Origin of the sequence: Halomonas sp. H33-56 (genome assembly GCF_040147035.1) — a bacterium.
Taxonomy (GTDB): domain Bacteria; phylum Pseudomonadota; class Gammaproteobacteria; order Pseudomonadales; family Halomonadaceae; genus Halomonas; species Halomonas litopenaei.
On the sequence record NZ_JAMSHP010000001.1, the window covers coordinates 2521190 to 2578860 of the forward strand.

Annotated in this window: 41 protein-coding genes (2 of these 41 running past the window's edge); 29 read left to right on the plus strand and 12 right to left on the minus strand. The window is 65.9% G+C overall.

Annotated elements, in window-relative coordinates; genetic code table 11:
• The 8 genes from NFH98_RS10670 to NFH98_RS10705 all read left to right on the plus strand — a co-directional run.
• Positions 1 to 32: the final stretch of a DUF4347 domain-containing protein gene (locus NFH98_RS10670; protein WP_349622663.1), read on the plus strand. Its footprint begins 2554 nt before the window's first position; 32 of the gene's 2586 nt are visible here — the last part of the coding sequence; the start codon falls outside the window, past its left edge; its stop codon occupies positions 30 to 32.
• 105 nt (positions 33 to 137) lie between these two features.
• The gene (locus tag NFH98_RS10675; protein WP_349622664.1) at positions 138 to 7337 is read left to right on the plus strand and encodes a VCBS domain-containing protein; all 7200 of its coding nucleotides are present in this window, start codon (positions 138 to 140) and stop codon (positions 7335 to 7337) included.
• A 23-nt stretch (positions 7338 to 7360) separates the two neighbouring features.
• On the plus strand, positions 7361 to 8956 hold the full coding sequence (locus NFH98_RS10680) for a TolC family protein (protein ID WP_108133337.1): 1596 nt from the start codon (positions 7361 to 7363) through the stop codon (positions 8954 to 8956).
• Positions 8946 to 9794, plus strand: a complete 849-nt coding sequence (locus NFH98_RS10685) for an efflux RND transporter periplasmic adaptor subunit (protein ID WP_349622665.1) — start codon at positions 8946 to 8948, stop codon at positions 9792 to 9794. The genes NFH98_RS10680 and NFH98_RS10685 overlap by 11 nt, the downstream gene beginning before the upstream one ends.
• Complete coding sequence (locus tag NFH98_RS10690) at positions 9791 to 11221, plus strand: efflux RND transporter periplasmic adaptor subunit (RefSeq protein ID WP_349622666.1); 1431 nt, start codon at positions 9791 to 9793, stop codon at positions 11219 to 11221. The genes NFH98_RS10685 and NFH98_RS10690 overlap by 4 nt, the downstream gene beginning before the upstream one ends.
• A gap of 2 nt (positions 11222 to 11223) precedes the next feature.
• A complete protein-coding gene (locus tag NFH98_RS10695) occupies positions 11224 to 13449 on the plus strand; it encodes a site-2 protease family protein (RefSeq protein ID WP_349622667.1) in 2226 nt (741 codons plus the stop codon).
• 197 nt (positions 13450 to 13646) lie between these two features.
• Positions 13647 to 14411: a FadR/GntR family transcriptional regulator gene (locus NFH98_RS10700; protein ID WP_231498686.1), complete on the plus strand. Its 765-nt coding sequence runs from the start codon at positions 13647 to 13649 to the stop codon at positions 14409 to 14411.
• Positions 14412 to 14515: 104 nt separating this feature from the next.
• Entirely contained in the window at positions 14516 to 15145 is a 630-nt protein-coding gene (locus NFH98_RS10705; protein ID WP_349622668.1) for a CDP-alcohol phosphatidyltransferase family protein, read from the plus strand.
• 103 nt (positions 15146 to 15248) lie between these two features.
• On the opposite strand, the gene NFH98_RS10710 is transcribed toward NFH98_RS10705, so the two are convergent.
• Positions 15249 to 16673, minus strand: coding sequence for a sugar porter family MFS transporter (locus tag NFH98_RS10710; RefSeq protein ID WP_349622669.1), 1425 nt, complete (start codon positions 16671 to 16673; stop codon positions 15249 to 15251).
• Between the two features lie 45 nt (positions 16674 to 16718).
• Complete coding sequence (gene xylB / locus NFH98_RS10715; protein WP_045994535.1) at positions 16719 to 17492, minus strand: D-xylose 1-dehydrogenase; 774 nt, start codon at positions 17490 to 17492, stop codon at positions 16719 to 16721.
• 541 nt (positions 17493 to 18033) lie between these two features.
• Between xylB and NFH98_RS10720 the strand changes: the two genes are divergently transcribed.
• Positions 18034 to 19260, plus strand: a complete 1227-nt coding sequence (locus NFH98_RS10720) for an ROK family protein (protein ID WP_348814297.1) — start codon at positions 18034 to 18036, stop codon at positions 19258 to 19260.
• 83 nt (positions 19261 to 19343) lie between these two features.
• On the opposite strand, the gene NFH98_RS10725 is transcribed toward NFH98_RS10720, so the two are convergent.
• From NFH98_RS10725 to NFH98_RS10740, 4 genes are all read right to left on the minus strand, one after another.
• Positions 19344 to 20291: a Gfo/Idh/MocA family protein gene (locus NFH98_RS10725; protein ID WP_348814298.1), complete on the minus strand. Its 948-nt coding sequence runs from the start codon at positions 20289 to 20291 to the stop codon at positions 19344 to 19346.
• 263 nt (positions 20292 to 20554) lie between these two features.
• On the minus strand, positions 20555 to 21484 hold the full coding sequence (locus NFH98_RS10730) for a LysR substrate-binding domain-containing protein (protein WP_349622670.1): 930 nt from the start codon (positions 21482 to 21484) through the stop codon (positions 20555 to 20557).
• Between the two features lie 592 nt (positions 21485 to 22076).
• Positions 22077 to 23879, minus strand: coding sequence for an IlvD/Edd family dehydratase (locus tag NFH98_RS10735; protein WP_349622671.1), 1803 nt, complete (start codon positions 23877 to 23879; stop codon positions 22077 to 22079).
• Positions 23880 to 23950: 71 nt separating this feature from the next.
• Positions 23951 to 25762 (minus strand): IlvD/Edd family dehydratase, encoded by a 1812-nt coding sequence (locus NFH98_RS10740; RefSeq protein ID WP_349622672.1) that lies wholly within the window; start codon positions 25760 to 25762, stop codon positions 23951 to 23953.
• A 241-nt stretch (positions 25763 to 26003) separates the two neighbouring features.
• Between NFH98_RS10740 and NFH98_RS10745 the strand changes: the two genes are divergently transcribed.
• The 5 genes from NFH98_RS10745 (at position 26004) to NFH98_RS10765 (ending at position 32102) form a co-directional block, all read left to right on the plus strand.
• Positions 26004 to 27038, plus strand: coding sequence for a TRAP transporter substrate-binding protein (locus tag NFH98_RS10745; RefSeq protein ID WP_108133327.1), 1035 nt, complete (start codon positions 26004 to 26006; stop codon positions 27036 to 27038).
• Positions 27039 to 27188: 150 nt separating this feature from the next.
• Entirely contained in the window at positions 27189 to 27896 is a 708-nt protein-coding gene (locus tag NFH98_RS10750; protein ID WP_222516728.1) for a TRAP transporter small permease subunit, read from the plus strand.
• Positions 27896 to 29200, plus strand: a complete 1305-nt coding sequence (locus tag NFH98_RS10755) for a TRAP transporter large permease (protein WP_124804832.1) — start codon at positions 27896 to 27898, stop codon at positions 29198 to 29200. Before NFH98_RS10750 ends, NFH98_RS10755 begins: the two co-directional genes overlap by 1 nt.
• Positions 29201 to 29376: 176 nt before the next feature.
• Positions 29377 to 30393 carry an AraD1 family protein gene (araD1, locus tag NFH98_RS10760; protein ID WP_222516430.1) on the plus strand — a complete coding sequence of 339 codons (1017 nt, stop codon included), beginning with the start codon at positions 29377 to 29379 and terminating at the stop codon, positions 30391 to 30393.
• A 131-nt stretch (positions 30394 to 30524) separates the two neighbouring features.
• Positions 30525 to 32102 carry an aldehyde dehydrogenase (NADP(+)) gene (locus tag NFH98_RS10765; protein ID WP_349622673.1) on the plus strand — a complete coding sequence of 526 codons (1578 nt, stop codon included), beginning with the start codon at positions 30525 to 30527 and terminating at the stop codon, positions 32100 to 32102.
• A gap of 568 nt (positions 32103 to 32670) precedes the next feature.
• Here the strand turns inward: NFH98_RS10765 and NFH98_RS10770 are convergent.
• Positions 32671 to 33516, minus strand: a complete 846-nt coding sequence (locus NFH98_RS10770; RefSeq protein ID WP_502878741.1) for a LysR family transcriptional regulator — start codon at positions 33514 to 33516, stop codon at positions 32671 to 32673.
• Between the two features lie 351 nt (positions 33517 to 33867).
• Between NFH98_RS10770 and NFH98_RS10775 the strand changes: the two genes are divergently transcribed.
• The 12 genes from NFH98_RS10775 (at position 33868) to NFH98_RS10830 (ending at position 48494) form a co-directional block, all read left to right on the plus strand.
• The gene (locus tag NFH98_RS10775) at positions 33868 to 35181 is read left to right on the plus strand and encodes an L-fuconate dehydratase (RefSeq protein ID WP_124804894.1); all 1314 of its coding nucleotides are present in this window, start codon (positions 33868 to 33870) and stop codon (positions 35179 to 35181) included.
• A 119-nt stretch (positions 35182 to 35300) separates the two neighbouring features.
• Positions 35301 to 36389: a TRAP transporter substrate-binding protein gene (locus NFH98_RS10780; protein ID WP_124804835.1), complete on the plus strand. Its 1089-nt coding sequence runs from the start codon at positions 35301 to 35303 to the stop codon at positions 36387 to 36389.
• Positions 36390 to 36448: 59 nt separating this feature from the next.
• Positions 36449 to 36940 carry a TRAP transporter small permease gene (locus NFH98_RS10785; protein ID WP_045995049.1) on the plus strand — a complete coding sequence of 164 codons (492 nt, stop codon included), beginning with the start codon at positions 36449 to 36451 and terminating at the stop codon, positions 36938 to 36940.
• A complete protein-coding gene (locus NFH98_RS10790; RefSeq protein WP_349622675.1) occupies positions 36937 to 38193 on the plus strand; it encodes a TRAP transporter large permease in 1257 nt (418 codons plus the stop codon). The genes NFH98_RS10785 and NFH98_RS10790 overlap by 4 nt, the downstream gene beginning before the upstream one ends.
• A 58-nt stretch (positions 38194 to 38251) precedes the next feature.
• On the plus strand, positions 38252 to 39673 hold the full coding sequence (locus NFH98_RS10795) for an FAD-binding oxidoreductase (protein WP_348826473.1): 1422 nt from the start codon (positions 38252 to 38254) through the stop codon (positions 39671 to 39673).
• 39 nt (positions 39674 to 39712) lie between these two features.
• Positions 39713 to 40873, plus strand: a complete 1161-nt coding sequence (locus NFH98_RS10800; protein WP_045995047.1) for a fumarylacetoacetate hydrolase family protein — start codon at positions 39713 to 39715, stop codon at positions 40871 to 40873.
• Between the two features lie 501 nt (positions 40874 to 41374).
• Positions 41375 to 41986, plus strand: coding sequence for a cytochrome P460 family protein (locus NFH98_RS10805; RefSeq protein WP_045995046.1), 612 nt, complete (start codon positions 41375 to 41377; stop codon positions 41984 to 41986).
• Between the two features lie 733 nt (positions 41987 to 42719).
• On the plus strand, positions 42720 to 43469 hold the full coding sequence (locus tag NFH98_RS10810; protein ID WP_349622676.1) for an SDR family oxidoreductase: 750 nt from the start codon (positions 42720 to 42722) through the stop codon (positions 43467 to 43469).
• Between the two features lie 63 nt (positions 43470 to 43532).
• On the plus strand, positions 43533 to 44384 hold the full coding sequence (locus NFH98_RS10815) for a fumarylacetoacetate hydrolase family protein (RefSeq protein ID WP_349622677.1): 852 nt from the start codon (positions 43533 to 43535) through the stop codon (positions 44382 to 44384).
• Positions 44381 to 45436: a zinc-binding alcohol dehydrogenase family protein gene (locus NFH98_RS10820; protein ID WP_349622678.1), complete on the plus strand. Its 1056-nt coding sequence runs from the start codon at positions 44381 to 44383 to the stop codon at positions 45434 to 45436. Before NFH98_RS10815 ends, NFH98_RS10820 begins: the two co-directional genes overlap by 4 nt.
• Positions 45437 to 45622: 186 nt before the next feature.
• Positions 45623 to 47308 carry a UxaA family hydrolase gene (locus NFH98_RS10825; protein WP_349622679.1) on the plus strand — a complete coding sequence of 562 codons (1686 nt, stop codon included), beginning with the start codon at positions 45623 to 45625 and terminating at the stop codon, positions 47306 to 47308.
• A gap of 37 nt (positions 47309 to 47345) precedes the next feature.
• Complete coding sequence (locus tag NFH98_RS10830; protein ID WP_349622680.1) at positions 47346 to 48494, plus strand: mannitol dehydrogenase family protein; 1149 nt, start codon at positions 47346 to 47348, stop codon at positions 48492 to 48494.
• Between the two features lie 176 nt (positions 48495 to 48670).
• Here the strand turns inward: NFH98_RS10830 and nanR are convergent, their stop codons facing one another.
• The 5 genes from nanR to NFH98_RS10855 all read right to left on the minus strand — a co-directional run bounded on the left by nanR (position 48671) and on the right by NFH98_RS10855 (position 53741).
• Positions 48671 to 49402, minus strand: coding sequence for a transcriptional regulator NanR (gene nanR, locus NFH98_RS10835; RefSeq protein WP_108450207.1), 732 nt, complete (start codon positions 49400 to 49402; stop codon positions 48671 to 48673).
• Between the two features lie 141 nt (positions 49403 to 49543).
• Positions 49544 to 50620 carry an Ldh family oxidoreductase gene (locus NFH98_RS10840; RefSeq protein WP_213226915.1) on the minus strand — a complete coding sequence of 359 codons (1077 nt, stop codon included), beginning with the start codon at positions 50618 to 50620 and terminating at the stop codon, positions 49544 to 49546.
• Between the two features lie 105 nt (positions 50621 to 50725).
• Positions 50726 to 52105 (minus strand): TRAP transporter large permease, encoded by a 1380-nt coding sequence (locus NFH98_RS10845; protein WP_045995039.1) that lies wholly within the window; start codon positions 52103 to 52105, stop codon positions 50726 to 50728.
• Positions 52106 to 52129: 24 nt separating this feature from the next.
• Positions 52130 to 52696, minus strand: coding sequence for a TRAP transporter small permease (locus NFH98_RS10850; RefSeq protein WP_052704549.1), 567 nt, complete (start codon positions 52694 to 52696; stop codon positions 52130 to 52132).
• A 46-nt stretch (positions 52697 to 52742) separates the two neighbouring features.
• Positions 52743 to 53741, minus strand: a complete 999-nt coding sequence (locus tag NFH98_RS10855) for a sialic acid TRAP transporter substrate-binding protein SiaP (protein ID WP_045995038.1) — start codon at positions 53739 to 53741, stop codon at positions 52743 to 52745.
• A 441-nt stretch (positions 53742 to 54182) separates the two neighbouring features.
• Here NFH98_RS10855 and NFH98_RS10860 point away from each other — a divergent pair, with 441 nt between their 5' ends.
• The 3 genes from NFH98_RS10860 to NFH98_RS10870 all read left to right on the plus strand — a co-directional run.
• Entirely contained in the window at positions 54183 to 56042 is a 1860-nt protein-coding gene (locus NFH98_RS10860; protein WP_349622681.1) for a hypothetical protein, read from the plus strand.
• 360 nt (positions 56043 to 56402) lie between these two features.
• Entirely contained in the window at positions 56403 to 57230 is an 828-nt protein-coding gene (locus NFH98_RS10865) for a hypothetical protein (RefSeq protein WP_045994185.1), read from the plus strand.
• A 51-nt stretch (positions 57231 to 57281) separates the two neighbouring features.
• Positions 57282 to 57671: the start of a type IV secretory system conjugative DNA transfer family protein gene (locus tag NFH98_RS10870; RefSeq protein WP_045994186.1), read on the plus strand. It continues 1083 nt past the right edge of the window; 390 of the gene's 1473 nt are visible here — the first part of the coding sequence; the start codon lies at positions 57282 to 57284; the stop codon falls past the right edge of the window.

Consider the following 57671-nt stretch of genomic DNA (forward strand, 5'->3'; position numbering starts at 1 on the left):
GCCAGTGGTCCCTGGCAGCGGACAACAGCTGAGCGGGCGATATCACCAGAGTAGCGAGCGGTCCCGGCAACGCCATCATCTTTGCCCTGGCAGACCTGACCACGACAGAGGCCAGCACCATCGCCCTGAGCTTTACCATGACGGTGGGGGATCAGCCCTTCGCCGATGGTCGCTCGCTGGATGTGCTGGCCGAATCGCGCCAGACCACCACCCTCGACAAGACCGAACTGGTGACCCAGGACGTGGTCAAGGTGCAGTCGGTGGCCGAGCCGGTCGTCACCATCACCCATGGGGTGGTGTCCTCGACCAACGGCAGCGTCAGCGGCACCAGCGGCAGCTGGAATGCGCCCGGCACGGCGGGTGCGCCCTTCACCGGCAACATTACCGACCCGGCGGCGGTGGACGGCGACGTCACCGACATCGACGCCGGCGACACCCTGCGCCTGGCCACGCTGCTCGAGAACACCGGCGGCGGCGGCGCCTTCGACGTGACGACCGAGATCGAGCTGCCCACGGACCTGACCTTCGTCGGTGGCAGCCTGGGCGGTGCCAACCTGACCCTGACGCTCGGTGACGGCAGCGTGCTGATCGAGGGCACCGACTATAGCGTCAGTGGCAACACCATCACCCTGCTCGACGACAGCGGCCAGGCCACCCTGCAGGCCGGGCGGGATGGCAGCGCCAGCGACGCCGCCGGCACCAACATCATCGTCATCACCTACGACGTGACCGTGGCCGCGGCGGTCAGCGCCAGTCGCACCCTCGGCACCACGGCAACGCTCACCAACTACGCCAGCGTCGACGGTGGCACCGACTTTACCCCGACGGATCTCGATGACGACGCGACCCAGCAGGTGGCGGCGCCAACCATCACCACCACCTTCGCCGTCGGCGGCGACGCCACTGACGACGATTCAAGCGAGACCCACACCGACGGCGCCGACCTGGTGGTCGGCGAGTCGATGCCCTACGACATCGTGGTGACCCTGCCAGAAGGCACTACCCAGGAACTCAGGGTCAATGACCTGATACCGCCGGGCATGGCGCTGGATACCTCCTACAATGGCTCGGGTTATAAACTGATCACCCTGGCCGCCGGCAGCGACAACTTAAGCGCCGACTTCGCAGGCAGCGTCTCCGTCTCAGGCCTTGCCGGCAGTGGCGGCACCCTAGGCGTCGATGGCGTCGATGGCGTCGATGGCCAGTTCACCTTCAGCGCCGCCGGCGCCACCGGCGACAACGACACCGGCAACAATACCTTTGTTCTGCGCGTCCGCCTGATTGCCACCAACACCCTCAACAACCAGCAAGGCACCGAACACGAACACAAGGCGGGCCTGACCTATCAGGACGTCGACGGTGATGAGGTCAACGGCAGCACCGCCGTGGATCGCGACGTCAGTCAGCCCGGTACGGGCCCGACCACCACCCTGGTGGAACCCACGGTCACCATCGAACAGGCGCTGACCACTCCTTCCGACCCGGGTCTCGGAGTCGACTCTGGTGACGCCATCGAGTACGCCGTCACCTTTTCGAACACCTCGGGGGTCGACGCCTTCGACCTGGGGCTGTCTGTCCAGCTACCTGCTGAACTCGACGGCGTCAGCCTTGAGGCGGTGAGTTTCAGCGACGCCAACGGGCCCGCCGTGGGTGACTTCGAGATCACCGGCAACGACACCGACGGCTATCAACTCAACCTCAAGAGTGGATTCGATCTCGACCTGCGTACCGGCCATTCCATCACCCTGACCATCGGTGGCACCGTAGGCGCCACTGCCGCGGATCTGGCCAACCTGACCTCCGAGGCCCGGGTCGACTGGACCAGTCTCGACGAGACCAGCTCCAGCAATGGTACCGAACGGACAGGAGCCGACGGGGAACTGGGGGATGGCTCCCTCAACGACTATCGGCAGATCGATATCCAGGCGATCCCGATCGCTCAGACACTGCAGGTGTCCCGCGTCGGCGGGCTGGACAGCACCGCTGCTGCAGACCCGACCGGCGACACCCGCGAAGACGTCGCGGTGGGTGAAATCATCCGCTACCGGGTGGTGGCGCTGCTGCCCGAAGGCACTACGGACAACTATCAACTGACGATTCAGGTCGATGAAGGTCTCACCATTCTCCCGGAGACGGCCAACCAGATCCTGATGGCCTTCATCGCCAACGATGGTGGTCTGACAAGCAACCTGAACACCAACGCCGATTCCGTCGAGGGCAATGGCCAGTCCCCCGAGGCCGGGTACATCCAGAGTGACCTGAGCGGCGGACCGGAGAGTGTGCTCGATCCTGCCCGCTACACCATCAGCGGCGATGGACGCACCCTGACCATCGACCTGGGCACCATCACCAACGCCGATAATGACCTCGACAAGGAAGGCCTTTCGCTCGAGTTCAATGTGCGGGTCGACAACGTCTCGACCAACCAGGCAGGGACAGAGCTTGGCATGGTCGTGACCGAAAGCCGCGACGGCACCAGTTTCCAGAGCGAGGAAATCTACGAACGTATCGTCGAGCCGTCCTTTACCGAGATGACCAAGACGGTGGTGGATTTCGATCCGGCCCCGGATGACACCACCGGCACCGCCAGCGTCACCGTTGCCTTTACCCAGAACGGCGGCATGCCCGCCTACGATGTGGTGCTGACCGACGCCTTTCCCTCGGGCAGCGATTATGTCATCGACAGTGTGGTCATCGATGGCCAGAGCTACAGCCTGGGCGGCCTGCCGGCCGGAGTCGTGGCCAACGCCACCGCCAGTGGAATCGAGGTCACCTTTGCACAGCTCGACCCGGGCAGCGAGGTCAGCGTGTCCTATCGCCTCGAGGTACCCAACGATGCGGTGGTGACGGCCACCGCCGCCGAGGCCCGTCTTGCCTGGTCCAGCCTGCCCGACGACGGCAGTTTCGATGGCTTTGCTGGCAGCGATGTCGGCCCCGACGGCTCGGCAGCGGGCGAGCGTACCGATGCCGACGGAAGCGGCGGGCTCAATGACTATGTGCTCAGCGCCGGGGCCAGTCTCGGGCTGATCGAAGGCACCCTGTGGAATGACACCCTCAGCGCCGACGACAGCACCACACCCGCTGTCGGTGAAGATGGCCTGGCCGGCGTCAGTGTGACCCTGACCTGGGACGGCAACAACGACGGCGACTTCGACGACGCCGAGGATCTCACCTTTAGCACCGTCACCGACGCAAACGGCAACTACTCCTTCGGCGTGCTGCCCAAGGGCAGCTATCGCATCTCGGCCAGCGAAAGCCTCACCGACGGCAGTGCCGGCGAACTAAAGGCACGTATCGACTCCGACGGTGGCACCTTCGACGACGGCAGCCTGTCGTTGATCACCGGCGCCGTAGACGGCGACACCTACGAGGCCAATATCGGCTATGTCGAACTCAACGACGCCCCGGTGCACACCTTGCCGACCTCGCCGGCCTCCGGCAACGAAGACACCGAATTTGCCATCACCGGCATCTCGATTGCCGACCCCGACGCCTTGACGCCCGGCGCCCCAAGCGCCCCCGCCGCCCAGAACCTGACCACCACCCTGAGCGTCAACAACGGCACCCTGAGCGCCTCCGGGGACGGTGGCGCCAGTGTGTCAGGCAGCGGCACCAGCGAGCTGATCCTCACCGGCAGCGTCGACGAGATCAACGCTGCCCTCGCCACCCTGACCTATACCGGCAACGCCAACTTCAACGGTGACGATACCCTGACCCTCGTTACCAGCGACAACGGCAACTTCGGCGATCACCCGGACGACGGCAACGGCATCCCCGGCGAGAAGATCGACGACGCCCTGACCGACCGAGACACCCTGGCCATCGAGGTCATCGCGGTCAACGACGACCCTGTCGCCATCGACGACAGCGCCACCGCCGTGGAGGCAGGGGGGCGCTTCAATATCGGCGGTATCGATCCCAACGGCCTGGTTTTCGTCAACGACAAAGACCCCGACACCGGTGACGCCGATCCCGACGTGCTGACGGTGGTCCGGGCGGGCCCCGACGACAGCTCACTGCAGGCGGTCAACAGCGACCCCGCCTCGCCCACCCGTATCGTCGGCACCTACGGCACCCTGCTGATCTCCTCGAGCGGCTCGGCGGAGTACCAGCTCGACAACGACAACGCCGCCGTCGAGGCGCTGAGGCTGAGCGGCAATACGCTAGACGAGACCTTCGTCTATGAAATCGGCGATCGCGCGGGTGCCACCTCCCAGGCCACCATCACCATCACCATCGAAGGCGCCAACGACGCCCCGGTGGGCGTCGACGACAGCGGCGTGGCCATCGAGGCGGGCGGTATCGGCAACGCCACCGCCGGCCAGGACGCCACCGGCAATGTGCTGACCAATGACACCGATGTCGACCTCAACGGCGAGACCAAGGCGGTCACCGGTATCCGCACCGGCGAAGAGCCTCTCGGCGTCTTTACCGACGTCACCGGCGCCACCGCCGTAGACGGCAGCTACGGCACCCTGACCATCAATCCGGATGGCAGCTATAACTACGTCATCGATAACAGCGACGAGGCCGTCGAAGCCCTGGCGGTGGGCGAGACCTTGAGCGAGACCTTCAGCTACCTGGTGACCGACGCCGAGGGACTCGATGACATCGCGGTGCTGACCATCACCATCGAAGGCGCCCAGGACAACCCCGTCGCCACCGACAACACCACCAGCGCCCAGGCACCGTCCACCGACGGTGCCACGCCGGCGGTGGACGGCACCGGCAATCTGATCGCTGATGACGACGGTGATGGCGTCGACGCCGACGTGGATACCATCGACCAGGGTGCGCTCTCCATCGGCGCCATTCGCCCCGGCAGCGAGGCGGCCGGCGGCGCCATGACCAGCCTCGGTGGCGTCAGCGCCAGCGTCGATGGTCAGTACGGGCGGCTCACGGTAGACGCCGACGGCAGCTACCGCTACGTGGTCGACGGCGACAACGCCGCCGTACAGGCCCTGGCGGCAGGCGCCACCCTGAGCGAGACCTTCACCTATAGGCTGATCGACACCGCCGGCAATCCGGACCTGGCCGAGCTGGTCGTCACCGTCACCGGCGCCAACGATCCGCCGAGCCCGGTGGCCGACAAGGCCATCGCGGTGGAGGCCGGGGGTACCGCCAACGCCACCCCAGGTGACGACCCCAGCGGCAATGTCCTGACCAACGACGACGACGTGGATGGACAGACACTGAGTGTCGATCAGGTCCGCTTCAACACCACCACGGTGGCCGCCGGCCAGCCGCTGGCCGGGCGCTACGGCACCCTGACCCTGAACGCTGACGGCAGCTTTTCCTACGTGGTCGACAACACCAATCCGGCGGTGGAGGCCCTAAGAACCGCCAACGATACCCTCACCGAGGTCTTCGTCTACCGCAGCGTCGATCCCCTGGGTGCCAGCACCACGGCGCGTCTGACCGTGACCATCGAGGGACGCGACGATGCCCCGGTGGCCGCCGACAACGTCGCCCTGGCGGTGGCCGACAGCGATCAGGGCATCGGCCGTGATCCCAGCGGCAATGTGCTCGACAACGACAGTGATATCGACGCCGGTGACCAACTGGCCGTGAGTGGCGCCCGCCCCGGCACCGAGGCCGCAGGCGGGGCCCTGTCCACCCCCAGCGCCGGCACGATAACCCTGACAGGCCAGTACGGCACCCTGACGCTTGCTACCGACGGCAGCTACAGCTACGCGGTCGACCAGTCCAACGCCGAGATCCTCGGGCTTGGCCCCCTGGAGTTCCGCCGTGACGTCTTTACCTACGAGGCCCGTGATCTGGCGGGACTGGTGGACCTGGCCGAACTGACGGTGTTCGTGCGCGGCCAGAACCAGGCGCCGGTGCCCGGCACCGACGATGGCCTGGCGGTGGAGGCCGGTGGCCGCGACAACGCCACGCCCGGGGCGGACGCCGTGGGCAATGTGCTCGACAACGACAGCGACGTCGATGGCGACATCAACCTCGGCGTCAACCTGCTCGGCCCCAACCTGACGGTGACCGGCGTTCGCACCGGCGATGACCCAAGCGCCGGCACCGAAGGCACCCTCGGCAAGGCCCTTGTGGGCCGCTACGGCAGCCTGGTGATGGAGGCCGACGGCAGCTACCGCTACCAGGTCGATGACGACAACCCGGAGGTCCAGGCGTTGCGTCAAAGCGGCCAGACCCTGGTCGACGTCTTCACCTATGCGCTGGAGGACCGCTGGGGCGGCCCCGCCAGTGCCAGCCTGACGATCACCATCGATGGGCGCAACGATACACCGACGGCCCGCGACGACAGCGGCGACGCCGTGGACATCGGCGGAGGCGCGAGCCGCCCCGACGCCACCGGCAATGTGCTGCCCAACGACACCGACGTCGACGCCGAGCGCTACGGCGAGACCCAGAGGGTCACCCTGGTGGCACAGGACGGCGTCAGCGCGGCGCCCGGCGAGCGCCTGGCGGGCCGCTACGGCACCCTGATCATCGAGGCGGACGGCAGCTACCGCTACTTTATTGACCGCACCAACAGCGAGGTACTGCGCGCCAGCGGCCTGGGTCCGCTGTTGCAGGAGGTCTTCGTCTACACCCTGACCGACCAGGCCGGCGCCAGCGACACCGCCACCCTGACCCTGACCCTGGATATCGCCGCACCCTATATTCCGATCAGGGATGGCGCCGGCCCCCACTTCCTGCGCCCGGACGATGGGCGCCAGTCGCGCGCCACCCTTGGCGATGTCGACCCGGTGGTCTATGTCACCCCGGAGGTCGAGCGCAACAGCCGCCAGGTCTTCGATTACCTGCGCCTGTCCCACGGCGCCCAGCCCTGGCTGGTCCGGCCGCTGGAGACGCAGATCCCGTCGCTGGCCAACGGCCTGGGTGAGGTGCCAGGCCAGTACGTGCTACGCGGCGTAGCCTTCAGTCGCCTGTACGCCGAGCAGGATCAATTGCTGATGCTGGGCCGCCACGGCCGCACCGACCTGACGGCGGATGGCCTGCTGGCCGATCCCTCCCTCTACGCTCCCACCCGCGAACAATTGCTGAACAACGCCACTGGTGCCGATGGCGAACCGAGGATTCCGACGCGAAGCTCGACGCCGGGCGACGCTCAACCTGGCTCGGCCGAGGCGCCGAATCGCGATGCGACAGATGACGGCCGGCCTGAGCTGCCGCCGGGGGCCGAATGGATCGCCGATGGTGACCAGGACGATCGCCTCGCGCCAGCAGCGCTGGCCCAGGACGGCTGGCGCGGGCCAGATGAGACCTCCGGCGCCTCTCCCAGAGTCGCTGCAGGCTTTCGCGCACAACTGACGGCCATGGCCGGCTCCACCGCGCCGCTGCGAGGGGAGCACGACCTGTGAGATTCGAACGACAAGGACACCGCATGCATCGACTACCGCTCACCACGCTGGCGGTCACCGCCGGCCTGACCCTGAGTGCCTGCTCCAGCCTCGAGCCCCAGCCCTTCGACGCCACCGAGATCCGTCAGCGGGCGATCAGCGACCAGGCCCAGATGTATCGCCTGCAGGAGCCGCTCAATCAGCCGGTCACCTTCTACGAGGCCGCCGCCCGGGCACTCAAGTACAACCTCGACTATCGCCTGAAGCTGATGGAAAGCGCCCTGGCCTCGAACCTGCGTGACGTCTCGCGCCATGAACTGCTGCCACGCATCGTCGCCGAGGCCGGCTACAGCGATCGCAGCAACGACTCCGGCGGCACCTCCATCGGTATCGAGGACGGCGAGGAAAGCCTGCGGCCCTCCACCTCGGAGCAGCGCTACCGTTCCACCGCGGGCCTTGGCCTGTCCTGGAGCCTGCTCGACTTCGGCCTGGCCTACTACGAGAACCAGCAGAAGGCCGACCAGATGCTGATGGCCGAGGAACGTCGGCGCAAGGTCGCCCAGAACGTGCTGCGCGACGTACGCAACGCCTACTGGCGGGCGCTGGCCGCCCAACGCCTGATTCCTCGTCTCAATGTGCTGCTGGCGCGCACCGAGGTAGCGCTGGACGCCGCCCGTGAGGCCCAGCGCCAGGGACTGCTGCCACGCCAGGAGGTGCTGGCCTACCAGCGCGCCCTGCTCGACTCCACCACCCTGCTGACCGCGCGCCGCCAGGATCTGGAGCTGGCCAAGACCGAACTGGCCGCACTGATGTCGCTGCCCCCCGGTACCCGCCTGATCCTGGCCGACGAACCGGAACCGGATCTTCCCCCGGACGTCAGCGATATCGAGCGCCTGGAACAGCTGGCGCTGCAGCACCGCCCGGAGATCATGGAGGAGTGGTACCGCAAGCGGGTCAACCAGAACGACCTGGAAGCCGCCAAGCTCAGGCTGTGGCCCAACGTCACGGTCAGCGCGGGCATCGAGTACGACTCCAACGACTACCTGTACAACAACGACTGGACCGAGACCGGCGTCAATGTGTCCCTGAACCTGTTGAAGCTGTTGTCCTATCCCGATCTGAACGAAGCCCAGGACACCCAGGGTGACGCCGACGACCTGCGCCGTACCGCGCTGTCCATGGCGGTACTGACCCAGGTTCGGGTGGGCGCCCTGCGCTACCACCTGGCCCGCGAAGAGCTCGAGTACAGCGACGAGAGCCTCGAGGTGGACGAGGACCTGCTGGCCTACGCCAAGGCCGCGGCCTCCTCTTCCATCGGCTCGGAGCTTGAGGTGATTCGCGCCGAGAGCCGCTATCTGCTGTCCCAGTACCAGCGCGAGGCGGCCTACTCCCGCGCCCAGGCCGCCTGGGGCCGGTTGTTCAACTCGGTTGGCCTGGACGTGCTGCCCGAGACCGTCGCCCAGCACGATGTACAGACCCTGGCCGGCGAGATCGAGCGGATCATGACCACCCACGAGCGCCAGGGCATCATTGCGCCTCACCCGGGCCAGCCACCGGCGCCAGCCGGCGGGCCCACCCTGGAGCCGCGTCGCCCGCAGCCTGGGACGGGCGCCGATAAGGGGGGAACCGATGCCGTCTAGTCGTCTTCGTCCGCGCTCGGCCGGGATGCTCCTCGGCCTCGCCCTGCCCCTGCTCGGGCTTTCGGCGCTGGCATCGGCCCAGCAGTCGGCACCTCAATCGACACAGCAATCGATCCAGCAGCCGATACAGGAGAACCGGAGCGAGCTGACCATGCGCGCCCTGCTGGCCCCGCAGCAGGAGGCGACCCTGTCCAGCCGCATGGAAGGCACCCTGGACGAGCTGGCCGTGTCGCTGGGTGCTACGGTGGCCGAGGGCGATGTGCTGGCCCGCTTCGACTGCCGAATCGAGCAGGCCCGGGTCAACGTGGCCAATACCGAACTCGGCGTGGCCCGGCTCAACAGCCAGGCCAAGGACCGCCTGCGCCGCCTGGACGCGGTGGGCGATCTCGAGGTGGCGCTGGCCCGGGCGGAGGTCGACAAGGCCCAGAGCGCCTTGAACCTTGCCGCCGTCCAGCGCGATCGCTGTACCTTGAAGGCGCCCTTCGCCGGGCGCATCGCCGCGGTTCCCGTCAAGCCGTTCCAGACCATGGCCGCCGGTACGCCGATCGTCGATCTGGTCGGTGATGGCCCTCTCAAGGTCCGGCTCAATGCCCCCTCGGCGCACCTGGCCGAACTCGGTGAAGGCCAGCCAGTCAGTCTTGACGTCAGCGAGACCGGCAAGCGCTACGCCGCCACGCTCAGCGCGGTGAGTGCCCGCATCGATGCGGTGGCCCAGACCGTCGAGCTCGAGGCACGCCTCGACCAGGCCCATGACGAGCTGATGCCCGGCATGACCGGGCGTGCCACCCTGGTGGCCGAATCGCCCACCACAGAGGACAGCGACGAAGGCACGCCATGAGCGCCAGCGAACACCCACGCCCGGCGTCGCTGGCGTCATTGAGCCTGGCCCTGCGAGATCGCGCGCTGGACGCCGACTCACGCACCACCCTGGCCTTCTCCATCGCCAACGACCCCTATCCGCTGCTGCGCTTTCGTCAGGCCCTGGTACTGGAGGGCCGTGCCCGGGGCGCGCTCAGGCTGCGCTGTGTCTCGGGGCTGGCCACGCCCACCGAGCGCACCCCCTTCGTCAACTGGGTGGAAAGGCTCAGCGCCTGGCTACTCGATCAACACGACGTCGATGGCCCCAGGCTGCTGCTGCGCGATCAACTGGAACTCCCCGATGACCTGGCCGAGGGCTGGGCCCAGTGGTGGCCAGAGGTGCTGTGGCTGGTGCCGCTGGGTCCCGGCGGCGCCGACGTCGACCGAAAGTCGACCACCGACCATGCCTGGGCGCTGTTTCTGCTCGAGCAGCCACCGCCCCAGGCGCTGCGCCAGCAGCTCGGTGGCCTGGCCGCCACCTGGCGCTACTGCTGGCAGGCCCTGGCGCCACGCCGACGCGCCTGGCAGCTACCGCGTCGTCGGCTCGGCTGGCTGTTATTGGTTGCAGTGATCGCCGCGATGTTCCTGCCGGTGAGCCAGTCGGCCCTGGCCCCGGCCGAGATCGTGTCGCTGGACAGCGCCGCCATCACCAGCCCGCTGGACGGTGTGGTGGCCGAGATGCTGGTGGAACCCAACTCACGCGTCGAGGCCGGCACCCCCCTGTTTCGCCTGGATCGTAGCGAACTCGAAGGCCGCGCCGAGGTACTCAGGCGTCAGCTCGAGGTGGCCAGCGCCGAGCTCGACGCCGCCGGCAACCTGGCCTTCGACGACCGCTCACGGCTCGCCGACATAAGTCGCCTGAGGCGCCAGCAGGCACAGCGCCTGGCCGAGCTGGAGGCACTGGAGGCGAGGCTCGAACGCACCCTGGTGACGGCTCCGACGACGGGAGTCGCGGTCTACAGCGACCCCGACGACTGGGAAGGACGCCCCGTCGCCACCGGCGAGCGCATCCTGCGCCTGGCCGACCCCGATCAGCCGGCGGTGGAGATCCAGCTGGCCGCCGCCGATGCCATCACCCTGGCACCCGGGGCCGAGGTCAAGGTGTTCCTCAGCGCCCGGCCGCTGGAACCGATCGGTGCGCGCCTCACCCAGACCAGCTACGAAGCCTCGACCGACGCAGATGGCGTCGCCGCCTATCGCCTGCTGGCCGAGCTTGCGCCGACCGAGGTGAAAGACAGCGCCGGACAGAGCCTCGACCAGGGGACCGATACCCAGACCGACTCGGCGGCGACCAAGGTACGCCTGGGGCTGCACGGCACCGCCAAGGTCTACGGCGAAGAGGTCAGTCTCGGCTACTACCTGCTGCGCCGGCCGCTGTCGACCCTGCGCGCCTGGACGGGGTGGTAGCCATGGCCTCAGCGACACCCGCACGCCATGGCCCGGGGGCATCCCATAGCGCGGCTGCCTCACCCACGCAAGCCAACGCCAGCCCCTTTACCGCGACGATGGACCATCACACCGCCGGCGTCGATGAACGGGCGGATCGTCCGCCGCCACCGCTGCGCGAGGACCTGGTGCTGGTGGATGCGGGCCGTGATCGCCATGGCGAGCCCCAGTGGTCGATCCAGGACCCGGTGACCAATCGCTTCTACCGGATCGGCTGGCTCGAGTTCGAGTGTCTGGCGCGCTGGGGGGCGAGCCCCGCGCGGATTCGCGACGAGATCGCCGCCCAGACGCCGATGCAGCCGTCGCTCGAACAGGTGCTCGAACTGGTCGACTTTCTCGAGCATCACCGTCTGCTCAGGGCCGGGCCCGACAGCACCGACCGACTGGCCCGTGAGGCCGCCACAGGCGCCGCCTGGCGCAAGCTGTCCTGGTGGCTGCATCACTATCTGTTCTTTCGCCTGCCGCTGGTGCGCCCGCAGCGCTTTCTTGGCGCCGTGGTGCGCGCCCTGCCCTGGCTGTTCAGCCGTGGCATGGTCACGGCGGTGCTGTTGCTCGGACTGCTCGGGCTGGTGCTGGTGGTGCGCCGCTGGGACCACTTTACCCACGCGGTGATGGACGCCTTCTCGCTGTCGGGCATGCTCAGCTTCGCCTGTGCGCTGGTGGTGGCCAAGGCCTGCCACGAGCTCGGCCATGCCCTGGTGGCGACCCGTCTGGGGGTAAAGGTGGCGCATATGGGCGTCGCCTTTATCGTGCTGTGGCCGATGCTGTACACCGACACCGGCGAGAGCTGGAAACTCAGGCGCAGCCGATCGCGGCTGGCGATCTCGTCGGCCGGCATGCTGGTGGAGCTTGGTCTGGCAGGCCTGGCGACCCTTGGCTGGGTGCTGACCGAGCCGGGCGCCGTCAACTCGGCGCTGTTGTATCTGGCCACCACCAGCTGGGTGCTGAGCCTGGCGATCAACGCAAGTCCCTTCATGCGCTTCGACGGCTACTTCGTGCTGACCGATCTGCTCGACTTCCCCAACCTGCACGAGCGCGCCGGCGCCCAGGCCCGCGTGTGGCTACGCCGGCGACTGCTGGGGCTCGACGAGGCCTGGCCGGAACCCTTCCCCCGTCATCAGCGACGTTCGCTGGTGCTGTTCGCCTTCGCCACCTGGCTGTATCGACTGGTGCTGTTCCTCGGCATCGCCCTGGCCGTCTATCATCTGTTCTTCAAGGCGCTGGGCATCGTCCTGTTCGCCGTGGAAATTGCCTGGTTCATCCTGATGCCCGTCACCCGAGAACTGCAGCACTGGTGGTCCCATCGCCGCGCCGTCCCCCGGCGCTTTCGCCTGGCCTGGCTGTTGGCCCTCGGCACCCTGCTGTTGCTGGCCTGCCTGCCCCTGCAGACCCGCGTCAGCGGGCCTGGCGTGCTCCACGCCGAGCGCGAGCTGACCCTGTACTCGCCGTTTCCCGCACGCCTGGAGACCATCGCCGCCTCCGGGCGGGTCGAGCGAGAGGCGGCCCTGGTGCGGCTGAGCGAGCCGGATATCCGACGTCGCGAGCTGGCCCAGGAAAGCGAGCTCGACCTGCTGGAGGCCGAACTGGCAGGGCTGCTCGACGCCGACGATGGGCGTAATCGCGACAGCGCTACCCTGGCGCTACACCGCGTCAACGAAAGCGGACGTCAGGCCGCCCGGCGGGAGCAGCAGCGACTGGTCATCAACGCCCCCTTCGCCGGCGAATGGCAGCGCTTCGATCGACAACAGACGCCGGGGCAATGGGTCGCGACCCGAGAGCCGCTGGGCGTACTGGTGGACCCCTCGACCTGGGTCATCGATGCCTACGTGCCTCAGGACGAGGTCCACCGCCTGAGTCCTGGCGCTCGGGTGCGCTTTCTGGTGGAAGGGCACACCCGACCACTGGCCGGACACGTCACCAGCATCGGTGCCACCCGCGCCGAGCACCTGAGTCACCCCCTGCTGGCGGCACGCCACGGCGGCCCGTTGTCCACCTACGAGGACCCGGAGGAGCGCGGCAAGTTGCGTCTTGAACGCGCGCTGATCGCGATCGAAGCCCGCCTGGACAGCCCCTGGACAGGCGGCAGGCAGGCCGCTGGCCAATTGCACATCGACGCCGAGCGTCAGAGCCTGGTCGGCCAGTTCACTACCTGGCTCGCTTCGGTGGTGATCCGCGAGAGTGGCTTCTGAGAAGGCGGTTCCCTCTAGACTGCCTGCCCGCGAGCCCACCAGCGCTGCCACTGTGCCCTATTGTCGCTATGCCCCGTTGTCGCTATGCCCCGTTGTCACTGTGCCGCGTTGTCACTGTGCCGCGTTGTCACTAAGGCGCATTGTCACTATGTTGCACATTCGCTAGCATCGTCACTGCATTCGCCAGGAGCAAGTCAGTGGCCGTCCCATCTCGCAGCAACAGCAAACGCCCCAGCGTGGCCGACTACCTGGCCGAGGCCATCTTCGGCGGACGCTATCGCCCCGGCGACTTCGTGCCCAAGGAGGTCGACCTGGCCGAACAGTTTGCACTGAACCGTTCGGCGGTCAGGAGCGACCTGCGCCAGCTGGTGGACGTGGGCATCATCGAACGCATTTCCGGCCACGGCTCCAAGGTGCGCGAGGTCGAGGCCTGGAACATCCTCGACCCGTCGGTCACCGACTGGATGACCCGCTACGCGGCTCCCAACCCCGAGATCCAGCGCGAGATCCTGAGCTTCCGCCTCGACGTCGAGCCCTACGTGGCGATGACCGCAGCCCGCCGCGCGACGGCCCGCGATCTGGTCGCCATCGAGGAGGCCTTCGAGGGCATGGAAAGCGCCATGAACGCCGCCGAGGGCGACGCCAAGCGCTTGCACAGCGATCACGACATCGCCTTCCATGTGGCCATCTTCAAGGCCACCCGCAATATCGTCTGGTCCCAGCTCTCGCATATCCTGCGCCCCTCGATCTACCTGCTGATCGAGACCTCCAACGAAAGCGCCAGCGACCCCGAGGACAGCCTCGAGCGTCACCGCGAGCTGATGGAGGCGATACGCACGCGGCGTCCCCAGGACGCCTTTCGCGCCGCCCAGGCGGTGCTCGCCGGTACCGCCGATGCCCTGGGCATCAAGCCCGGCGACTCGGTGCTCGGCAGCGACCTGGAGTTGCCTCCTACCGGCTAGTCAAGGCCCTGTGGGAGCCGCCATGCTATGCTGGCGGCCTGGCGCAGCCCACGCACCCGCCAGCCCCGTCCCCCTCGCCTAGCCCGTCAAAAAGGATCTTTGACATGGCCTCCGTGTATGATTTCAAGCCTCGTTTTCAAGCCCTGCTGCGTCCCTTGGTGGGCCGCCTTCACCAGCGTGGCGTCAGCGCCAATCAGGTCACCCTATTGGCCGCCGTGCTGTCACTGCTGGTGGCGGCAGTGGTTGGCCTCAACGTGCAGACGCAGCTCTGGTTCGTACTGATCGCACTGTGGCTCCCCCTACGCATGGCGCTCAACGCCATCGACGGCATGCTCGCCCGTGAACACGGCCAGCAGACGGCCCTGGGCGGCTACCTCAACGAGCTGTGCGACGTGGTCTCGGACGCCGCCCTGTTCGTCCCCTTCGCGCTGCTGCCCGATACAGGCCCCGGCGCCGTCCTTATCGCCATGGTGCTGGCGATCATCGTCGAGTACGCCGGCGTCATGGGCCCCCTTGTCGGGGCGACCCGACGCTACGACGGCCCCATGGGCAAGAGCGATCGCGCCCTGGTCATCGGCATACTCGCCCTGATGGTGGCGGTGGGCCTGGCGGCAGGCTGGTTTATCGCAGCGGTATTCTGGCTGATGGCGGTGCTGATGCTGGTCTCGCTGTACCATCGCGTCCAGCGTGGCATCGCCGAGGCCACTGGAGACGACAAGACCCCGGCGCCTTGATCTCGCCGGGGTCCCACCATCAGCAGGCGTGGCACCTAAGATGCAGGACGACAGCCCCGTTCACCATGGGCAACCCGCCTGCTGCCCAACCCGAACGCATGGGTTACTCGTAGGCCATCTGCTCAAGCTCCCGTCCACGGGTCTCCTTGACCCACTTCATCACGAACACCACCGAGCAGGCCGCGAAGAAGGCGTAGACACCGTAGGCCCCGGCAAGGCCGATTCCCGCCAGCATGATCGGGAAGGTCATGGTGATGGCGAAGTTGGCCAGCCACTGGAACAGCCCCGAGACCGCCAGTCCCGAACCGCGCACCTGGTTGGGGAACATCTCACCGAGCATCACCCACATCACCGGCCCCCAGGACACATTGAAGAACAGCACATAGGCGTTGGCCGCCAGCAGCGCCAGCACCCCCATGTCACCGGCCAAGGCCAGCTTTCCGTCGACCATGCTGGCGGTGGAGAAGGCGTAGGCCAACAGGCACAGGGTCAGCGCCATACCCACTGAACCTGCCCACAAGAGCGGCTTGCGACCGATGCGGTCGATCAGCGCGATGGCGATCAGACAGGCGCCGATCGACACCGCACCGCTGATCACGTTGATCAGCAGGGCATCACCCTCGGAGAAGCCCACCGCCTGCCACAGCACCGCACCGTAGTAGAACACCACGTTGATCCCGACCAGCTGCTGGAACACCGCCAGCCCGATACCGACCCAGACGATGCCGTGCACCTTGCCACTGGTGGCGTTGATCAGGTCCCTGAGGCTCGGCACATGGTCGGCGTTCAGCGACGCCTTGATCTCGGCGACCTTGGCCTGCCCCGCCTGCTCGCCGAGCAGGGTGACCAGCACCCGTGTCGCCTTGTCGTCGCGTCCGCGACTGATCAAGAAACGCGGGCTCTCCGGGATACCCAGCAGTGCCAGCAGAAAGATCGCCGTCGGCAGCATCTCGATCCAGAACATCCAGCGCCAGGCGTCGAAGCCGAACCACAGACTGGCGGTGGAGGCGCCGGCGATCTTGGCCAGCACATAGTTGCTGACGAAGGCGATAAACAGCCCCGAGATGATCGCCACCTGCTGGATCGTGGCCAGCCGTCCGCGCCGCTCGGCCGGCGCCACCTCGCTGATGTAGGCCGGCGTCATCACGCTGGCCGCGCCCACCGCCATGCCGCCGAGCACCCGGTAGATCACGAACTCCAGCGAGCCGGTCGCCACCCCGGAGCCCCAGGCGCTGACCAGAAAGAACACCGCCGACACGATCAGCAGCGCACGACGGCCGTAGCGATCGGCCAGGCGGCCGGCGAAGAAGGCACCGATGGCGCAGCCCAGCAGCATCGAGGCCACGTTGAAGCCGGTGCCGACGCTGTCGGAGTCGAAGGCCGTCTGCAGACCATCGACGGTGCCGTTGATCACGCCGCTGTCAAAGCCGAACAGAAAACCGCCGATGGCGGCGATACAGCAGATGGCGAACACATAGCGTTGTCGCTTTAGCGAGGCGGCGTCCGCCGGTGAGGATACGATAGGCATGCTGAACTCCTTGTTGTTGTGATATCGCGATGGAAAAAAGCTGGGTCACAGCCAGCCGGCGTCCACCCAGTGGTTGTGCGCGGTACAGCCGCTGGCCGCGTCGGAGGCGAGAAACACCACCATCGCCGCGACGTGATGAGGCTCGAGGCGCACCTTGAGCTTCTGTTCGGCGACGATCTGGGCCTCCTGTTCGGCGCTGTACCAGCGGGACTGGCGTGGAGTCTTGACGTTGCCGGGGATCACGCAGTTGACCCGGATGCCCTGTTCACCCAGTTCCTGGGCCAGCGCCCGGGTCAGCCCCTCGATACCGGCCTTGGCCGTCTCGTAGAGCGCCAGGCCTGCCTGGCCCAAGTGCCAGCTGATCGAACCGAGGTTGATCACCGCACCGCCGCCACGCCTGGCCATGCCCGGCGCCACCGCCTGGGTGGCGAACACCAGGTGGCGGAGGTTCACGGCGATGCGTTCGTCGAAATAGGCCGGGGTGATGTCCGCCAGACGATGGCGATCGTCATTGGCCGCGTTGTTGACCAGCACATCGACATCACCGATCGCGCTCAGCACCTCGTCGAGACGCGCTAGATCGGTCAGGTCACAGTGATGGAATTGCAGCCGATCGCGGCCGGCACCCTGCTCGGTCAGACGCGCTACCAGCGCCTGGGATGGCGCCTCGGCGAGGTCGAGAAAGTGCACTTCGGCGCCCTGCTCGACAAACGCCTCCACCAGCCCCTCTCCGATTCCCGAGCCGCCACCGGTGATGACCACCCGCCTGCCCACAAGGCCTGGATAAAGCGCCACCGGTCCTCTGTGTTCCTTCGTCATGTCAGCGTGACTCCCGTTGCTGTTGTAGGGGTTGTACCTAAGCCATCCAGGGCTTGCCTGGAAGCGCCTGCGCTCGTCGACGTATCGGCTTGGCCTGTTGGAGGCGGCTCGCGTCACCGCTTTCGCCTTTCGATCGGCGAAGTCTTTCGATTGGCGAAGCCTTTCGTCTGGCGAGATCCGTTCGTCCGACGAGAGATGTTTGTTATTTCTCTTTACTAATATTTCGTTAGTAATTTGTCCTAACTAAGTGCACAGTCTTGTCGAGTCGGACGCCTTGTGCCATTGCACTTATGTCGAACAGAAGCCTCCCAGCGGAAAGGTGCTTGATGGCGCCCGGTGCTCTTCTGAAATCCAGTGCTCTTCTGAAAAGCGGCACAGGCGTCGCACGGATTCACTCAGGATCCTTGTTCGGCCGATGTAGCCGGGCGATGCAGTCGGGCGCTACTGTACGGCGCTAAAGTCCGGCGCTGCGGCTCGTCGCCCGCCTTGGTACACTCGACGCGACCTTCCCCATCCCTGACAGGGTCGGAGACTTTCGTTCATGACCGCCTCTTCCACCGCCGGCGACCTCGGTGCGCTCAAGTCACGCAACCGCGCCTCTCTGCTGGAGTGGCTGCGCCGCCAACCCGGGCTGACCCGTGCCGAGCTTGCCCAGCGCACCGCCCTGACCAAGGTAACCGTCGGCGCCGCCGTACAGACGCTGCTGGACCAGGGCTGGCTGGTCGAAGGCGATCTGCTGCGTGGGGGTAGCGGCCGCCCCGGACGGGCGCTGTCCCTCAATCCCGACAGCCATGCCATCCTGGGCATCGAGATCGGGGTCCATGGCCTGCACGTGCTGGCCATCAACTTTCATGGCCAGATCCTGGCCCAGCGACACCAGGCCGCGGTGCCGACCCGGCCAGACGATACCCTGGATCAGATCGTGCCCATGGTGCGCGAGCTTATCCGGACGGCGCTTTCACACAGGACACTGCTCGGTGTGGGACTGGCGGTGCCGGGGCCGACGTCGCCGGAGCAGTCGCGGCTTAGCCTGGCGCCCAACCTGGGCTGGCGAGACGTCCCGCTGCTCGAGATGCTCAGGCAGCGCCTGCCGGAACTCGACGATGATTCGAGACGATTCTGGTGCATGGACAACGAGGCCAAGGCAGCGGCCTTTGGCGAGCTCTATTGCAGCCCGTCCAGCGGCCAGGAGGCCGCGACGCCGTCGTCACTGTTGTACGTCAGCGCGGCTACCGGGATCGGCAGCGGGCTGGTAGTGCAAGGCACGCCGCCCCGGGTGATTCGCGGCGTGCATGGGCTGGCCGGCGAGATCGGCCACACACTCCTGGCGCCGGGGGGCAAGCCGTGTCACTGCGGCAACCACGGCTGCGCCGAGACCCTGGTCAGTGGCTGGGCCCTGCGTGACGCCCTGGGTATCGAGGCCGGCGCCTCCTTGAGCGAAGCCATCAAGCATCACCGCGACCCCGACCTGGTGGCCGAGACCCTCAACCAGGCAGGGGAAGCCCTGGGCCTGCTGCTGCTCAATCTCCACCTCACCCTGAATCCCGAGCGCATCGTCATCGGTGGCTCGCTGGTGAAGCTGGGCGCACCGCTGCTGGACCCGGCGCTTGCGTTCTTCACTCGTCATCAGAACCATCTGCTGCCACAGGCGCCGCCGATCCCGGTGCGCATCCTCGACGACAGCCTGGCGACTGCCGCCCGCGGCGCTGCCGCCCAGGTACTGTGCCAGCTGCTGGCTCGCCACGACGAATTCGCCACTGACGAATAACCCGCTGCTTCTGGCGGGTTCAGCTCACACCAAGTGAGCGACGACGTCGTGGGTCATCGAGAGATCGACGCGAAGTGTCGTGTTCACGCGCTGCCATCATCGTCGACGAAGGCCTCGGTGGTCTGGCGATGCCCCAGCATCAGGGCGTCGGCCACCTGCTGCAGCGGCGTGATGTCCATATCGCGCTGGCCAGCCTCGAGCAAGCTGTGGAAGTGCGCGTAGACGCCCTGGTATTCGCGCTCCGGCTCATCGATCAGCGTCTTTCCATCGACGATAAGACGGGCGCCCCCAGCCTCCAGGGTCAAGCTTCCCCCATCGGTGACGAAGGTCATCTCCCAGCACGGCGGATCCTCGTGGCGGAAGTCGAAGTCACCGCTCAGCAGGACGCCATCAGCGGTACGCCATTCAAGCGTCGCCGCGATGGGTGTCTGGGCGTTGGCGGGCACGACCAGATTGGCCCGCTTCAAGAAGAACGGATCGGGCAGCAGTGCGGTAACGATGGACAGGGCGTTGATGCCCGGATCGAACACCCCCATGCCGCCGGCTTCCCACAGCCAGGCCTGGCCTGGATGCCACACCCGCACGTCCTCGTGCCAGCGAATATCGACGCCCTCGACCCGGCGTCCAGCGAGCCAGTCAGCGGCCGCGGCGATGCCCGGGGCAAAGCGCGAGTGCCAGGCGGCGAACAGCGTAAGTCCCGCCTTTTCGGCCTGTGCCTTGAGGTCCTGCACCTCGGCCAGGGTGGCCCCCGGCGGCTTTTCCAACAGCACCGCCTTGCCACGGGCCAGCGCCTGACTGGCGAGCCTGTGGCGCAGATGGGCAGGGGTGCAGATCGCCACGGCGTCGATATCCGGCTCGGCGTCGAGCATCTCCTCGAGACTTGCGTAGGACGCCACGTCCTCCAGGCGCGAATGAGGGTCCGCCGACGCCACCAGCTCAAGACCTTCGGTGGCTCGGATGGCGTCCACATGCTGATCCCGGACGATCTTGCCGGCGCCGGCCACGCCCAGTCGAAACGGCTTCGCTTTCATCTGCTCCATCTCTCCCCTCTCATTCCACTTTTCCCCTCATCCATCTCTTCCATCTCCATCAGCGCCCCCGTCTTCTTTCCTGCCTCTCTTGGCTCTCTTGGCTCTCTTTCCTCTCCTTCCTCTCCCCCCCCTCTCTTGCCTTCCTCCCGTCGACGCACGCCACCGTCAAGCGGGCCGACGAAAGGCCGCCAGCTTAACGCAAGAACAAGGGCAAGAGCAGGCGCCAGGGCCAGGCCAGACGGTCTGCCGTCGGAGCAGGGGGTTCAGCCACCCAGCAGGCCGGGGCGGTGGGCGCCGGAGCTTGACCACTGCTTGAACGCCGAGGCCACTTCTTCGGCCAGGGCATCGACCGCAGCGGTTGCCCCTGGCGTTCGCAACAGCACCAGTTGATAGTGCCCCAGTGGTGGCAGCCCTTCGGACTCTGCCAGGGTGACCAGTGGCGGCTCCACCAGGCTGCGAGGCAAGGCGGACACCGCCAGGTCGGCGTCGAGTATCGCCAGATGGCCGGCGCAGTTCTCGCTGACGTAGGCGATGCGATAGTCGACATTGGCCCCATCCAGCGCCGACAGGGCAAGCTTTCGCCAGGCACAGCCGGCGTTGGCCACCGCCAGCGGCAGCGGTCGCCGCTGGTGCGCCGCCCCTCCTCCGCGTCCGACCCATGCCAGCGCTTCCCGGTGGACCACCTCACCCCGGGCGCCAGCCAGGCCTTGCGTGCCGGCGGTGATCAATGCCACGTCGACCTCGCCGGCGTCCAGCCGCGCCACCAGATCCTCACTCGGCGCCACGGTCACGTCCACCTGGACCTCGGGAAAACACCGCGCAAACCGCGAAAGCACCCACGGCAGTACCCGGGTCCCGACGTCGTCAGAGGTGCCCAGACGAACGCCGCCCTGCAGCGGCGCCTGCAGAAACTGGGAGACCGTCTCGTGGTTGAGCTGCAACAGACGCCGGGCATAGCCCAAAAGCTTTTCGCCCTCGGGCGTCGGCACCACTCGACGCGCATGGCGCAGCAGCAGCCGCTGTTCGAGCGTCGCCTCGAGGGTCTTGACCTGCATGCTCAGGGCAGAGGGTGTGCGATGCACCTGTTTTGCCGCACGGGAAAAGCTGCCATGTTCCACGATGGCAACGAAGTTGCGGACGATGTCGAGATCCAGCAGCGGCAACGGACGTGCGCTCAAATGGTCGCTGTGCATGTCACTACCATTTTCAATTTATCTGAAAATAAAGTGTAGAGACTTTCGCTGGAATGAACCACAGAGGACGACCATGCTGGCAGACATCCCGATACCGATCGGGACAGGACGCAAGGAGGTGCGCCATGCGCTTCCTGCGAGCGCGAACAGCGACGACGTCTCACCGCCTGCCCGCGCGCCAACGATGCGAACAGGCCACCCCGTGCAGACGGTGGTTGAACCACACTCTGGAGGTAGACCATGCGCCCTTTTGATCCTCCCCTGCACCAGCATGATCGCAGACACAGACGTTCGACTCGGCTACCCGAGATCGTGCTGCCATGCTCTCCGCCGCTGGGCTTGATCTCGACCCTGGAGCGCTGGGTCAGGCGAGCCTTGCGCCGCAAGCATCAATAGCAAACTTCGCTCGTCGACTTTTCGGACGAAGCCTGGCGAACCTGGCCCGTCGACTTTCCGGACGAAGCCTGGCGAACCTGGCCCGTCCTCCCCTTGCCCGTCAACTTGCCCGGGCACCCACCGACAAAACAGCCCGCCCCCGTCAACGACGGGGGCGGGCTGGCTGGCGGTGTCAGCACGGGTTGACGTGCGTCGTTCAGTGATTGTCCCTGGGCGGACTCTGGCGCGCCACGTCGCGGTAGGCGTCGGCGCCGCGCAGGGTCATGCCGCGATCCAGTGGTTCGATCAGGGTGCGCTGTATCTCCTGCCACGGCGTCTGGTGGGCCGGATAGGGATAGCCGCCCTGGGCGTCGAGACGCTGTCGACGCTGGGTGATTTCGTCATCGTCCACCAGCAGGCGGACCTCGCAGCGGCCCAGATCCACGCGTAGTCGATCGCCGGTCTGGACCAGCGCCAGCGGCCCGCCGGTGGCGGCTTCCGGCGAGGCGTTGAGGATCGAGGGCGATCCCGAGGTCCCCGACTGACGCCCGTCGCCCAGACACGGCAGCGACTCGATCCCCTGGCGAATCAGCGCCTCCGGCGGCTGCATGTTGACCACCTCGGCGCCGCCAGGATGGCCCACCGGTCCCGCCCCACGCATGATCAGGATGGTGCTGGCGTCGATGCCGAGTTCGGGATCGTCGATGCGGGCGTGGTAGTCCTCGGAGCCGTCGAACACCACCACCCGGCCCTCGAAGGCATCCGGGTCGTCCGGGTTCTCGAGAAACCGCCGACGAAAGTCCGGCGAGATCACGCTGGTCTTCATCAGCGCCGAGTCGAACAGGTTGCCCTTGAGGTTCAGGAAGCCGGCGTGTTCGACCAGCGGATTGTCGAAGCGTCGGATGACCTCCTCGTCCTGCGTCTCGCGGCCCGCGATGCTGTCGGCCAGGCGGCGGCCGTCGACGCCGGTGACGTCGCCGTGCAGCAGACCGCGCTCGAGCAGCTCGTGCTGTACCGCTGGCACCCCGCCGGCACGATGGAACTCCTCACCCAGGTAGGCACCCGCCGGCATCACGTTGGCCAGCAACGGAATCCGGTGGCCCAGTCGCTGCCAGTCGTCGTTGTCGAGCGCAACGCCTGCATGGCGGGCGATGGCGTTGACGTGGATCGGCGCATTGGACGATCCCCCCAGCGCCGAACACACCACCACCGCGTTCTCGAACGCCTCGCGCGTCAGGATGTCGAGCGGACGCAGGTCCTGCCATACCATCTCGACCGCGCGCTCGCCGGTGTCGTAGGCGACCATCGCGCGTTCCTTGTAGGGCCCGGGAATCATCGCCGACCCCGGCAGGCTCATGCCCAGCGCCTCGGCCATGGAGTTCATGGTGGAGGCGGTACCCATGGTGTTGCAGTGGCCCACCGAAGGCGCCGAGTCGCTGGCCCGGGCAAGAAACTCGGCGTAGTCGATGTCGCCGGCGGCCAGACGCTTTCTCAGCTCCCAGATGATGGTGCCGGAGCCGACCCGCTCGTTGCCCCGCCAGCCATTGAGCATGGGGCCGCCGGACAGCACGATGGCCGGAATGTTGACCGTCGCCGCCGCCATCAAACAGGCCGGGGTGGTCTTGTCACAGCCGGTGGTCAGCACCACGCCGTCCAGCGGGTAGCCGTGCAGCACTTCCACCAGGCCCAGGTAGGCCAGGTTGCGGTCCAGTGCTGCGGTGGGCCGGCGCACGTTCTCGTGGATCGGATGCAGGGGGAACTCGAAGGGCACCCCGCCGGCGGCGCGAATGCCATCCTTGACCCGCTTGACCAGCTCGATGTGGTGACGATTGCAGGGGGTCAGGTCGGAACCGGACTGGGCGATGCCGATGATCGGCTTGCCCGAGGTCAGCTCATCGAGGGTCACCCCGTAGTTGAGGTAGCGCTCGATGCACAGCGCGGTGGTGCCCGGGTGGTCGGGGTTGTCGAACCACCAGCGGGAACGCAGCTGGTCGGGAGTAAGGCGGGGGCGCTGGGTCATGGTGTTCTCCTGCGGTTGCCGCCGGCATGCGAGCGGCAACGGTCTGCCATTGGGTGCGAAGGTCGGGGCGCTCAGTGGGAGTGTCGCGGAACGTCCGCGCCACGACAGCCCACCAGAAAGTCGAAGTCGCAGCCTTCATCGGCCTGCAGCACGTGCTCGATGTAGAGCTGACGGTAGCCACCGCTGGAGGCGATACGGCGCGACGCCTCGGTGGGATCGCTGGCGGACAGGCGCCGCTCGAGCTCGGCCTCGTCGACGTCCAGATGCAGGCGCCCGTCGTAGGCATCCAGCTCGATCCAGTCGCCGTTCTCTACCGCCGCCAGGGGACCGCCGGCCGCCGCCTCCGGCGCCACATGCAGGACCACGGTGCCATAGGCGGTACCACTCATGCGAGCGTCCGAGATCCGCACCATGTCGGTCACGCCCTGGGCCAGGAGCTTCGCCGGCAGGCCCATGTTGCCTACCTCGGCCATGCCGTGGTAGCCCTTGGGACCGCAGTGCTTCATCACCAGCACGCTGTCGGCATCGACCTCCAGATCCGGGTCATTGATCCGCGCCTTGTAGTCGTCGAAGTTCTCGAACACCACCGCGCGACCACGGTGACGCATCAGCTCGGGGCTGGCCGCCGAGGGCTTGAGCACCGCGCCCTTGGGCGCCAGGTTGCCGCGCAGCACGCACATGCCACCGTCGTCCACCAGTGGGTTGTCCAGCTCACGAATCACCTGATCGTTGTAGAGCGGCGCATCCTTGACGTTGTCCCACAGGGACTGGCCGTTGACCGTCAGCGCCTCCTTGTGGGGCAGGCGGTCTGCCTCACCGAGGCGCCGCAGCACCGCCGGAAGCCCGCCGGCGTAGTAGAACTCCTCCATCAGAAAGCGCCCCGACGGCTGCAGGTCGACGATGGTCGGGGTGCCGCGCCCTACCCGGTTCCAGTCATCGAGCTCGAGCTCGACGCCCATGCGTCCGGCGATCGCCTTGAGGTGGATCACCGCATTGGTCGAGCCACCGATGGCGGCGTTGGTGCGAATGGCATTCTCGAAGGCCTCCCGGGTCAAGACCCGAGACAACCGCAGGTCCTCCTTGACCATGTCGACGATGCGATTGCCCGACAGGTGTGCCAGCACATAGCGGCGCGAGTCCACCGCAGGAATCGCCGCATTGTGGGGCAGTGAAACGCCCAGCGATTCCGCCATGCAGGCCATGGTGGAGGCCGTGCCCATGGTGTTGCAGGTGCCGGCGGAGCGTGACATGCCGGCCTCTGCGGCCATGAAGTCGTGGATCGAGATCTTGCCTGCCTTGACCTCCTCGGACAGCTGCCAGACCACGGTGCCGGAGCCGATATCCCGGCCCTTGTGCTTGCCGTTGAGCATCGGCCCGCCGGTGACCACGATGGCCGGGATGTCGCAACTGGCCGCCCCCATCAACAGCGCCGGAGTGGTCTTGTCGCAGCCGGTCAATAACACCACGCCGTCCAGCGGATTGCCGCGAATGGCCTCTTCCACGTCCATGCTCGCCAGGTTGCGGGTGAACATGGCGGTGGGACGCAGATTGGATTCGCCGTTGGAGAACACCGGGAACTCCACCGGGTAGCCGCCCGCCTCCAGCACGCCCTTCTTGACGTGCTCGGCCAGCTTGCGGAAGTGGGCGTTGCACGGCGTGAGCTCGGAGAAGGTGTTGCAGATACCGATGATCGGGCGGCCATCGAATTCGTGGTCAGGAATCCCCTGATTCTTCATCCAGCTGCGGTACATGAAGCCGTTCTTGTCCGCACTGCCGAACCACTCGGCGCTACGAAAGCGTGCCTTCTGGGGCACTTCGGTCGCCGCTTCGTCGCTTGCTGCCTCGACACCCACGCTTGGGGAATCCTGATCACTATCGGCCATTGCCTGGCTCCTTCAACTCTGTCACGGGGCGAGCGGCAACCGGTCTGCCTGCTGTCTCGGGCCAATCGCTGGCCTTTGACGTCATGGAGAATACCGACCCGCTCGTCGGGTCCTGGGCAAGCCTACGTCGCGGGCGCCACAAAGTACACACATACGAAAGTATATGTTGAACATACTTGCAACTCGGTCAAGACTTGCCGCCACACCAATAACGATCACGCTCTCATCAGGGAGATCGACCATGCGAGCTATCCCCAGGCTTTCCCGTCTTGCCGCCTCCATCGGTGCGGCATCCATCGCCATCACTGCTGCCGCCAGTGCCCAGGCCGCTGAATACGAGTGGACCTTCCAGGCCTCCGAGACCGCCGGCGAGCCGAGCTTCAAGATCAAGCAGGAGTGGGCCGAGCGCATCGAGACCATGACCGATGGCCGTGTGGCCATCGAGGTGTTGCCGATCAACTCGGTGGTAGGTCCCACCGAAACCCTGCAGGCGGTGAGTTCCGGCATCCTGCAGGGCCATATGACCGACCCCAGCTACTTCTCCGGCCAGAACCCGGCCTTCGGCATGCTCGGCAACCTGGTGGGCGCCTGGAACGACCCCTATGACTTCCTCGAGTTCATGAACAACGCCGGCGGCGAGGATCTCTACAACGAGCTGGTGGAGCCCTACGGCGCCCATCTGGTGGCGGCGGCGACCTTCCCGCTGGAGTCGATCCCGTCCACGGTGGCCATCGAGTCGCTGGAAGACTTCGAGGGACTCAAGATTCGTGCGCCCCAGGGCATGGTCTACAACATCTTCGAGCGCATCGGCGCCACGCCGGTCAACCTGCCCGGCTCCGAGGTCTACACCGGCCTTGAGAAGGGCGTGATCGACGCCGCCGACTCCACGGTGCTGTCGAACAACGACGCCCAGGGCCTCCACGCCTTTGCGCCCTACCCGCTGTACCCGGGCTTCCACTCCATGCCGATGATCGCGGTATCGGTGAACAAGGATATCTGGGACGGCCTGCCCGAAGACCTTCAGACCACCCTCGAGACCGCCTTCGACGCCATGGCCTACGACCTGATCGCCCGACTCAAGGCCCAGGACATCGAAGCGCTTGCCCGTCTCCAGGCGGACCCGGAGGTTCACCCGTTCGACCTGCCCGACGAAGAACGCAAGGCCTTCCGTCAGGCGGCTGAACAGGAATGGCAGGAGTGGGCCGGCAAGAACGAGATGACCCAGAAGGTCTACGACGCCGCCACCGGCTTCCTGACCGCCCGCGGCCAACTGTAAGCATCGCCAGCCGTCCTGCCCCCGATGGGGGCCCTGCCCCCCGGTCCAGCCTGCTGACACCGGGGGGCAGCTCCGTGACGACTTGCTGACCGCACCCGTGGTCGTGACCTTCAACCTGTTGACCAACGCCGCCAGCGGCCTGGAGCAACCATGACGCCTCCCTCCTCCCACAACACCCCCGCCGGATCGCCACATGACGGCGCCGGGCGGCCGCCTGATCCGTCACAAGAGCCTTCGCACGAGCCTTCGCATGATCCTTCACCCGAGCCTTCTCACGGCCCGAACCCCGACCCGTCGGCGGACAGGACGCCCGAGCGTGCCCCCGATGTGGTGCGCAGCCGGTTCGACCGTGGCGTGGTCCGGGTGGCCCAGTTCGCCGCCTGGCTGGTGTTTATCGCCATGGCCATCAGCGTCTATGAGGTGATCATGCGCTACGGCTTCGGCGCGCCCACCTCCTGGGTCCACGAGACCGTGGTCATGCTGGTGGCGGTCAGCTTCTGTCTCGGCGGCCCGGCCGCGCTGGCCTCCAACCGCCATATCCGGGTCAAGGTGCTCTATGACGCCGTGGGCCCGAGGTTCCGGCTGTGGCTCGACCGCTTCAATGACCTGGTCACCTTCGGCTTCTGCCTGGGCATGACCTACGCCGCCTGGGTGATGTTCTACGGCGCCTCCCACAACCCCCTCGGCGAGTGGCAGCTGGAGCGCTCCGGCACCTCCTGGAACCCGCCGTTCCCCGCCTTGGTCAAGGGCATGATCCTCGCCGCGGTGGCGATCATGTGCGTCCAGGCGCTGATTCACCTGATCCAGTCGATCAAGGGCAAGCCCGCCCCCGATGCACCCGAAGGAGGCGCTGACTGATGAGCATCGCAGACGGAACCCTGCTGCTGGTCGGCGCCATCTTCGCGCTGCTGGTCACCGGCCTGCCGCTGGCCTTTATCACCGGCCTGGTGGCGCTGGCCTTTACCTTCGGCTGGTTTGGCCCCAACGCCCTGCCGCTGGTGACCAGCCGGGTCTACGGCTTCGTCACCGAGTACTCGCTGGTGGCGGTGCCGATGTTCGTGCTGATGGCCTCGCTGCTCGACCGATCGGGCATCGCCAAGGATCTGTTCAACGCCATGCGGGTGTTCGCCGGGCGACTGCCCGGGGGCGTCGCCGTGCAGACCGTGGTGGTGGCGTTCTTCCTGGCCGCGCTGTCCGGCATCATCGGCGGCGAAATCGTGCTGCTCGGCATCCTGGCGCTGCCGCAGATGCTCCGCCTCGGCTACGACAAGCACCTGTCGATCGGCGTGGTCTGCGCCGGCGGGGCGCTCGGTACCATGATGCCGCCGTCCATCGTGCTGATCATCTACGGCCTGATCGCCAGCGTCTCCATCGCCGACCTGTTCACCGCGGCGATCACCCCGGCGGTGATCCTGATGCTGTCCTACATCGGTTATGTGCTGGTGCGCTGCCTGCGCAACCCCGCCATGGGCCCGCCGATGAGCGAGGAGGACCGCAACGCCGGCTTCGCCTCCAGGGGTGCCGCGCTGCGCTCGATCATCGTGCCGGCGCTGATCGCCTTCATGGTGCTGGGCTCGATCTACGGCGGCGTGGCCTCGGTCACCGAGGCGGCGGCCATGGGCGTGTTCGGTGTGCTGCTGGCGGTGCTGGCCCGGGGCGAGTTCTCGTTCTCGATGATGCACCAGAGCCTGTCCCAGACCCTGGTGACCTGCGGCATGATCATCTGGATCGGCATCGGCGCCGCCGCCCTGGTCGGGGTCTACAACCTGATGGGCGGCAACCGCTTCATCTCCGGCATGATCATGGATCTGGACGTCTCGCCCATCGTGATCATCCTGGTGATGATGGCGATCCTGATCGTGCTCGGCATGTTCCTCGACTGGATCGGGGTGGCCATGCTGACCCTGCCGATCTTCGTGCCGATCATCGTGCAGCTGGGCTACAGCCCGATCTGGTTCGGCATCCTGTTCGCGGTGAACATGCAGGTGTCCTTCCTGTCGCCGCCGTTCGGTCCCGCGGCCTTCTACCTGAAGGGCGTGGCGCCACCGGAGATCAGCCTCAAGGACATCTTCGTCTCGGTGCTGCCCTTTATCGCCCTGCAGCTATGCGTACTCGCGGCGCTGTTGGTGTGGCCCGAGATGGCCATGTGGCTGGTGCAATGAAGCGGATCGGCCCCTCTCCGGGACCAGGCGCCAGGCTAGACGCCAGCAAAGCCACCTTTCCATAACGTCAACCCATACCTTTGTATGTTGACCATACACCACCCCAGGGGCGTAAGATGCCTCTGGGGCCAACCGTGAACCGGGACAAGGCGCCCACGTCACGCAAGGATATCGCCATGCATCATGACACCCCCGAGACCCTTCGCATCATCCAGTGCCGCCACCAGGGCAGCGTCAGGGCCGCCCTGGTCGAAGGACCGGACCGTGTGCGACTGACCGACGCCGACACCTATACCCTGGCACGCCGTGCGCTGGCCGAGGGCAAGGGCCTGGCGACCACGGTCAAGGAAAGCCTCGGTGACGAGACCCTCGGCTACGCCGATCTGGTCGCGAGCGGTCAGCTACTGCCGCCGCTGACCCATCCGGATCCCGCGCACTGCCTGGTCACCGGCACCGGCCTGACCCATCTGGGCAGCGCCGATACCCGCAGCGCCATGCACGCCGACTCGTCCGAAACCGACGACGCCCAGCTGACCGATTCCATGCGCATGTTCAGGCTCGGCGTCGAGGGCGGCAAGCCCGCCGAAGGCCAGGTGGGCGCCCAGCCCGAGTGGTTCTACAAGGGGGATGGCGACTGCGTGGTGGCCCCCGAGGCGCCGCTGCCCTGGCCATCCTTTGCCGAGGATGCAGGCGAAGAGCCGGAACTCGCCGGGCTCTACCTCATCGATGATCAGGGCCGCCCCCATCGGCTGGGCTTCGCCATCGGCAACGAATTCTCGGATCACATCACCGAACGCTACAACTACCTGTGGCTGGCCCACTCGAAGCTTCGCGCCTGCAGTTTCGGCCCCGAACTGCTGATCGGTGAACTACCCTCTCATCTGGAGGGTACTTCGCGTATCACCAGAGACGGCGAGACCCTGTGGGAGAAGCCGTTCTTGACCGGCGAGGACAACATGGCGCACAGCATCGCCAACCTGGAGCACCACCACTTCAAGTACCCAGGTTTCCGTCGGCCCGGTGACGTCCACGTCCATTTTTTCGGCACCGCCACCCTGAGCTTCGCCGACGGTGTCAGTGTCAAACCGGGCGAGCGCTACGAGATCGAGCTACCGGCCTTCGGGCGTCCACTGCGTAATCCGCTGGCGCCGCCCACCGAGGACGAAGAACAGACCAGCGTCACGCCGATGTAATCGACCGGAGACAGGCTTCGACTGTCCCGAACAATGACGACACGAGCATTGAACGCAGGTCGAGCCGGCGTTGACACTGGTACCAGACAGCAAACCGACAACCCCATCCCCGCAAGCGAAAAGGAGCCAACATGACTCTGGAAGGAAAGCAGCTGATCGGCAGCCAGGCCGTCGAGGCCAAGGGCGAGCCCATCCACGCCGTCAATCCGGCCACCGGTGAGACCCTCGAGCCTGGCTACAAGGCAGGTTCCAAGGCCGAGGTCGAGCGCGCCTGCGAACTGGCCTGGGCAGCCTTCGATAGCTACCGCGAAACCGGCCTCGAGGCCCGTGCGACCTTTCTCGAGACCATCGCCGACGAGATCGAGGCGCTCGGTGATGCCCTGATCGAGCGCGCCATGCAGGAGTCCGGCCTGCCCCAGGCACGTCTGCAGGGCGAGCGCGGCCGTACCTGCGGCCAGCTGCGCCTGTTCGCCTCGGTGGTGCGCGCCGGCGAATGGCTCGACGTGCGGCACGATCCGGCCCTGCCGGACCGTGAACCGATGCCGCGGGTCGACCTGCGCCAGCGCCATATCGCGCTGGGTCCGGTGGCGGTGTTCGGCGCTTCCAACTTCCCGCTGGCGTTCTCGGTGGCCGGTGGCGACACCGCCTCCGCCCTGGCCGCCGGCTGTCCGGTCGTGGTCAAGGCCCACTCGGCCCACCCCGGCACCTCGGAGCTGGTCGGCCGCGCGCTGCAGAAGGCGGTGGCCCGCTGTGAACTGCCGGAAGGCGTGTTCTCGCTGCTGTTCGGTTCCGGTCGCGAGGTCGGCCAGGGCCTGGTCAGCGACGCGCGGATCAAGGCGGTGGGCTTCACCGGCTCGCGCAGCGGTGGCACCGCCCTGATGAAGACCGCCCAGGCGCGTCCCGAGCCGATCCCGGTGTACGCCGAGATGAGCTCGATCAATCCGGTGTTCCTGCTGCCCGAGGCGCTCAAGGCCCGTGGCAAGGAGCTGGGCGAGGCCTTCGTCGGCTCGCTGACCATGGGGGCCGGCCAGTTCTGCACCAACCCGGGGCTGGTGATCGCGGTCAAGGGCGAGGCGCTGGACGGCTTCGTCGAGGCCGCCGCCGAAGCGGTCAAGGGTGCCGGCGCACAGACCATGCTGACGCCGGGCATCCACGACGCCTACACCCAGGGAGTCAACACCCTGGGCGGCAGCGACAAGGCCCGTGAAGTGGCGCGCGGCCCCCAGGGCGACGGACCCAACCAGTGCCAGGCCGGCCTGTTCGTGGCCAAGGCCAGCGACTTCCTCAATGATGAGGCGCTGCAGGCCGAGGTGTTCGGTTCGACCTCGCTGGTGGTCGAGTGTGCCGACCTGGACGAGGTCAAGGCACTGGCCGAAGGGCTCGAGGGCCAGCTGACCGCGACCCTGCAGATGGACGACGGCGACATCGACTCGGCCCGTGGCCTGCTGCCGATCCTCGAGCGGCGTGCCGGTCGGGTCATGGCCAACGGCTGGCCCACCGGGGTCGAGGTGTGCCACGCCATGGTCCACGGTGGCCCCTATCCGGCCACCTCTGACTCGCGCACCACCTCGGTCGGCAGCGCCGCCATCCACCGCTTCCTGCGCCCGGTGTGCTATCAGAACCTGCCGGACGCCCTGCTGCCGCAAGCGCTCAAGGATGGCAACCCGCTGAACGTCAGCCGCCTGGTGGACGGCAAGCGCGAGGCGTAAACCGCCTGGCACACGTCTTCAACCAAGGGTCTTGAACCGACGTAGTTGAAACCATTGCTGAAGACATCGCTGAAAACATGGCTGAACACGTAGCTGAAGCCATGGTTGAAGCGAACGGACGGAGGCGCCGATCATCGGCGCCTCCTGTCTCGTCTTCTTTTTCTTGTTCTTGTCATTCTGTCCCGGTCTTTCTGCCCTGGTCTTTCTGGCCCCGTCTTTCTGTCATCGTCCTGCGGTCCGAATCGCCTGATAAAGACCTGCTGGGAACGATGGCCTTGGGTCATTATTCCACGACGGCTTTCAAGACGCTTAGCTCGCCATCACGTCGCTTATCAAGATTGCCTTGAAGACAGTCATCGAGACATCTATCCAGACACCCATTCAGACATCCTCCCGCCACCGTCTCCTCCTGCCTTTGCAATCACCTCCGATCCATAATCGGTGACGTCTCGCGCTTATTCGGCGAATATCTTGGCCATTATTGCCGGCATGAAACGCCCAACTTATTGGCCAAGACATCCCAGAAACATCCTTTCACGCCAACGATCATTCCTGCCCACGATATTGCTCATGGCGCATCCTCTTCTCCGACCAGGCTGGCGACAAACTCGGTCAGTAGTTCAGGCCAGGGCTCGCCCTTGCGCGTGAGCACGCCGTAGTAGCCCAGCGGCTCACCGATGGTCAGCGGCAGTACCGCGAAACGGCCATGAGAGAAGGTGGTCTTGACCACCGAGCTTGGCAACAGCGACAGGGTATCGGTACTCGCCACCAGCTGAAGCGAGGCCTGGGTGGAGGTGGTCTCGATGACGTTGCGCGGCGAGGCGACGCCGGCCTCGGCCAGGGCCGCCTCGAACAACCCGCGCATGGGGCTCGCCATGGGGTGCAGCACCCAGGGCCAGCGCACCACCTCGGCCAACTCAGGCGTCCCCTGACACAGCGGATGGTCGGGTCGCGCCACCACCGACACCGGCTCCTCCTTGAGCGGCAGAAAGTCGAACAGATGACGCTGGGACGGCTCGGTGTAGCGGCCAATGACGGCGTCGAGCAGCTTGTATTCGAGATCCACCAGCAGTCGATCGCTAGAGTTCTCGATCAACGAGATGGCGAGCCGCGGCCGGTGCGACTTCAACTCCGCCATGGCCCTTGGCAACATCACCGGGGCGGCACCGGGTACCGAGCCAAGCGCCAGCCGACCGTGCCCGCCTTCGCGCAGTGAAGCCAGTTCTTCGACCAGCCGATCGGTGTCGTTGAGCAGACGCCGTGCATAGCGCAATACCGTCACACCGGCGTCGGTCGGTTCCATCCGCCCGGGCTCACGCAGAAACAGCGGTATTCCGAGAAATCCCTCGATGTCCTTGAGCATCTTGCTGGCCGCCGGCTGGCTGATATTCAGCTGCCTTGCAGCCGCGTGCATGTTACGACTTTCGTCCAAGGCGACCAGCAATACCATATGCCTGATCCGTAGCCACGTCTTGGCGTGAATACCGCTGTCATGGGGCATGTAGCGCATCATCCCGATGATTGAAAAACACATGATAACCTGAGGTTATCAAATGGCCAAAAACTTGGATTGGCCGTTCTTTTAGCGCTCTGTTTAGACTGCCCTCACTGACAATAGAACGACGAGACAGCAGCAACAGAGGAACGGGAGAGCAACCAGAGAGGTAGGCGCTTTCCGCAAGCAGCCAACCGCTGATCGACGCCCATGATGCTTTCCCTGGCCACTCGTCGGACAACCAACAATATTCACCACAAGGCCGCCAGCATGACCACCATCACTCGGGTCGACGCCCGCGATATCCGCTTCCCCACCTCACGCCAGCTCGATGGCTCCGATGCCATGAACGAGGCACCGGACTACTCGGCCACCTACGTCATCCTGCACACCGATCAGGAAGACGAGGGCCACGGTCTGAGTTTCACCATCGGCCGCGGCAATGATCTCTGCGTCGCCGCGGTCAACGCCCTGGCACCCACCCTGGTGGGCCGCAAGCTCGAGGACATCACCGCCGACATGGGCACCTTCTGGCGCGAGCTGACCAGTGGCGATAGCCAGCTGCGCTGGCTGGGTCCGGAAAAGGGCGTGATGCACCTGGCCAGCGCCGCCCTGGTCAATGCTATCTGGGACCTGTGGGCCAAGCGTGAAGGCAAGCCGATCTGGAAGCTGCTGGTCGACATGAGCCCGGAACAGCTGGTGCGCTGCCTGGACTTCCGCTTCGTTACCGACGCCATCACCCCCGAGGAGGCCATCGCCCTGCTGCGTCGCAAGGCCGGCACCAAGGGCGAGCGCGAGGCCGAGATGAAGGCCGAGGGCTACCCCGGCTATACCACCTCCGCAGGCTGGCTTGGCTATTCCGAGGAAAAGATGCGTCGACTGTGCCGCGAAGCCCTGGCCGAGGGCTGGCAGCACTTCAAGCAGAAGGTCGGTGGCGACATCGAGGAAGATCGCCGGCGCGCGGCGATCCTGCGCGAGGAGATCGGCGAAGAACGCACCCTGATGATGGACGCCAACCAGATGTGGGATGTGGACGAGACCATCGTCAACATGCGCCGTCTGGCCGAGTTCAATCCTCACTGGATCGAGGAGCCCACCAGCCCCGACGACATCCTCGGTCACGCCGAGATCCGTCGTCGCCTCAGGGGCGGCCTGGAAGGTGGCATCGGCGTCGCCACCGGCGAGCACTGCCACAACCGGGTGATGTTCAAGCAGCTGCTGCAGGCAGGCGCCATCGACTTCTGTCAGCTCGACGCGGCGCGTCTGGGCGGGCTCAACGAGGTCATCATCGTGGTGCTGCTGGCGGCCAAGTACGGCGTGCCGATCTGCCCCCACGGCGGTGGCGTGGGCCTATGCGAATACACCCAACACATCTCCCTGTTCGACTACATCGCCGTCTCCGGTTCGCTGGAAGGTCGCCTGCTGGAGTACGTCGACCACCTGCACGAGCACTTTGTCGACCCGGTGCGTATCCGTCAGGGTCGCTACCTGGTGCCCGAGGCGCCGGGCTACAGCATCACCATGAAGCCCGAGTCCCTCGAGATGCATCGCTACCCCGAAGGCGCGGCCTGGCAAGACGCCTGAGCCGCTCCACCGGCCAGCGGCCCCGGGATGAAACGCTTCCCGGAGCCGCTGGCCAGCACGCCAAGCAAGGGCCAGAGCGTTACGCAATGGCCAGCACGCCACGCAAATTGGAGAGAAGCATGACAACAATCACAACGTCCGTCGCCCCCTTCACCCGTCGCCGCCTGGGCGCGGCCATCGCCGCCCTGACCATCGGCAGCCTGACGCTGGGTGGTGTTGCCACCGCCCAGGCCGCCAGCGAGATGCCGCCGATCCCCGAGGTCGACGGCCCCGTGGCCGAGGGTGACGGCAACGACTACACCCTCAAGTTCAGCATCGGCACCACCCAGTCCGGCGCCCAGTACCGTGGCCTCGAGTACTTCGAGGACATCGTCGAGGCACGCAGTGACGGCCATATCCAGGTCGAGCTGTTCCACAGCGCACAGCTTGGCGATGACCTCCAGGCGGTCAGCGCGCTGCAGTCCGGCACCCTGGAGATGACCGCGCCGTCCACGTCGCCGCTGGTCAACATGTTCCCGGAATTCGCGGTCTTCGACCTGCCGTTCCTGTTCCCCACTCCGGAAGTGGCCGACGAGGTGCTCGACGGCGAGATCGGTGATCGCATGCTGGAAACCGCCAGCACCAATGGCCTCAAGGCCCTCGGCTGGGCCGAGAACGGCTATCGCCAGCTGACCAACAGCCAGAACGCGGTGGCCTCGCCCGAGGATCTGGATGGCCTCAAGGTCAGGACCATGCAGAACCCGATCCACCTGGATATCTGGAAGACCCTGGGCGCCAACCCGACGCCGATGTCCTTCGCCGAGCTGTTCACCGCCCTCGAGCAGGGCGTGGTCGACGGCCAGGAGAACCCCTGGATCACCATTCAATCGTCCAAGTTCAACGAAGTGCAGGACTACGCCACCGAGTCCAACCACGTCTACACGCCCTTTATCACCCTGGTCTCCGAGCGCTTCTGGAGCCGTCTGCCCGAGGGCTATCAGGATCTGCTGTCCGACGCCGCCAAGCAGATGGGCGACTACCAGCGTGAAGTCAGTCGCACCCTCAACGACCAGATCAAGCAGGAGCTGATGGACGAGGGCATGAACATCACCGAGCTGACCCCGGAACAGGTGGCCACCTTCCAAGAGACCCTGTCGCCGGTCTATGACGAGTGGCGCGAGAAGATCGGCGGAGAGCTGATCGACGATATCCGCGCTGTTTCCCAGTAAGCCCTAGCCCGACCCCGCCGCTGTCGGCGGCGGGGTCGTCGTCACCACGGAGGTGACCCATGACCACCCTATCCTCCACTTCCACCCCGGGACTCCTGGGGTGGTTGATTACCACGCTGCGCATCGCCGTCGGATTGCTGGTGCTCGGCGTGGTGTTCTGCGTGACCGCCAACGTCTTCGGTCGCTTCGTGCTCAATACCTCCTACGCCTGGGCCGAGGAGCTGTCCCGGGTGCTGTTCATCTGGCTGGTACTGCTTGGCGCCGGACTCGGCAGCCTCGAGAAGGAACACGTGGCGGTGACCTACTTCAAGGACCTGGCCCCGGCCGGGCTGCGCCGCGTGCTGGGACTGACCGCCGTGGCGGTGATCTACCTCGTCTGCATCTGCATCCTGCTCGGCTTCAAGGAGCTGATCTCCGGCTATACCAGCGCTACCCCCATGCTCGGCATCCCCAAGACCTGGCTCTATAGCGCCATGCCGGTGATGGCAGGGCTGACCCTGATCGCCAACACCCTGGCCCTGGTGGCCCTGCTCAGGAGGTCCGAACCATGATCCTGTGGAGCATCCTTATCGGGCTTGCCATCTGCATCGTCATTGGCATGCCGATCTCGTTTGGCCTCGGCGCCATCAGCCTGTTCATCTTCTTCTATTCCGACTATTCGCTGTCGCCCATCGTCGCCCAGGCAGTCAACGGCCTGGACTCCTTTCCGCTGCTGGCCATTCCGCTGTTCATCCTGGTCGGCGAGGTGATGAGCGAGGGCGGCATCGCCACCCGCCTGGTCCGACTGGCCAGCGCCATGGTCGGCTTCGTCGCCGGTGGCCTGGGTCAGGTGGCGGTGATGACCTCGATGTTCTTCGGCGGCATCAGCGGCTCCGCCGTGGCCGACGCCTCGGCGGTCGGCAGCATGATGATCGAGCCGATGAAGCAGCATCGCTACAGCGCGCCCATGGCCACCGCCATCGTGGTCGCGGCCTCGGTGGTCGGCATCATCATCCCGCCGTCGATCCCGATGATCCTGTTCGGCGTGGTCACCAACACCTCGATCTCCCAGCTGTTCCTGGCCGGCATCGTGCCCGGCATCCTGATCACCCTGGGACTGGCGGCCACCACCTACGTGCAATCACGCAAGAACGGCAAAGGCCAGGCCTTCTCCTTCCAGGAACTGACCAGTGCCCTCAAGGACGCCATCCTGGCGCTGCTGCTGCCGGTGATCATCGTCGGTGGCATCCTCACCGGGGTCTTCACCCCCACCGAGAGCGCCGCCATCGCGCTGGTCTATGCCTTTGCGGTGTCCTTCTTCGTCTATCGCAGCCTATCGCTCAAGCGCTTCTTTGAGCTGTGCGTGAGCACCGGTCGACTGACAGGTGTGGTCATGCTGCTGCTGGCCTTCGCCAGCGTGCTGGCCTGGCTTCTGACCGCCAACATGATCCCCCAGCAACTGGTAGTGAGCCTGTCCGCCATCACCGAGAACAAGCTTCTGCTGCTGCTGATCCTGTCGGCCTTCCTGCTGGTGGTGGGCTTCTTCATGGACCTGACACCGGCCATGGTGATCCTGGCACCGCTGATGACGCCGGTGGTGGTCAAGCTTGGCATCGACCCGGTGTACTTCGGCGTGCTGATGTCCTTCATCCTGGGTATCGGCCTGATCACCCCGCCGGTGGGCACCGTGCTCTATGTCGGCTGTGGCGTCGGCAAGGTCGGCATGGAAAGCCTGGTCAAGAGCCTGCTGCCCTTCTACTTCACCCTGGTGGCACTGCTGGTCGTGTTCCTGCTGTTCCCGGGAGTGGTGCTGTGGTTCCGATAACACCGAACTTGAACAACCTGGGCGGCCCCTGGCCGCCCGCCGAGCGGAGAAGCCCCCGATGAGCGCCAACGACGACCTGCTGACCTTTCTGCGAGAGACCCTGGGCAGCACCGGCGTGCTGACAGACGACCTCGAGCGCTATCGGGTCGACTGGGCCGGCGCCCGCGGCGGTCTGCCGTTGGCGGTGGCTCGCCCGGCGACCTCTGAGCAGGTGGCGCAGGTACTCGGCTACTGTCATCGCCACGATATTCCGGTGGTCCCCCAGGGCGGCGGCAGCGGCCTGGTCGAAGGCGCCCTGCCGGACAGCCAGACACCGGAGCTGGTCATCAGCCTGGAGCGGCTTAATAAAATTCGCTCCATCGATCCGATCAACTTCACCCTGAGCGTCGACGCCGGCTGCGTGCTGCAGACCATCAAGGACGCCGCCGAGGCCGAGGATTGCACCTTTCCGCTGGCCCTCGGCGCCCAGGGCAGCTGCCAGATCGGCGGCAACATCGCCACCAACGCCGGCGGCCTTAACGTGCTGCGCTACGGCATGATGCGCCAGCTGGTACTGGGTATCGAGGTAGCACTGCCGGACGGCCGTCTGCTCGACGACATGAAGGCACTGCACAAGAACAACACCGGCTACGACCTGAAGCAGCTGTTCATCGGTGCCGAGGGTACCCTGGGCATCGTCACCGGCGCGGTACTCAAGCTCTACCCCCGTCCCCAGGTGACACGCACGGCGCTGATCGGCTGCCCCGACGTGGCCTCGGTGCTGAAACTCTATGCCCAGGCAAGACGCAGCTGCTGCGACCTGCTGACCGCCTTCGAGCTGATTCCGCGGGCCTGCATGGAGCTTGCCCTGGAGGCCGATCCCTCACTGCCGGACCCGCTGGATGCACCCCACCCGGTGTACGTGCTGATGGAAGTCGCCGCCAGCGGGCCTGCCGATCTCGACAGCATGATCGAGTCGCTATTCGAGCGAGGACTCGAGGAAGGCCTGCTGGAGGATGGTGTGCTGGCCTCCAGCGATACCCAGGCGGCCCAGCTATGGCAGCTGCGCGAGGCCATGCTGGAAGGCCAGCAGCGCCGCGGCGAGCACCTGCGTACCGACGTCTCGCTGCCGATCTCCCAGCTTACCGCCTTCCATGACCAGGCGGAGGCGGCGATCACCGAGGCCTCGCCGGACTCTCAGGTCATCGCCTACGGCCACGTCGGCGATGGCAACCTGCACTTCAATATCCTGCCGCCGGCGCATCTGGACGACGACGACAAGCGCAGTCTGCTGCATGAGCTGGAAGAGCAGCTGTTTGCCATTGTCGCCGAGTTCGACGGCAGCATCAGCGCCGAGCACGGCATCGGTCGCGTCAAGCAGCCCTACTTCCTCGAAAGCCTGTCGGCGCCGGAGCACGACATCATGCGTGGCCTGAAGCGCCTGCTGGACCCCCGCGGCCTGATGAGCCCCGGACGCATCCTGCCCAGAATGCAGCGCTGAGCCATCGACTTCCCCTTTTCAACAGATAGAGGCCCTAACATGAGTCCCCGCCTTACCGCCCGCGACATCCTGCCCGACGACGCCGACCGTGCCCTGCTGGTCGGCCGAGTGTGGCGCGACGACCAACGAGGCCCCGTCCTGGTAACCGTTCGCGATGGCCAGCTTATCGACCTGTCGGCCACCATCAATGTCATGGCCGACCTGCTCGAACGCGACGACGCCGCCGAGCTGATCGCCAACGCCGAGGGCGAGTCCCTGGGTAGCCTGGACAGCCTGCTGGAAAATTCCTGCCAGACACCCCAGCGCGCCCCGCACCTGCTCGCGCCCTGCGACGTCCAGGCGATCAAGGCCTGTGGAGTGACCTTCGCGGTCAGCCTGCTGGAACGCGTCATCGAGGAGCAGGCCGGTGGCGACGCCGCCCGCGCCGGCGAGCTGCGCGAGGAACTCAAGCGCGTGATCGGCGGTGACCTGTCGAAGATCCGCCCCGGCTCCGACGAGGCCATGGCGCTCAAGGCCGAGCTTCAGTCCCGTGGCGCCTGGTCCCAGTACATGGAGGTCGGCATCGGCCCCGACGCCGAGGTCTTCACCAAGTCGCAGCCGCTGTCCGCGGTGGGCCAGGGCGCGGCGGTGGGGCTGCACCCGTCATCGCGCTGGAACAACCCCGAGCCCGAGATCGTGCTGGCGGTGGATGCACAAGGCAACGCCCGCGGCGCGACGCTGGGCAATGACGTCAATCTGCGCGATGTCGAAGGACGCAGTGCCCTGCTGCTGGGCAAGGCCAAGGATAACAACGCCTCCTGTGCCATCGGCCCCTTCATTCGCCTGTTCGATGACCACTTCTCGATCGACGACGTGCGCTCGGCCATGGTCAGCCTGCGCATCGAAGGCAACGACGACGACTTCCTGCTGGAAGACCAGAGCGACATGCGCGAGATCAGTCGCGACCCGCTGGACCTGGTCGGCCAGACCATCGGCGCGCATCACCAGTACCCCGATGGCTTCATGCTGTTCCTCGGCACCATGTTCTCGCCGATTCAGGACCGCGACGGGCCCGGCCAGGGCTTTACCCATCACCTGGGTGATGTGGTCACCATCTCGACGCCTCGCCTGGGCGCTCTGGTCAATCGCGTCGAACGCTCCGACCAGCTGCCCCCCTGGACCTACGGTATCCGCGCCTGGCTCGCCCACCAGCGCGGCTGACACCACGCAAGACCCGCACGAACCGACATCTCCCTTCTGCCTCGCCCTCGGCGAGGCTTTTTTGTTTCAGGCCGCCAACTGTGCCATTACGCGCTGCTACTCAAGCATTTGCGCATGCGGTATGCGAGTTCCCGCGCCGGACATGGCGAGTGACATGGCTCTGACATATACCTTCAAGACCCCTCCCGCCGATGTCAGTCAGTGTTTCGACATATGACGGTTGTTCTTGCGCAAGGCGCGTTGCATCGCGAACGCAAGGTCAGGAACAACGCAAGGTCAGGAACAAGACCGGCAACGTCATCGCTGCACTCGCGCGAGCGAAGGGACCAAGGAACATCGACCATCATCAGACAAGGGCCTCAAGGCCCGGATAAAGGACAGGGAGCAAGCCAAAGGCCACCCAAGAAGCCTGCGCCGCCCTTGCCGTGACTCGTCGCCGTCAGCGCAGCACCCGTGGATGGATGCGTCCAGGTGCGCCTCGGTGACCAAGGAGGACAGACCATGCTCAGGATTTCCCGTCTCACCGCCTTCGCCGCCGCCATGGGCGCCAGCCTGATCGCCTTCGACGCGGTCGCCGAGACCTACTTCGAGATCACCGACGGGGAGCTCACGCGCCCCACCGGCTTCCGCGAATGGGTGTTCGTCGGTACCCCGCTCACGCCCAATGACATGAACAACGGCAAGGCGCCTTTTCCCGAGTTCCACGCCGTCTACATCGATCCGGAAAGCTGGGATCACTGGAAGGAAACCGGTGAATTCCGCGATGGCGCCATCATGATCAAGGAGCTGATCAGCGTCGGCAGCAAGCAGGCGGCCAGCGGCAACGGCTACTTCATGGGCGAATACATCGGCCTCGAGGCGACCATCAAGAGCAGCGAGCACTTCCCGGATGAACCCGGCAACTGGGCCTACTACAGCTTCTCGACGCCGGACCACTCGAGTCTCAAGGAGACAGCGGCGCCCTTCCCCACCGCGGCCTGCAACGCCTGCCACGCGGCGGCGGCAGCCGACGACTTCGTCTTTACCCAGTACTACCCGGTACTGACCGCCGGCAAGGGCGCCGGCGACGACGCCGGTGGCGGCACCCAGTCCCAGCTTGGCAACGACGGCTGATCGCCTGTCTGGCCCCGTTCCGACAGTCCAGGGCCTGAACCATCGGCCAGGGAGTCAGAGTCAGGAACGGGGACCATCTGGAATATGGTGCCTAAAGGTGCCAATGAAAGGTGCTATGTAGAAACGTGCGGTACGTGCACATGCGAACCGCAGCCGGCCGTATAGACATATAAACACCCGATACCCAGTAGCACGAAGGCCGGCAAGACAAGCACCTGGCACCACCGAGCATGAAGCGATGGCGGTGACCCTGCGTCACCCTATGGCCTTGCAGGGTACGTCTACCGGCGAGCCACTGGATTCGCCCCGGAGTCCAGAAGTGGCATAGGGGCTGCCCCGAGAGAAGGATGTCTCTCGGCAGCGATATCCGCCATCCTTCTTGCGTTCCCTGCCCTCCTGGCGGCCCTCCCCGGCCGCCTTTTTTTATGTTCTCGGCGGTCTCTTCCCGCTGACCAGCGATCTCCGTCCCAGCTCTTTGCTATCAGCCATATTCCGCTACCCCGGCTCTCTTGATCCTTTACGACCAAAGTCGGCCCTTGGCGCTAATTGCAATCCAGCCAACCTGCGCCATACTACGGATAACGTCATGCTAGCAGCCTGTCATACCACCTAGCGAAAACCGCGACACGACCAGGCTTCAGTTAGAGGGAGAGCACCAGGCCTTCGTCACTACGACACCTGATGTTTCGCCGCCATAGCAACAACCTCGTCGCCCCTGCCAACAGGAGACATCATGCGTCTGTCAGGAAAGACCGCCTTGATCACCGCCGCCGGCCAGGGCATCGGTCGCGCCACCGTCGAGCGCTTTATCGCCGAGGGCGCGGAGGTCCACGCCACCGACCTCGATCCGGCCAAGCTCGAGGATCTGGCAGATCGCCGGGGTGTCCGCTGCCACACCCTGGATGTGACCGACCCTGCGGCGATCGCCGAGCTGGGGGCGAAGATTCCGACACCGACCATCCTGTTCAACTGTGCCGGTTACGTGCATAGCGGCAGCCTGCTCGAGTGCTCCATCGAGGACTTCGATCGCTCCATGGCGATCAACGTCACCGCCATGTACCACACCATCTCGACCTTTCTTCCCGGTATGCTGGAGGCCGGTGGTGGCAGCATCATCAACATGGCGTCGGTCGCCAGCAGCCTGAAAGGGGTTGCCGGACGCTTTGCCTACGGCACCAGCAAGGCCGCCGTCATCGGTCTGACGCGCTCGGTGGCGGCGGACTACGTGACTCAGGGCATCCGCTGCAACGCCATCTGTCCGGGTACCGTGGAGTCGCCCTCCCTGGCGCAGCGTATTCGCGCCCAGGCCGAGGCTCAGGGACAGGACGAAGCCCAGGTGCGCCAGGCCTTCCTCGACCGCCAGCCAATGGGACGCCTGGGCAGGCCCGAGGAGATCGCCGCACTGGCCGTCTATCTGGCCTCCGATGAATCGGCGTATACCACAGGTACCAGCCAGATCATCGACGGTGGCTGGCTGGCGTAAAAGACGACACAACGACATCAATCCATCGACCTTATCCATCCAATCAACGACAAAGGACACCCCATGAAACTGCTGCGATTCGGCGCCCCCGGCCAGGAAGCTCCCGGTATTCTCGACGCCAACGGACGTGTCCGTGACCTGTCCGGCGTCATCGACGACGTTGCCGGAGAGGCCCTCGGACGTGACAGCCTGGCGCGCATCGCCGGCCTCGATCTGGAAAGCCTGCCTGAGGTTCCCGCCGACACCCGTATCGGCCCCTGCGTCGGTCAGGTCGGCAAGTTCATCTGCATCGGTCTCAACTACGCCGACCACGCCGCCGAGAGTGGCGCCGAGGTGCCGCCGGAGCCGGTGATCTTCAACAAATGGACCAGCGCCATTTGCGGCCCCGACGACAACGTCATCATTCCCCGCGATTCCTCCAAGACCGACTGGGAGGTCGAACTCGGCGTGGTGATCGGCAAGGGCGGTCGCTATATCGACGAAGCCGACGCCCTCGAGCACGTGGCGGGCTACTGCGTGATCAACGACGTATCCGAGCGGGAATTCCAGCTCGAGCGAAGCGGTACCTGGGACAAGGGCAAGGGTTGCGACACCTTCGGCCCCCTCGGCCCCTGGCTGGTGACCCCGGATGAAGTGGAAGATCCCCAGGCGCTTAACCTGTGGCTAGAGGTCGACGGCAAGCGATACCAGGACGGCAATACCCGCACCATGGTCTATCAGGTGGCCTACCTGATCAGCTACCTGAGCCGCTTCATGAGCCTGCAGCCAGGCGACGTCATCTCCACCGGCACGCCGCCTGGTGTCGGCCTGGGCCAGAATCCGCCGGTGTTCCTGCGTCCGGGTCAGACCATGCGCCTGGGCATCGAGGGCCTCGGGGTACAGACCCAGAAGGTCGTGGCGGATTCCGACGCATGAGCCAGTCCGACCAGCCAATGACCGTGGCGGTCTGCGTCGAACCAGGGCAGATGGCCCTGGAACAGCGCCCCCGCCCCGAGCTTGCCGGCGGCGAGGCCCTGGTGCGCATTTCGCGCATCGGGGTCTGCGGCACCGATATCCACGCCTTCGGCGGCAACCAACCCTACTTCGAATACCCCAGGGTGCTGGGGCACGAACTGGCCGGTACGGTGGAGGCCCTTGCCGACGACGTGGACGAGGCGACCCGTGCCCGCCTCGAGCACCAGCCGGTGTACGTGATTCCCTACCTGCACTGTGGCGAGTGTCGCGCCTGCCGACGCGGCAAGACCAACTGCTGTCAGGCGATGCAGGTGATCGGCGTCCATCGCGACGGTGGCATGGCCGAGTGGCTGAAGGTTCCGGTCGATCATCTGGTGGCCTGCCCGGCACTGGAACCAGACGAGTTGGCGCTGATCGAGTGCCAGGCCATCGGTGCCCACGCGGTGCGTCGGGCCGCGGTGGAAGCGGACGAACTGGTGGCGGTGGTCGGCGCCGGCCCCATCGGCATCGGCGTCGCCCAGGTCGCCCGGGCCCGCGGTGCACGGGTACTGCTGCTCGATACCAGCGCCGAACGCCTGGCCTTCTGCCGCGAAGCGCTCGGCTTCGAGCTGACCCTGGTGGTGGGCGAGGACGATCCGCAGGCGCGCCTGGCCAGTCTCAACGACGACGCCCTGGCCGATGTGGTGTTCGACGCCACCGGCAATCCGAGCGCCATGGAGGCCGGCTTCGGCCTGGCCGGACACGGCGGCCGCTACGTGCTGGTCAGCATCGTCAAGTCAGACATTCGCTTTGACGACCCGAGCTTTCACGGCCGAGAACTGACCCTGCTCGCCAGCCGCAACGCCACCCGCGAAGACTTCGACTGCGTCACCGAACTGCTGGAAGAAGGCCGTATCCAGGTACGCCCGATGATCACCCATCGCGCCAAGCTCGAGGCCCTGCCGGAGACCATGCCGGTGTGGTGCGGCGGTGAGGCCGGCGTGATCAAGGCGATGATTCACCTCGATCGATAAGTCGGCTCCTGGACAGGCACGCGTCGCAGCTTGACTGCCGTGGCGCGCGCCCCAGGACCGGCGCCCCCTTCGACGGGCACCGAACACTCTTTCACCAGGCGGCGTACGGCACCCACCGTCATCTGCTGCACCCGATCACCAGGCCGTCACGATAACAACGTCAACGCCTTTGCCGAGGACCGTCCCATGTCCACGCAGTCATCGACCACCGCTGCATCGAACAAGGAAGCGTCGTCCAACGCGACCATCGCCAGCGACCAGCCCGCCCAGGAAAGCCTGCGGGTCCATCCTGCCGACAATGTGCGTGTCGCCCTGCGCGACCTGCCCCAGGGGCACCGCATCGACGAGGGTGCCGACACCCTGACGCTGGTGGAAGCCATCCGCCACAAGCACAAGTTCGCCCTCGAGGATCTGGCCGTCGGTGACACCGTCACCATGTACGGCGTCACCGTCGGCCGGGCCACCCGGGCGATCGCCCGTGGCAGCGTGATCCGCACCGACAACCTGGAGCACTTCACCCACTCGGATACCCCGGTCACCCGCCGGGAACACTGGCAGGCACCGGACGTTTCCGCCTTCGAGGATCACACCTTCGACGGCTTCCATCGTCCGGACGGTGGCGTGGGCACCGCCAACCTGTGGCTGGTGGTGCCACTGGTGTTCTGCGAGAACCGCAATATCGAGGTGCTTCGCCAGTGTGTGGCGGACGCCCTGGGTGACGACCCTTTCCGCGACTACAAGCAGATGGCACGCCAGATGCTTCATGGCGATAGCCCGAGCCATGTGACCGAGCCTCCCTCCTCGCCCTTTCCCAACGTGGACGGCGTGCGTTTTCTGACCCATACCCTGGGTTGTGGCGGCACCGACGACGACGCCCAGGCGCTGTGCAACCTTCTGGCGGGCTACATCACCCACCCTAACGTTGCCGGCGCCACGGTGCTGAGCCTTGGCTGCCAGAAGGCCCAGATCGCCATGCTCAAGCAGGCGGTGGCAAGCAAGGACCCGCAGGGCCTGCGCCCGGTGCACTACCTCGAGCAACAGGCCAGCACCAGCGAAGACGCCTTGATCGAACAGGCCCTGGGCACCATCTTCGATGGCCTGCGCGAGGCCAACCAGGTGACCCGCCAGCCGGCGCCGCTATCGGCCCTGCGCATCGGGGTGGAGTGCGGCGGGTCCGACGGCTTCTCGGGTCTGTCGGCCAACCCGGTGGTGGGCGGTGTCATCGATCGCCTGGTTGCCCTCGGCGGCAGCGGCATCCTCAGCGAATTTCCCGAGCTCTGCGGAGTCGAGCACGAACTGCTGTCGCGCTGCGTCGACGACACCACCGCCGAACGTTTCTCGTCGCTGATGCAGGCCTACCAGCGCCACGCCGACGCGGTCGGTGCGAGTTTCTCGATGAACCCCTCGCCGGGCAATATCCGCGATGGTCTGATCACCGATGCCATGAAGTCCGCCGGGGCCGCCAAGAAAGGCGGCGATAGCCCGGTGGTCGAGGTCCTCGACTACACCGAGACCGCCACGCGGCCCGGCCTGGCGCTGCTGTGCAGTCCCGGCAACGATGTCGAGTCCACTACCGCTCTGGTCGGCTCTGGCGCCAACCTGGTGATCTTCACCACCGGGCTCGGCACGCCCACGGGTAACCCGGTGGCACCGACCCTAAAGGTCGCCAGCAACTCGGACCTGGCCCGCCGCATGGCGGACATCATCGACTTCGATAGCGGAGCGGTGATCCGGGGCGAGGCCTCCATCGACGAGCTCGCCGATGACCTGCTGGCGCTGTGCATCGAGACCGCGTCTGGGCGCTACACCACCCGCGCCGTGGGGCTGGCCCAGCACGACTTCATTCCCTGGAAGCGTGGGGTGTCCTTGTGAGAGAGCCTGTGAGCTTCCCTTGAGAGAGCCTGACAACATGCAAAACGCAACCACCGTCACCCTGATGCAGTTCGGCATCGGCCGTTTTCTGCTGGCCCACGTCGACCTGTTCGCCAGCCAGGCCCGGGACGAACACGGCAGTGATATCCGTATCATTGCGGTACAGAGCTCAGACCGTGCGGCCGGGCGAACCAAGGCCCACGCCCTGGCCCGGGACCCGGTCTACCCGGTCAAGATGCGCGGCCGACGTGATGGCGAACTGATCGATACCACCCATCAGGTCGACAGCATCACCACCGCGCTGGTTGCCCGCGAAGCCTGGGCAGAAGTGGAGCGGCGTTTTCGCGATGAGGTGACCCACGTGGTCTCCAACACCTCCGAGGCGGGCTATCAGGTCCCGGCGGGCGATGGCCCACGGCGGGACTGCCCCGAGAGCTTCCCCGCCAAGCTGACGCACCTGTTGAAGACCCGCTTCGACGCCGGCCGTCCCGGCGTCACCCTGCTGCCATGCGAGCTTCTGACCGACAACGCCCTCAAGCTCAAGGACGTCATCCTGGAATTGGCACAGGCCCACTACGACGACGATGGCTTCATGGCATGGCTCGAGCGGGACTGCGTGTGGGCGGTGACCCTGGTGGACCGCATCGTCTCCGCCGAGCTGGATCCGGTGGGCGCCGTCGCCGAGCCCTATGGCCTCTGGGCGATTCAGCAAACGCCCGGGCTGGTGATGCCGTTCTCCCACCCGGACGTACATCTGGTCGACGATATCCGTCCCTTCGAGCGTCGCAAGCTGCACCTGCTCAACCTGGCTCATACCTGGCTGGTCGCTCGCGTCCTGGATCTCGGTCTCGGCGAAGAGGTGACACTGGTTCGCCAGGCGATAGACGACCCCCGCCTGGGAGACGAACTGGAGAAGATGCTGCGCCAGGAGGTGGTACCGGTACTCGATCAGGAACTTCCGGGCATGGAACTCGAGGACTACGTCGACAGCATTCTGGATCGTTTCCGCAATCCATGGCTGGACCACCGACTGGCCGATGTCGCCCAGAATCATCCCCAGAAGCTGGAGCGAAGGCTGGCGCCGGTGGTACAGATGGCCGCCCGCCAGGGTCGGGACGTACCACGCCTGGCCAGCGCTTTCCCCTCGACGGCTTCCGCGTCGACCTCGTCCCTGTCCTCGAACTGACAACGTGCTGGGCAAACTGGCGGCTCACCCAAACAAGGCACCCTTCAATAACACGCCTCCGCCGGATGTCATCCGGCGGCGGCGTATGGCTTCGACTCACGCCCTTGGCCCAAGGCCCTTGGCTCAGGGTGGTTGTCGCTGCCCGGTGCAGCACGCGAGTTTCCGCTCCCTCAGGCTCAGGCGTCGTCCTGGCGACTCTTGAGGCGTTGCTTGAGCTGCATATAGGTGCCGTAGTGACGATCGAGGTGCCGTCGCATGGCGGCCTCGGCGGCTTCCGGGTCCCGGGCGGCGATGGCCTCGACGATCTCGGTGTGGGCCTCCAGGGCAGCCAGGTCCTCCCCGGGCTGCTGCAGCGCCAGGGCGCGACGGTCATCGAGCCACTCGGATAGTGCCTGATGGATGGCGTCGTAGATGGGGTTGTGCCCGATACTCGCCAGGACGCCATGAAAGTCGTTATCGGCCCGCTTGACGGCGGCTTCATCGCCGATCACCGAACGCTGATGCGCCAGAGCGTCGCGCAACGCCTGGATCTCCTCATCGCTTGCGTGCTGCGCCGCCTGACGGGCCAGCGCGACCTCGAAAAGCGCCCGAGCCTCCTGAAAGTACTGCTGCCCTTCGGGTTTGGCCAACAACTGCCGGGTGACCCCGGACAGCCTCGCCATCACGGCCTCGGCGGTGGGCCGGATAACCCGTGCCCGGGTGCCGCTGTTGATCGCGATCAAGCCTAGCTGCTGCAGGTAGAACAGCGCCTCCCGCACCGCCGGGCGCCCGACCCCGAACTGCTCCATCAATTCACGTTCGGACGGCAATTGATCATTCTCGCCCAGCCGCCCTTCGAGGATTTCAGCCTCCAGTTGTTCGGCCACCTGCTCGGACAGCGTCTTGCGCTCCACCCGATATTTGCTCATCGACGCGGGTCTCCCTCGATCCATCACCCGGAGCGTCTCCGGGACACGGCGCACATGGTACTGCAAGGCGCACCCCCTGGGCAGCAAGGCGTCACTGCGGCACACTCGCCCCGGGCCAGGCCAAGCCTCGACGGCGCTCGGTCAGTGCTCGGTCAGCGCCGTCAGCGCAAAGCGCTCGGCGATCTGGCGATACTGATCGCGCTGGGCATGGTCCAGGGGAATGCCAGTCTGCTTGCGCTCGTCGCGGGTCTGCCACTCGCGATCCCCCGGCGCCAGCACCCGCTGACCCTCTACCGGCGTCATCTGGCGTAGATCCTTGAGGTACTCGGCCAGGCGACGCTCGAAGGCGCTGCGCTCCTCGAAGGCGCCCGGGTCCATCACCAGAAAGAAGTGGCCGACGCCGCGCGGAGTCGACATGTCCGGCCCGCCCATCGGCAGCAGGCGAAAACCGTGGACCATGTTGGCCAGGGTCGAACTCAGCACCTCGACCATGCCGCCAAGCCCGGCCCCCTTGAAGCCGAAGCCGGCGCCACCTACCGGCAACAAGGCGCTGACCTGGCGGGCGTCGGTAGTCGTGCTGCCGTCGCTGGTCGCGGCGATATCCGCCGGCAAGGGCCGTCCGATGGCCGCATACTGCTTCACCCGATTCATGGGCACCGAGCTGGTGGCCATGTCCAGCAGATACGGATCCTCGCCGGCCACCGGTGCAGCGAAGGCGATCGGATTGGTGCCGTGGAAGGCCCGCTGACTACCGTGGAGCAGGACGAACGGATCGGAATTGCAAAAGGCCATGCCGAGCATGCCCTGCTCTGCCGCGGCGAGGGCGTAGCAGCCGGCGGCACCGAAGTGCGACGAGTTGCCGACCGCCACCGCACCGATGCCGACCTCCCGGGCCATGCTGACGGCATGATCGATGGCCCGATACCCGGCCAGATGGCCGAAGCCATCATCGGCGTCCAGTACCGCAGTGCCGGCCAGACGCTGCTTGATGCTCGGCGTCGGGCTGCCCTTGATCCGCCCGCCTTGCAGGGCGTTGAGGTAGTGCGGCAATAGCCTCAGGCCGTGGCTGTCGGTGCCCATCAGCGAGGCCGTGACCAACGCCTTGGCCACCGCTTCCCGGGAGGCCTGATCGGCGCCGGCAGCCGCCAGCGCCTGTTCGATAAAGCGATGCAGATCCTTGTAATCGACCCGACAGGCCTCGTATTGACTGGCACTCATGGGGATTCCTTGTGAGGGGGATAAGGGCCGCAAGGCGCGCACCGATCGCTCGGCGCCGCCTTGACTCGGCCATACCGCGTCACCGCCGCAGCGGCGACCCGGGACTCAGCGGTAGACCAGCGTCGGCAACCACAGCGAAATCGCCGGAATAAAGGTCACCAGCAACAGCGCCACCACCAGAGGGATCAGGAAAGGCAGGGTGCCGCGCATGCACTTCTCAAAGGAGATATGCGACACCCGCGACAGCACGTAGAGCACCATGCCCACCGGCGGGGTCAACAGGCCGATCATCAGGTTGAGCACCATGATCACACCAAAGTGCACCGGGTCCACCCCGGAGGCCACCGCTACCGGCAGCAGCACCGGCACCAGGATGGTAATGGCGGCGATGGTCTCCATGAAGCAGCCCACCACGATCAGCACCAGATTGATGATCAGGAGCACGGCGATGGGATTGTCCTGGAAGGGTCCCAGCAGCCCCATGACGTGCTGGGTGACCTGGTTGCTGGTCAGGATCCAGGCGAAGATCGAGGCGCCGGCAACGATGAACAGGATCACCGCGGTGGTCTCGATGGTTTCCATGCTGACCTTCAACAGTCGCCGCCAGGTCAGGGTACGGTAGACCAGTCCCCCCAGAATCAGCGCATAGACCACCGCCGCGATCGCCGCCTCGGTCGGGGTAAAGGCACCGGTGACGATGCCGCCGACGATGATCACCGGGGTCAGCAGCGACAGGAAGGCCCGCGAGAACGTCTTGCCCAGCACCGAGACCGAGAACCGCGCGTCACGCTTGTAGCCGCGACGCCGCGACAGCCAGGTGATCATCACCATCAGCGTCAGACCCATCAGCAGGCCCGGCACCAGGCCGGCGGCGAACAACTGCCCCACCGAGACCGACGCCATCACTCCGTAGATCACCATGGGCAGGCTTGGCGGAATGATCGGGCCGATGGTCGAGGACGCTGCGGTGATGCCTACGGCAAACTCCTGATCATAGCCGGCGTCGCGCATGGCCTTGATCTCGATGGTGCCGAGGCCACCGGCATCGGCCACGGCGGCACCGGACATCCCCGAAAAGACAATGCTGGCACCGACGTTGACGTGGCCCAGGCCCCCACGCATCCAACCCATCAGCGCCTTGGCGAAGTCAAAGATGCGGGTGGTGATGCCGCCGTTGTTCATCAGGTTGCCGGCGAGGATAAAGAAAGGGATCGCCAGCAGCGGGAAGCTGTCAATGCCGTTGACCATGCGGTGCACCACGACCACGTCGGGCACGCGTCCTGTCAGCAGAACGTACATCAGGCAGGAGCCGGCCAGGCTGATGGCGATGGGCACCCCGCAGACCAGCAGGGTAAATAGGGCGGCAAACAGAAACGAAAGGTAGTTCTCGAAAAACGCCAGCGCGATGCAGCCGACGACCGCCAGTGCCGCCACCACCGGAGGCACTGGCGATCCGCGCCGGGCACTGATCATTGCTTCAGTCATGGGGTTGTTCCTTGTTCGTGGCGCTCAGTCGTCATCGTCGCGAAACATCAATTCGCTCTCGCCGGTGCGCCAGTGACGCACCGCCAGCTGGATCGAGCGCACCAGCATCAGCACCACCCCGAAGAGCACCACGTAATAGAGCAGACTCTTGGGCAGGTCCACCGACACCATCATCGAATTGGTGCGCTGGGCCAGCTGCCAGGTGATCCAGGCCAGCATGCCGAGAAAGGCGATACGCACCAGATCCACCAGGGTCCACATGACCCGGGCGGTGGGCTCCGACAGGTAGCGATAGAAGAATTCCACGGCGATATGCGAGCCCTTGCGGGCGGCCATGGCGCTGCCGAGAAAACCCACCGCTACCAGCAGGTAGCGGGCGATCTCCTCGGTCCAGGCGATGGAGTTGCCGAGCACGTAGCGACTGAAGAACTGAACAAAGACGTCCAACGCCAGAAGCCAAAAGACCACCAGCGTCAGATAGTCCTCGATGCCGTAGTCACCCGGCCGGATCCGGTCGTCGTCATCGGGCACCTCGAAGGCGCTGGTGGTCTCGTGTTCGACGCCAGGGTCACTCACGTCAGATCGGGTCATGAAGGATCTCCCGAGGGAGGGCGCACGGCGCCCTCCCCTCCGTCGTTTACTGGCCGATAGCCTGGAGGCGATCGTAGGTTTCCTGGTCCCAGGTCGCCGCGTCACCGTTGTGAGCCGGCATCACCGCCTCGCGGAACGGTGCGGTGTCGACCTCGTTGACGGTGACGCCCTGCTCCTCGAACCAGGCCACCAGGTCCTGCTCCTGCTGCACGATGTCGGCGGTGATCTTCTCGCCGGCCTCTTCATAGACGTCGCGGAAGATCTGCCGATCCTCTTCGGACAGGCGATTCCACAGCGGACCGCCGGCAATCGTGATCAGGGAGTCGGTGATATGACCGGTCAGGTTGATGACGTCCTGCACCTCGTAGAAGGCCTTGGCCTTGATCGTGGGCAGCGGGTTTTCCTGGGCGTCGACGACACCCTGCTGCAGGGCCAGATAGACCTCGGCGAAGGCGATCGGCGTAGGATTGGCGTCGACCTGCTCGGGGAACATCATGTACATCGGCGCGTTGGGGACGCGGATCTTCAGGTCCTGCATGTCCTCCGGCGTATTGATCGGCTCGTTGGACGTGGTGTGGCGCTTGCCGTAGTAGTTCATCGCCAGCGGCACGTTGCCGGTAGCGTCCTCATAGCCCTGGGCGATCTCGGCGAACAGGTCGCTGTCGACGTAGGCCTGCCAGTGATCGAAGTCACGGAACATGTAGGGCGCACCGGCGATGCCGATGGGACCGTAGGAACGGCCGGCGAACTGATTGCCGGTAAAGATGAGGTCGACGGTGCCGAGGCTCAGCCCCTCGTTGATGTCGGCTTCCTTGCCCAGTGAAGAGGCTGGGTGCACCTCCACCGAGTAGCGGCCATCGGTGCGTTTCTCGATCTCTTCGCCGGCCCAGACGGCCCACTCGTGGTAAGGCTCCGAGGTCTCGTAGACGTGGGCGAAGGTCAGCGTTTCCGCCTGGGCGGCCGCCGACAGGCTGACGCCGACCATGGCGGCGATCAGGCTACGACGAATGAAGCGGGCGGGCGGCTGGCAGTGATTGGGGCGCATCTTGTTGTTCTCCCGGGCTCTTGTGGCGTGTGGAGTGTGCAAGGTGGATGCACGCAATCGAATCGACAGGCTCCATGCCTGGGCGACTGTATACGTGTCATACCACCGAGACTGAATCTAGTTGTCCCCACTGGCCCATGCAAGGAAGTGACGACGAGACTTTGGTCGATGCTCCACCAACGTCGACCATGAAGAGGCACCAGTGCAAGGGAGCTTTGCAGGCGTGTGCGGAAGATCATGGCGCCTACCCACAGGACCTGGGACTTATCCTGCATCGCCCTGACATCACCGGCCTGAGCCTGGTCCCGCAGACGCTCGCCCTGGACGCCAGCAGCCTGCCGTCAGACTCGCTGGCCGGCGAAACGAGGCGACCTCACCTATGCTCCAGTAAGCCACGACGCGATCCCCAGAGGATCCCTTCGACGAGCCCGGAGATACGCCGTGACCGACAATGCCTATCTTGCCCCTCGACTCACCCTGCGCGTGGGCGTGACCGGGCACCGCCCCAAGGACCTGGCGGAGGCCGACCATGATGCGCTGGGCAAGGCGGCTCAGGACATACTCGAACGCCTCGCCACCGAGACGCGCCGGCTGGGAGCACAGGCCGAACCCGGCCTCTATGCCGATGAGCCTGCCTGCATGCGACTGGCCAGCGCCATCGCCGAGGGAGCCGACCGGCTGGTCGCCGAGGCGGCGGCCTCACGTGGCTACGAGATCAACCTGATCCTGCCCTTTCGACGTCGGCAATACGCCGACGACTTCAATGGCGACGCCCTGGCCGACTACTGGCGCTGGTTCGAGCATCCGGCGGTGACCAGCTGTACCGAACTCGACCTCGGCGAGCCCGGCGATCAGCGGGAAGCCGGCTACGAGGCGGCCGGCCATCTGGTGCTGGCGCATTCCGACGTATTACTGGTGGTATGGGACGGCAAGCCCTCCCGAGGGCGTGGAGGTACCGCCGAGATCATCGACGAGGCACGCCTGCGTGGCCTGATCACACTGTGGCTCGACCTGCAGGGCCAGTTGCACCTGTGGGTCCCCCGAGAGCACGTCGTCGAGCCCCTGGAAGACGGCGACTGGAAAGCCCTGACGCCAGGTGACATCAGCCAGCTACTGAACGACCGACTCGAACAGCTGCTGTTGCTGGGCCGCGGCCCCGACGACGCCAGCTGCCCGCTCAAGGGCCTTGGCGACTTTGCCCGCCAGACCCTACGGCCGCGCACCCGTCACTGTGTTCATGAGTGGCTGCGTGCCCTGCTGGTACGCGACATACCCTTCGCCGCATCGGTCGACCTGGGGCTTGAACGTGAACGCAGCGGAGCCTGGAAGGAAACACTCAGAGCCGCACACCATCTTGGCGGTGATAGCTACGAGGCGACCCTGGACCAGCGCCTGCGACAACGCTGGATCGCCGCAGACAATCGCGCCATCGACTACGCTCACCGCTTTCGCAGCGCCTACACCACCAACTTCCTGCTGGCAGCGCTCGCCGTGCTGGTGGGTCTGCTGGCGGTGCTGGCGTGGGACAGCAAGGGCGTCAAGGCGCTGCTGGTCAGCATGGAGCTTGCGATCATCGCCAGCATCCTGCTCATCACCTGGCTCGGGCGTCGTGGGCAGTGGCAGAGCCGCTGGCTGGCCTACCGCAGCCTGGCCGAGGCGATCCGCCCGGCACGGCTATCGCTGCTGATCGGTACCTCACCCGTCGGCGCCGCCGAGCCGCCGGTGGACAACGGTCGCTTCGACTGGATTCCCTGGTACGTGCGCTGCTCACTGCGGGAAATCGGCCCACCCGACGCCGTCGTCTCCGGTGATAGCCTCAGGCGGGCCCTGGACGTGGCCCTGCACGAAGAGATCGACGGCCAGATCGGCTATCACCAAAAAACCGCCGAGCGCCTGGAGACTCAGGACGATCGCCTCGAGTACCTGGCGAAGGGGGCGCTCTGGCTGACGCTGGCCAGTGGCGTCCTGTATCTGGTGTGCTATCTGGTCTACCTCAACGGTCCGGCACTTCCGGCGGAGCTCTACAAGCCCGTAGCCACCCTGCTCGGCGGCTTTCTGCCGGTGCTGGGCGCGGCCATCTTCGGCATCCGCGCCACCGGCGATCTACGTGCCGCCGCTCAGCAGTCCCGGCGCATGAGTCAACGCCTGAAGCGCCTGGGCAGCAAGCTGACCTCTCGCCTGAACACACCGGAGCGCCCCGTGGTCCGTCGTCTGCTCGGTCAGCTGCAGCTGACGATGGCCGACGACCTCAAGGTCTGGAGCATGATCTACAGCGAGCGGGAGCTGGTGCCCGGGTTCTAGGACTTGTCTGAAAAGTGCCTGCACTCGGTAATACGGCGTTAAAAATCGGCTGGTGCGCCAGCCCGGTCAAAATGCTCATTTACACCCCGTAAACTGCGCTTTCTCACCGATTTTTGCCTTGTCTAACCTTCGCTCGTCGACTTTTCGGACAGCGCCTAGGCCCGTCGGAAAAGTACCTGCTGACCTGGCCGCCTTGAACACGGGATTCATGATCGAGAGACACCAGATTTTTGCCGCTCTGATTGGCGCCGAAGCCGTTGCCAAGACGACAGCGGCTATCTAGGGTGAAGACAGCCCCCCGGCCCCTGCTGCACCACCGGGGCTTCTGAAGCGGTAGCCCCAATACAGGCGGAGGCCTGCATGGACCGAGATCGCTGGGAGACATTTCTCGAGAAGCACCTCACGCCTGCAGACCAGGCCTTTCCCAGCGTGCCGCCCGTCCCGGGGGACTGGAAGACGCTGTCCCCCGAGGACAGTCTGCCGCTGTTGCTGGACCTGACCCAGGCCCAGCTCGCCGACGATATCCGGCCCACCTGCGAGTGCTTTACCGCCCTGGCGATCCGCGCCATGCCACTGTTGTGCTATCGCCGCCATCTGCTCTGCGACGTCCTGCTGGAGACCGAAGAAGGCCCCGGCCTGTTCGCCTTCATCTATGGCCAGAGCGGTGTCTGGCCGCTGGACCTGACCAGCAAGGCGCTGTTTCGACTGAACAGTGTCTATGGCGATCCTGCCACTTCCCCAGCCGCGGCGCTGGAATACCTGCACCTGTTCACCGGGTTCATCATCGGAGGTGCCGAGAGCGGCCGTTTTCGTGTGCTGGAATCCGCCGACTATTTTCCCTGGGTCGATGCCGATCCGCCGCCTCAGGCGCTCGATGCGGTCCGTCAGGCGCTGTCCAAGGTAAGCTATCCCCCCCGTGTGGTATGCGCCAACGACGAAGCCGACGCGCCAGCCCCCATGACCTTGCACAGCGGGGATCTGGCTGAACAGCGCTCCCTCAACAGCGACGTCGACAGTCCGGTCGTCGCCTGGCACATCCAGGTACCGGTGGTCTACGGGCGCTCGCTGTGGGACTGCGACTTCACGGTGCTGCGCGACGGCGAGGTCCACATGGAGGAGGACCGCACCCTGCTCGACGATCTGCCGCTGCGACTGGAACGCTTTATCGGCGCGGTGCGCCTGCCCTGAATCAGCTTACCTGCGCTGAGCCCCCTTGCCTGCCCACGAGGACCCCACACCATGACCCTGGTACCGGATGATTCGCCTCTGCCCCCTCGTCGCCTGCCGTCATCGGTGGAGGGGGACGGTCTGCTGGTGGGCTGGTCGCTGGAGCAGGGTCAGCCTCATCAGCCGTTCGGTTTCCGCATCGGTGCGCCAAGCACCAACGCGAACCAGGAGCAGCTCGATCCGATCCTGTTCGAGGGCAGCGGCCATCTGATGACCATTGCCCCCACCGGCTCGGGCAAGGGAACCGGCTGCATCATCCCCACCCTGCTGCGTTATCCGGGGCCGGTGATCGTGGTCGACCCCAAGGGCGAGAATGCGGCGGTGACCGCCCGTCGCCGCCGCCAGATGGGCCACAGGGTCATCGTGCTCGACCCCATGGGCATCACCGACCTGCCGGCAGAT

Excerpts from the sequence above, each read along its gene's own strand:
- NFH98_RS10810 (WP_349622676.1), top strand. The coding sequence starts at position 42,720 with ATGCGTCTGTCAGGAAAGACCGCCTTGATCACCGCCGCCGGCCAGGGC.
- NFH98_RS10720 (WP_348814297.1), top strand. The coding sequence starts at position 18,034 with ATGACCGCCTCTTCCACCGCCGGCGACCTCGGTGCGCTCAAGTCACGC.
- NFH98_RS10855 (WP_045995038.1), bottom strand. The coding sequence starts at position 53,741 with ATGCGCCCCAATCACTGCCAGCCGCCCGCCCGCTTCATTCGTCGTAGC.
- NFH98_RS10745 (WP_108133327.1), top strand. The coding sequence starts at position 26,004 with ATGCGAGCTATCCCCAGGCTTTCCCGTCTTGCCGCCTCCATCGGTGCG.
- araD1 (WP_222516430.1), top strand. The coding sequence starts at position 29,377 with ATGCATCATGACACCCCCGAGACCCTTCGCATCATCCAGTGCCGCCAC.
- NFH98_RS10815 (WP_349622677.1), top strand. The coding sequence starts at position 43,533 with ATGAAACTGCTGCGATTCGGCGCCCCCGGCCAGGAAGCTCCCGGTATT.
- NFH98_RS10750 (WP_222516728.1), top strand. The coding sequence starts at position 27,189 with ATGACGCCTCCCTCCTCCCACAACACCCCCGCCGGATCGCCACATGAC.
- NFH98_RS10740 (WP_349622672.1), bottom strand. The coding sequence starts at position 25,762 with ATGGCCGATAGTGATCAGGATTCCCCAAGCGTGGGTGTCGAGGCAGCA.
- NFH98_RS10865 (WP_045994185.1), top strand. The coding sequence starts at position 56,403 with ATGGACCGAGATCGCTGGGAGACATTTCTCGAGAAGCACCTCACGCCT.
- NFH98_RS10825 (WP_349622679.1), top strand. The coding sequence starts at position 45,623 with ATGTCCACGCAGTCATCGACCACCGCTGCATCGAACAAGGAAGCGTCG.
- NFH98_RS10800 (WP_045995047.1), top strand. The coding sequence starts at position 39,713 with ATGAGTCCCCGCCTTACCGCCCGCGACATCCTGCCCGACGACGCCGAC.
- NFH98_RS10685 (WP_349622665.1), top strand. The coding sequence starts at position 8,946 with ATGCCGTCTAGTCGTCTTCGTCCGCGCTCGGCCGGGATGCTCCTCGGC.
- NFH98_RS10730 (WP_349622670.1), bottom strand. The coding sequence starts at position 21,484 with ATGCACAGCGACCATTTGAGCGCACGTCCGTTGCCGCTGCTGGATCTC.
- NFH98_RS10840 (WP_213226915.1), bottom strand. The coding sequence starts at position 50,620 with ATGAGTGCCAGTCAATACGAGGCCTGTCGGGTCGATTACAAGGATCTG.
- NFH98_RS10850 (WP_052704549.1), bottom strand. The coding sequence starts at position 52,696 with ATGACCCGATCTGACGTGAGTGACCCTGGCGTCGAACACGAGACCACC.
- NFH98_RS10675 (WP_349622664.1), top strand. The coding sequence starts at position 138 with ATGACGGTGGGGGATCAGCCCTTCGCCGATGGTCGCTCGCTGGATGTG.
- NFH98_RS10785 (WP_045995049.1), top strand. The coding sequence starts at position 36,449 with ATGACCACCCTATCCTCCACTTCCACCCCGGGACTCCTGGGGTGGTTG.
- xylB (WP_045994535.1), bottom strand. The coding sequence starts at position 17,492 with ATGACGAAGGAACACAGAGGACCGGTGGCGCTTTATCCAGGCCTTGTG.
- NFH98_RS10795 (WP_348826473.1), top strand. The coding sequence starts at position 38,252 with ATGAGCGCCAACGACGACCTGCTGACCTTTCTGCGAGAGACCCTGGGC.
- NFH98_RS10805 (WP_045995046.1), top strand. The coding sequence starts at position 41,375 with ATGCTCAGGATTTCCCGTCTCACCGCCTTCGCCGCCGCCATGGGCGCC.
- NFH98_RS10710 (WP_349622669.1), bottom strand. The coding sequence starts at position 16,673 with ATGCCTATCGTATCCTCACCGGCGGACGCCGCCTCGCTAAAGCGACAA.
- NFH98_RS10735 (WP_349622671.1), bottom strand. The coding sequence starts at position 23,879 with ATGACCCAGCGCCCCCGCCTTACTCCCGACCAGCTGCGTTCCCGCTGG.
- NFH98_RS10780 (WP_124804835.1), top strand. The coding sequence starts at position 35,301 with ATGACAACAATCACAACGTCCGTCGCCCCCTTCACCCGTCGCCGCCTG.
- NFH98_RS10695 (WP_349622667.1), top strand. The coding sequence starts at position 11,224 with ATGGCCTCAGCGACACCCGCACGCCATGGCCCGGGGGCATCCCATAGC.
- NFH98_RS10770 (WP_502878741.1), bottom strand. The coding sequence starts at position 33,516 with ATGCACGCGGCTGCAAGGCAGCTGAATATCAGCCAGCCGGCGGCCAGC.
- NFH98_RS10775 (WP_124804894.1), top strand. The coding sequence starts at position 33,868 with ATGACCACCATCACTCGGGTCGACGCCCGCGATATCCGCTTCCCCACC.
- NFH98_RS10820 (WP_349622678.1), top strand. The coding sequence starts at position 44,381 with ATGAGCCAGTCCGACCAGCCAATGACCGTGGCGGTCTGCGTCGAACCA.
- NFH98_RS10690 (WP_349622666.1), top strand. The coding sequence starts at position 9,791 with ATGAGCGCCAGCGAACACCCACGCCCGGCGTCGCTGGCGTCATTGAGC.
- NFH98_RS10755 (WP_124804832.1), top strand. The coding sequence starts at position 27,896 with ATGAGCATCGCAGACGGAACCCTGCTGCTGGTCGGCGCCATCTTCGCG.
- NFH98_RS10725 (WP_348814298.1), bottom strand. The coding sequence starts at position 20,291 with ATGAAAGCGAAGCCGTTTCGACTGGGCGTGGCCGGCGCCGGCAAGATC.
- NFH98_RS10680 (WP_108133337.1), top strand. The coding sequence starts at position 7,361 with ATGCATCGACTACCGCTCACCACGCTGGCGGTCACCGCCGGCCTGACC.
- NFH98_RS10845 (WP_045995039.1), bottom strand. The coding sequence starts at position 52,105 with ATGACTGAAGCAATGATCAGTGCCCGGCGCGGATCGCCAGTGCCTCCG.
- NFH98_RS10830 (WP_349622680.1), top strand. The coding sequence starts at position 47,346 with ATGCAAAACGCAACCACCGTCACCCTGATGCAGTTCGGCATCGGCCGT.
- NFH98_RS10765 (WP_349622673.1), top strand. The coding sequence starts at position 30,525 with ATGACTCTGGAAGGAAAGCAGCTGATCGGCAGCCAGGCCGTCGAGGCC.
- NFH98_RS10790 (WP_349622675.1), top strand. The coding sequence starts at position 36,937 with ATGATCCTGTGGAGCATCCTTATCGGGCTTGCCATCTGCATCGTCATT.
- nanR (WP_108450207.1), bottom strand. The coding sequence starts at position 49,402 with ATGAGCAAATATCGGGTGGAGCGCAAGACGCTGTCCGAGCAGGTGGCC.
- NFH98_RS10705 (WP_349622668.1), top strand. The coding sequence starts at position 14,516 with ATGGCCTCCGTGTATGATTTCAAGCCTCGTTTTCAAGCCCTGCTGCGT.